Raw genomic sequence first — 57,671 nt, 5'->3', positions numbered from 1 at the left:
ACGAACAGGGCTGCTCCTACAGCGACCGCCTCGCCCGTGACCTGCTCGCGGTGCCCGAAGCACGGCCTCGGCTGACCCGGTTCGGCAGCATCGAGGCCGCCCGCTCCTGTGTGGCGGCCGGGCTGGGCCTGACCCTGCTGCCGCGCGTCACCGTCGAGGACGCGCTGCGCGAAGGCCGCCTGGCGGAGGTGGCGGGACCCCGCTTCCCGGACGTCCCGGTGCAGCTCGTACGGCTGCGCAGACGCTGGCAGTCACCGGCCGTGCGCGCCGTCGTCGACGAACTCGGCCGCCACTTCCCCACCGCCTGACGGCACGCCCGGCTGACAGCACGCCCGCGTGACGGCGCACATGACGGCCCGCACAGGCGACTCCGTCGCGGGACGGCACTCAAGAGCCGATAGTGAGCAGATCGCGCTGCTCCTCGGGAAGTTCGACCTTGTCCGCGTAGAGGAGTGCCCCGGCGGGCTCGAAGGCGAGGACCACCTCACCGGTGAGGCCGCCGTGGCCGCTCAGGACCTGGACGACCTGGTTGCCCAGGCGGACGTCGTACTCGTAACGGGAACCGACGTAGGAACTGGTGATGACCTCGGTGTTCAGACGGTTGCCGGCGGACGCCTCCGCGGTCGGCGGGGCGACCTGGAGTCGCTCGGGCCGGATGGCGACGGTGACGGACTCGTTGGCCGCGAGGCGCTGGTCGCTCTCGACCTCCACCACGTCGTCGCAGCAGTCGAGGAGGATCCGGTACCGGTCGACGTCCTGGCCGATCACCCGGCCGGTGAAGAAGTTGCAGCGGCCCACGAAGGCGGCCACGGCCGGGGCGGCGGGCCGTTCGTAGATCTCGTGCGGTGTGCCGATCTGGATCATGTTGCCGCCCTCCATGACGGCGATCCGGTCGCTCAGGGCGAGGGCCTCCTCCTGGTCGTGGGTGACGTAGACGGTGGTGATGCCCAGCTCCTCCTGGAGGCGCTTGAGCCAGGCGCGGGCCTGCTCGCGGAGCTTGGCGTCGAGGTTGGACAGCGGCTCGTCGAGGAGGAGGACCGTCGGGGAGTAGACCAACGCGCGGGCGAGGGCGACGCGTTGCTGCTGGCCGCCGGAGAGCTGGTGGGGGTAGCGACCGCTCAGTTCGGCGAGGCCGACCTTGTCGAGCGCGTCGTGGATGAGGGTCTTCTGTCTGTCCTTGGGGACCTTGCGGATGTTGAGGGGCAGGGCGAGGTTCTTCGCGATGGTCATGTGCGGCCACAGCGCGTAGGACTGGAACACCATGCCGAGGTTGCGCTCCTCGGGCGGCAGGAACACGCCGGACCCGGTGTCGACGAAGGGGGTCCCGCCGACGGTGATGGAGCCCTCGGTGGGCTGTTCCAGGCCGGCGATGCAGTTGAGCGTGGTGGACTTGCCGCAGCCGCTGGCTCCCAGGAGGGTGAAGAACTCGCCGTCGTGGATGGTGAAGGTGACGTCGCGCAGGACGGAGTTGTCCCCGAACCTCTTGGCCAGGTTCTTCACGGTGACCTCAGGCATGGTGCTTTCCCTTCATGAGCAGGCCTGCGAGTGCGACGAAGGCCGCGGTGATGGCGATCTGGAGGGTTGCCAGAGCGGCGACGGATCCGGCCCGGCCCTGCGTCCAGAGGCTGAGCATGGTGGTGCCCAGGATGTTGTTGTCCGCGGAGCTGAGGAACACCGCCGGTGAGTACTCCTTGAGCATGATCACGAAGGTGAGCACCAGGGCCCCCGCGAACGCCGGGGTGATCAGTGCCCGCAGGACGCGGAAGAACGTCATCAGCCAGTCGGCGCCGGACACCCGGGCGGCGTTGTCCAGTTCGCCGCCGATCTGCATGACAGCCGGGGCGATGGAGCCGAAGGCGCTGGGCAGGGCGCGCATGCCGAAGGCGATGATGATGGCGAAGATCGTGCCCTGGAGTCCCGCGCCGATGCCGAACGGAGCGAGGGCGAAGGCCCAGAAGAAGCCGATGCCGATGATGATGCCGGGCAGCGACTGCGGGATCAGCGCGAGGTACTCCACGGCCCGGCCGAAGCGGAAGGTGGAGCGGCGGGCCACCATCACCGCGAACACCGCGAGGACACTGACCAGGACCGAACCGACGCCGGCGACGATGAGGCTGTTCCAGAGGGACTGGACGTAGTTGTCGGAGTCGAACACGATCTCGTAGTTCTTCGTGGTGACCGTCTTCAGCGGCGACTGGAGCGGGGTGAACACCAGCGTGAAGGAGCGGAAGACCAGGCCGAGGATCGGGATCAGGGCGCCGACGATCACGTAGAACCAGATGCACGCGATGCTCACCCACTTCAGCCAGCCCAGGTCGAGCTTGCGCGGGCGGGTCACCTTTCCGCGTACGGAGACGAAGCGGGCGGCGTCCTTGAGGAGCTTGGCCTGTACCGCGACCAGGCTCAGCGTGACCAGCAGGATGATCGTGGAGGCGGCGCCCAGCATCGTGTAGTCGGGGTCCACCGACTGAAGTCCGTTGTGGTAGAGGAACGTCGAGAACACGTCGATGTTCACCGGCTGGCCGTACAGCAGCGGCACGCTCAGGGTCTCCAGCGAGATGGAGAACACCAGCATCGCGCTGTAGACGATGGGCGGCCGCAGCAGCGGGACGACCACCTGCCCCAGGATCCGCAGCGGTCCGGCACCGCAGACCTGGGCCGCCGACTCCAGGGACGCGTCGGACTGCCGCAGCGCGTTGGCGCAGAACACGTAGGCGATCGGGGCGAGTGCCACGGCCTCCGTGAGCGCCATCCCGGGAATCGAGTACAGGTTCCACGGCACGCTGCCGAAGACCTGCTGGACCTTGACGCTGACGAACCCGGCCGGGCCGTACATGATGATCCAGCCGAAGCCCAGGATCAGCGAGGAGATGAAGAACGGCCACTGCATCGCCAGCGCGACCAGCCGGCCGCCCGGCAGCTTCGTACGGACCACCACGATCGCCATCGGTACGGCGATGGCGAGGCTCAGCAGGGTGGTCAGCGAGGCGAACAGCAGCGTGTTGAGCGCGACCTCGCCGAAGCCGGCCTCGGTGAAGAGTTCGGCGTAGCCGCTGAGGGTGAAGGCTCCCCCGGCTTCGTAGAGGGGGCGGTTCCGGACGCTCTGGTAGAGGGTCGGGACGAGCGGAGCCAGAACCAGGAGGGCGAGGAACGCGAGGACCGCGTACTGGACGGCCTTGTCCCGGCCGATGCCCAGGGGGCGGCGGTAGCGCGGCGGTGTGAACTCTTGTACGTGCTCGTCGGCCGGTGTGCTGGGTGGTTTGGTGAGGGTTGACATCTGCTCTGGCTCCGATCGTCCCGTCAGGCGTGCCTACTGCTTGAGGAGTCCGTTGAAGCGGTCGAGCCAGGCATCGGCGTCGTCCTCGGAGACGGCGGTGTAGTCGACCGGGATGATGTTCTCCTCGCCGACGGCGTCGACGACCTCCTGGTAGGTGTGCAGGCCCTCGCCCTGGACGCCCTCGCGGTAGGAGGCCAGGCCCCCTTCGGCGACGGCGCGCTGGCCCTCGTCCGACAGGGCGAAGTCGAGGAACAGCTTCGACATCGCCGGGTGCGGCGCGTCGGCGGCGATGCCGATGCCGCGGTCCAGGACGACGGTGCCGTCCTCGGGGAAGACGATCTCCACCAGCCCCGCGCTGTCCTCGACGACCGGGTACGCGGGTGAGGCGCTGATCAGGAAGCCGGCCAGGTACTCCCCGGCGACGATCTTCTCCAGCTGCGTCCCGGAGGAGGTCTCCGGACGGGTCAGCGGGAGCATCGTCTCCAGCGCGTCCCATGCCCCGGGGTTGCCCTCGGTGAGGGCGCGGGTGATCGTGAAGCCGAACGATCCCTCCGGGTCACGGACCGTCACCTTGTTCTTGAACTTGCCCTCGTCGGCGCTGAGGATCTCGGCCAGGTCGGCGATGCCCTTCGGCGCCGTTTCCATCAGGGCGGTGTTGTACGCGATCGTCATCGGGTCCCGCGACATCGAGTAGACGCTGGGCAGCAGCTCCGCGCCTTCGCCGAGTTCGGAGAGTTCCGGGGAGTCGTACTCCAGCACCGTGCCCTCGCGCCCGGAGTAGTTGGCCCACGCGCTCGCCGCGCTGGAGATCATCACGTCCGCGGGTGACGATCCGGCCGCGTTCTCCGAGAGGACCTTCTGGAACAGCTCATCGCTGTCGAGTTCGTTGATCGAGACGGTGTCCACCCAGTCGTACTTCTTCTTGAAGTCCCGGACGATGGGCGCCATGTTCTCGTCGCCGAGGTTGGAGTAGACGGTCAGCTTGCCGCCCTCCTTCTTGGCCTCCTCGATCAGGTCCTGGTAGTCCGCCGGGTAGTACTCGGGCACCTCACCCGCGGCGATCTCGTTCTCCGCCACCACGGACTCGTCGCCGCTCCCGCAGGCGGCCAGCGCCCCGAGCGCGAGGGCCAGGACGACGGCGGTCGCGGAGCGGCGGCGGGCGGGCCGAAGAAACGCGGACGCCGTCTGGCTGGATCTGAACATGGTTCTCCTCCTCGTGCGTGCCCGCTGGCACCTGTTGCCGGGAGGTTAGAGACCCAGGTCAGCGCGGTAAATGCGTCAGCCACAAGAGGTCGTAGTGGTCGTTTTGGTCGTAGTGGTCGTGACGCCCGTCACGCTTCCGTGCGGCGGAATCCAGCAGGTGGCGCCGCCTGTTCACGCCAGCCCGAGGTCCCCCAGCACCGACTCGACCTGGTCGGTCTGCTGCCGGATGAAGTCGCCGAAGTCGTCGCCGGTCAGGAAGGTGTCGTGCCAGCCGTTGCGGGTCAGGGCGGCCTGCCACTGCGGGGCGTCGTGCATCCGGGTGTAGGCGTCGACGAGGGCTCGGCGGTCGGTGTCGGTGATGCCCGGCGGGGCGACCACGCCGCGCCAGTTGGTGATCTCGACGTCGATGCCCGCTTCGCGCAGGGTCGGGGCGTCCACGCCGTCGATCCGTTCCGGGCCGGTGACCGCCAGCACGCGCAGTCGGCCCGCCTCGACCTGGTCGATGTGCTCACCGATGCCGGACACGCCGAAGGCGACCTTGTCGCCGAGTACCGACGCGAGCAGTTCGCCGCCGCCGTCGAAGGGAACGTAGTCGACCTTCTTCGGGTCCAGGCCGACGGCGCGGGCCATGAGCATCGGCGCGAGGTGGTCGGGGCCGCCGGGGAAGGAGCCGCCGCCGACCGGGAAGTCGTCCGGGTCGGCCTTCCAGTCGTCGATCAGCTGCTCGATGTCGGTGTACTCGGAGTCGCTGGGGACCACGATGATGTCGGGTTCCTCCAGCAGCAGGGCGATCGGCGTCGTGTCGGCCAGGGTGACCCGCGAGGAGTTGGCGTAGACGCTGCCGACCACGCCCAGGCCCATCTGCATGGCGAGCCTGCCATTGCCCTCCTCGACGGCCAGCCGGCCGAGGCCGACCGTGCCGCCGGCGCCCGGGAGGTTGAACACCTCGGCTGTGCGCACGGCACCCACTTCCCGCAGGGCGTTCGCCGAGGTCCGCGCCGTGATGTCGTACCCGCCACCGGGGTTGTTCGGCACCATGATCCGCAGCCCGGTCAGCGCACCGTCCGAGCCGCCCGCGCCCGCGGCGTTCCAGGTGCCCAGGCCCAGGGCCGCGGCCAGCGCGACCACCGTGGCGAGCAGCTTCGGCCGGAGCGCGAAGCGGCCCCGGTGCTCCCGTACCGAAGTCGTCACTGTGACCCCTGTCTCACGACGTTGAACGTACGGAATCTTGCGGCACCGCACCTCGCCCTGTCTCTATTGCGTCAACAGAGATTCGGGAGAGACCCGAGCGAGACTCGGGCGACGGGGCCGGGAGGTGGTGGGACGTGGGCGGAAAAGGCTCGCTGGCGCGTCGGCTCCTGGTGCTTCAGCTGCTGATCGTGCTGGTCCTGCTGGTCGCCGTCGCCGCGATCGGCATGGCACAGGCCGACCGGACGATCCGTACCTCGGAGTCCCGCCGGATGCTGGGCATCGCGGAGGACGTGGCGGCCGACCCGAGCCTGCGCGAGCTGCTCGCCGACCCGGAGCAGCATCTCAACCTGGCCCCGTTCGCCACCAGGGCGCAGGTGCTCTCCGGGGCGAGCGCGGTGACCATCGCCCTGCCCGACGGTACGGTACTCACCTCGCAGGACCCGGACCGGATCGGCAGACCGATGCGGCTCGGCGGGTCCACTCTGACCGAGGGCGCCTGGGTCGGGGACATCGGCGGCTCGATCGTCGCCCGTGTCCCGGTGATCTCGGCGCAGACCCAGCGCATCAGCGGGTACGTCGCCGCCGAGCAGGTCCCGCCCGACGTCCGGGAGATCCTCACCAGCGCGTTCCCCGAGCTGCTGGTCCTGCTCGGCATCGCCAGCGGGCTCGGTGTCGCGGGCTCGCTGTCGCTGGCGTGGTGGATGAAACGGCAGACCCTCGGACTCGAACCCGCCGAGATCACCGGACTCGTCGAGCACCGGGAAGCCATGCTGCACGGCATCCGCGAGGGCGTCGTCGGCCTCGACCAGCAGCACCGGATCACCCTGGTCAACGACCAGGCCAAGACTCTGCTGGCTCTGCCCGAGAACCCCGGGGACCCCGAGGACGTGCTTGTCGGCCGCCCCGTGCACGACCTCGGCCTCAACGAACGTCTGGTCGACGTGCTCACCGGCACGGCCACCGGAAGCGACCAGATCGGCCTGCGCCGCGGCAAGGTGCTGGTCCTGAACCGGATGCCGATCACTCGCGACGACCGGACGCTCGGCGCCGTCGTCACCCTGCGCGACCACACCGAGCTGGTGCGGCTGCGGGACCAGCTCGACGCCAACCGGAACACCACCGACACGCTGCGCGCGCAGGCACACGAGTTCAGCAACCGGCTGCACACCATCGCCGGGCTGATCGAGCTCGGCGAGTACGAAGAGGTCCACCGCTATGTCAGCAAGGTGTCCGCCAGCCGCGGCCAGTGGCAGGCCGAGGTGACCGCGAAGATCGCCGACGCCGCGGTGTCCGCGCTGCTCATCTCCAAGTCCAGCCTCGCGGCGGAACACGGGGTGGGCCTGCGGCTGTCCGAGTCGTGCGCCCTCGGCCCCGTAGGCGACGCCCTCGCCGCCGACCTGGTGACGGTGCTCGGCAACCTGGTGGACAACGCGCTGGACGCGCTGCGCGGGCACGCCACGGACGGGGCGGGCTGGATCGAGGTCGACCTGGGGCAGGAGGACGAGGCGGTGCGTGTCGTGGTGCGTGACTCGGGTCCGGGGATCGCCCCCGAGATCGCCGAGGAGGTGTTCCGGCACGGCTTCACCACCAAGGCCGCGGAACAGGGCGGGCGGCGCGGTCTGGGCCTCGCCATCACCCGGCAGACCTGTGTACGCCGTGGCGGCACGGTCGGGGTGCACAACGCGGACGGCGCCGTGTTCACCGCGACGCTGCCGATCAGACCGGAGGTACGGGTGTGATCAGGGTGCTCGTCGTCGACGACGACTTCATGGTCGCCAGGGTGCACAGCGGGTACGTGGCGAAGACCCCGGGGTTCGAGGTGGCCGGGGTGGCGCACACCGGGGCCGACGCCCTGCGCATGGTCACCGAGCTGCGGCCCGACCTGGTCCTGCTGGACATCTATCTGCCCGACATCGACGGGCTGACCGTGCTCCGGCGCATCCGGACCGCCGGCGCCGTACAGACCGACGTGATCGTGATCAGCGCCGCCAACGACGTGGACACCATCCGCGGTGCCATGCACGGCGGCGTCCTGCACTATCTGATCAAGCCGTTCACCTACAGCGCGCTCTACGACCAGTTGCAGCACTTCGCCTCCCTGCACGCCAGGCTCGGCGCCCTCCGGGAGGCCGCGCAGGCGGACGTCGACCAGGTCTTCGGCAGCCGCCCCCGGGGCGACGCCCCACTCCCGAAGGGCCTGACCCCGCAGACCGCCGAACTGGTCGCCCGGGTGCTGCGGTCGGCGGACCCCGACATGTCGGCAACCGACTGCGCGACGGCCGCCGCACTGTCCCGGGTCAGCGCGCGCCGGTACCTGGAACACCTCGCCGAGACCGGCCGGGCCGAGGTACGCCTCCGCTACGGCGGAACCGGCCGCCCCGAACGCCGGTATCGCTGGATCGAGGAGTGAGAGCCTGTGTCATATCCCCGGTCGGATCAGCGCACGTCGTCATGGGGGTGCCCCCGCGCGAGCCGAGCGAAGCCGGTTCGAGCCGGGGGGGGGAGGAGCTACCAGGGCCTTTCGGTAACGCGGCTGGGGTCCCCCACGCCCTTAAGGCAGTGGGGGAGTGCGTGCCAGGCGGCGGGCGCCCGGCCGGGGATATGACACAGGCTCTGAGGACAGGGTTCAGCGGAAAGCCGACAAGGCGGACGGCGAAGGGCGCGTGCCAGAAGCGGTTGCCGAGCGCCCCGCCGTTCCCTGAGGCTCCGACGGCCCCGGGGTCGGTGCCTCAGTCCCGGCGGGCCACGATCCGGTAGGCGTTGGACAGGCCCAGGCTGTGGGACAGTGGCCGGATCGCGAAACGGTCCAGGAGGGTTGCCAGGATCAGGGCCGGGGCGGCGGCGAGGAACATCGTGCCGCGCAGGGTGCGTTGGAGGCGGGTCGGGGGCTTCGGCAGCCAGGGGAGGTCGTCGCGTGGGGCCGCGGCGTCGAGGGTGAGCCAGGTGGCGGCGAGGAGGTCGACGGGGTCGTGGGGTTCGGCGTGTTGTTCCATGAGCACGGTGAAGCCCAGGTCCGCCAGGCGGCGCCGTAGGTTCCCGACCGGGATGAAGTGCAGGTGCTGCGGCTGGAGCCAGGGGAGCCACCAGCGGCCCAGGAGGCGGGCGTAGCGGCTGTCCGGGTCGGGGACCTCGATGAGGAGGTGGCCGCCGGGGCGGATCGCCTCGTGCGCGGCCCGGAGTTCACGGTCGGGGTCGGTGCTGTGCTCCAGGTAGTGGAACATGCTCACGATGTCGTAGCGGGCGGCCAGTTCCGGGGCCAGGTCGGGGAAGCTGCCGCGGTAGCCGCGCTCCACCCGGCCCGCCCGCTCGGCGAGTTCGGCGCCGTCGGTGAAGTCCAGGCCGTCGAAGGCCGTACCGGGCAGAACCGTGCGCGCCGCCTCGCAGAAGTGGCCGTGGCCGGTGCCGACGTCCAGCCAGTTCTTGGGGGTGGGGGCGAACGGGAGGACGGATTCGGCGCGTTGGCGGTACATCGCCGTACGCCCCTCGAAGGTCCTGCCGAGCTGCTTCTCCCCCAGCCCGTCGTAGAAGTCCCGGTAGTAGAACTCCAGCCCCTCCCCGCTCAGTCGCGGATTCTGGAAGGTGTGCCGGCACTCCTCGCAGCGGTCGAGCACGAACGTGCCCGGCTTGTGCTGAAGCAGGTCCGTGGTGCGCAGGCGGGTGGCGAGGCGGGGTGAGTCGCACCAGGGGCAGGTGGTGCGACGGGGTTCGAAGAAGCGGGCCGGGCCGTCGGCCAGGTCTGCTTGGTAGCCGGGGCGCAGGGCGGCCACTTGGTCGGCCCTGGTGGGGGCGGGTGCGGGGGCGCCGGATTCGGGCTCGTGTTCGTCGCTCACGGGGACTCCTCTGGGGTCGCGCCGACAACCGGGTGTACGGGGCGAGCCGCCGCACCGGGGGCGATCCGCGTCACCGACGCGCCACGGACGGCACGGGCGGCATGGGCGGCATGGGCCGCGGCGATCCTCGCGACCGCCGCTGAGGCGCCGGGGCCCGGCACTGGACGCTCTGGTTCGGGCACGTCGTTCACTGGGGCTCCTCGGGGGGCGTCGCGCCGGCGGCCAGGTGTTCGAGGTGGGTCGCGGCGGTGGAGGCGCCGCCCGCGGAGCGGAACGTCGTGCGGATACGGCCGGCCGCGGCGCGGTACGACGGCTCGTGGAGTACGGCGTCGAGCGCCGCGCCCAGCTTCGGTGCCGTGACCCGCCCGAACCGGACCCGGAGGCCCGCTCCCGCGGCGGCCACCTGCCCGGCCACGACGGGCTGGTCGTCACGGATGGGGGCCACGACGAGGGGGACGCCGTGCCAGAGGGACTCACAGACGGTGTTGTGCCCGGCGTGGCAGACGACCGCGTCGGCCCGTTCGAGGAGGGGGAGTTGGGGGACGGACGGAAGGATCAGTACGTCCTTGTCCTGGCCACCGTCGCCGCCCAACACGCCCGCCGGGTCGACGATCACCCCCTGTACACGGTCCGCGCGGGAGCGGACCGCGCTCAGGCACTCGCCGAGGAAGCGGGCGCCGACGTCCGTGTTGGCCGTGCCGAGGGTCACCAGGACCGTGACGCGGGCGGGGTCGAGCCAGTCCCAGGGGAAGGGGGAGGATGCGGGTCGGGACGCGATCGACGGGCCCACGTAGGCGATCCGCTCGCCCCGCCTGGCCTCGGGGCCGATGAACTCCGGGGTGCTGAAGGCGAGTACGAGGTGAGGAGAGAAACGGGGATCGGCGGTGCCGGACGGGTCGCCGACGCGGGCCCGCAGGCCGTGGAGGAGGCCGTCCACCCAGGCCGCGACCTTGGGCATGCCCGCCAGTACGTCGGTGAACTCGGCCGAGGTGGTCGCCGAGGTCGCCCACGGCACACCGAGCCGCTCCGCCACCAGCCCGCCGGCGAGGGCCTGTTGATCGGCGACGACGGCATCGGGGCCGAACTCCTCGACCGCCGCGCGTACTCCGGGGGCCATCTCCTCGGCGAGGGGCGCCAGGAAGTGCTCCCAGAGGAACTTCAGCGCCTCCGGACCCCGTACGTCCGGCGGCCGTTCCCCATGGCCACCCTCCCCCGGCACGGGACCCGCGCACGGAAACACCACCGCCTCCTGGCCCGCCAGCCGCCGCACGAGCCCGGGATCGGCGCACACCCACGCGACTCGGTGTCCACGCCCGGCCAGTTCGGCCGCCACTCCCACCGCCGGGTTGATGTGACCGACGAGCGGCGGTACGACGAACAGGAACCCGCTCACCGGACCTCTGCCCCGACCGGCTGTACGCCCTTGGCTCCATGGATGCTTCCGTGGATCAGGGACAGGATGTGCCCGCCGACCGTCCCCGACGCCTCGACGAGTACGGAGTGCTCGTGCCCCGGCAGCACCACCGTCCGGCAGTCGGGGAGCAACGCCTCCAGCCACGGGGCGAGTTCGGCGAGGTCCGAGTCACCGCCGTAGACACCGAGGACGGGACAGCGTACGGAGCTGATCTGGTCCTCCGTCAGGAACCGGCTGGCCGCGATGTCCCGGGCGATGCTGGTCTCACGCGCGAGGCGGGCGGCGCCCTTGGCCAGGCGGGCGGTGTTGTGGCTGCGGTTGGCGGTGATCCAGGCGAGCGCGTCGTCCTCGTTGTGGGCGAGTTCGTGCAGCACTCGCCCCAGGATGCCGCCCAGTTTCACGGCCCAGGTCTGCGTCGCCGGCTCGGACTCGATGAGCGAGACGCTGGCCGCGCGGTCCGGGTGGCGGGCGGCGTAGCCGAAGGCGACGGTGCCGCCGTAGGAGTTGCCGACCAGGTGGACCGGGCCGGTCACGTCCAGCCGGTCGAGCAGGGCCTCCAGGTCGTCGATGCAGTGGTCGAGGGTGTAGCCGCTCTCCGGACGCCCGCTGCGGCCGTGGCCCCGCTGGTCGTACATGATCACGTCGACGCCGGACGCGGCGAACGCCGGTGCCACGGTGAAGTAGTAGCTGGCCAGGCTGTCGGTGAGCAGCCCGTGCAGGAGTACCGCGGTGGCCGTGGCCGGGCGGCCGTCCCTGGGGCCGATTCTCTGTACGTGCAACCGGATGTCGCCGGTGTCGACGATCGCCATGGCTCAGCCCGCCTCGGCAGCCTTGAGGCTGCTGACCTTGAGGCTGCTGACGACGTACTCGACGAGCCGCCCGACGGTCAGCTCGATGATCTCGTCGAACTCCATCCCCGCCATGAACTCGGCGAAGTTGACCCGCCTGCCGTACCGCTCCTCCAACTGCCCCGCGAGCGTGACCAGGTCGATGCTCTCCAGTTCGAGATCGCGGTTGAACGTGGTCGCCATGCCGATCTCGATGTCGTCGAGGCCGTACTCGTCCTCGACGATCGTCGCGAGCATGCCCGCGATGTCGGCGAGGACCGATGCCTCGTCGGCGGGGAGGGGATCGCGCGTCGGCTGAGTGGAATTCATCGGCCGTGCTCCTCTTCGTCCGTAAGTCCCGTAAGTTCCGTAAGTTCCGTAAGTCCCGTGAGTCGCGTGCGTCCTGTGAGTCCCGTCGGTTCCTCCGGCTCCATCGGGCCTGTCGTCCAGGCCACGACGTACTCCCTGTCCGGCAGTGCGGGGGGATTGCGGGTCGGCTCGCAGTGCACGGTGTACGCGCGTTCCAGGCGTCCGGAGACGATCAGCCGGTCCCCGGCGTCCGCGGCCTCCACGACGGCGAAGTCGCGCGGGCGCCCGCCGAATCCGGTGCCCTCCGCCTTGGCGACGGCCTCCTTGGCGGCCCAGAAGCGGGTGAACCACAGCGCCTCCGGCTCACCGGTGGCGGCGGACCGGGCGCGCAGGAGCCGGAGTTCGGCCTCACCGAGAGCGGTGGCGAGGGTCCCCGGGTCGCGTTCGGTGACCTCTTCGATGTCGATGCCGGGGCCCGGGCCGGGCGTGTGAGGTCGTACGATCGCGACGCCGGCCTCCGCGCGGTGGGCGAGCGAGACGTCCAGCGGGAGCAGGGCGCGGCCGTGCTGGCCGGTGACGTACGGGCGGCCCGCGTCGTCGTTGCGGACGCGGATCTCGGCAGGGAAGAGCGGCCCCTCCCCGTGGTCCCAGAGCCACTGCCGTACGGCGTCCTTGACCGCGATCCGGCCGAGCAGCCACTGCCTGCGGCCGCGCGGGGCGTGGTCCGCGTACTCCGAACGCTCCGCTCCGCTCAGCGAGTTGCGCATGATCAGCTCACGGGAGGCGAGGTCGGGCCACCGCTCGTGGAGCAGGGACCAGCCGCCGGACCGGGACTGGGAGAGGGTGTTGCGCTCGGGGAAGCGTTCGACGGGTCTGGTCTGGGGGTCGTTGTCGAAGCGGCGGTCCTGCCAGCCGGTGAGGTCCGCCCAGACCCGGCCATCGACGGTGAGTTGTACGTCGGCTTCGAGGACCGTGTCGGTGAGGGAGGTGATCCGCACCAGGCATCCCACCTCCGTGCCGGGGCGCGGGTGGGGGCCGTAGAACCTCATCTCCCGCATCTGGACGGGGAACACGACCGTCCGCTCGGTGCGCGTCGCCATGATCCAGTAGCCGAGGATCTGGCCCACGTTGTCGAGCAGGGCACCGGGGGCCGGGGGCGTGGTGATCACCCCTCGTACGTGCGCCTCGCCGATCCCGGTGAGCTCGGTGACCCCCTGGAACGCCGGGCCGTGGAACATCCAGCGCTCGGCGTAGAGCTGGGCGGCGGTGTGCTCGGGGGTGCGTTCGGAGGTGGCGTCGTCGGTGCGGCGGGGGGTCGCCGGGGGTGGGGCGGGGTACGCGGCGGCGAGTTCCACGACGGCCCGTGCCCGGGGGCCGAAGGAGACGGCCACGCGGTTCGGGGCGTCCGGCAGCGGGGTGACGGTCACCGGCACGTCGACCGGTGGCGTCGCCGTCAGCCACTGGTCGAACCGGGCACCGTGCACGGCGACGGGGCGCAGGCCGGGGGCCGCCTGCTCGGCCGCGTCCATGATGTGCTGCACGATCGTCGTCGCCGGGACCACCGGCCAGCGGTCGGCCACGTCGGGCCAGCCGGGGCGTTGCGGGAAGAAGCAGTGGTCCAGGAGGTACGGCATGGTGTCCGGGGAGACGTGGACGGTGGTGTGGCGTTCGGCTCGGGGGGACGGTGGGGCGCCGGCCGGGGTGTTGGGCGTTCCGGTGGGTGGTTGTGGGGGGTGGGAGCGGCCCGGTGGGGACGGGGGTACGGCGGCGCCCGCGGGAAGAGTCGGGGCCGAGGCCGGGGCCAGGGTGACTGCGGATGGCAGCGCCGAGGCCGGGTGACGGCTACCGGCTGCGATGAGTGCGGCCGCCGTGTCGGCGGTGTCCCGCAGGAGCGCGCTCAGCTCGGCGGCGGCGGGGAAACGGTCGGCAAGGGCATCCAGTGGGGAAGGGCCGCCGACTGCTGCCTTGAAGGCGTCCGGCGGGGATGGGTTTCCGGCAGCCGCCGCGGGGGCGGCGGGGTCCTGGGGCGGGGTGCCGACGGGGGAGACCGGGCCACGGGGCGGCGTGCCCACAGGGGCGGCAGCAGCCCGGGGAGGGATACCCGCAGCAGCGACAGCACCCCGGGAGGGAATTCCCGCCGGGGCGGCAGCACCCTGGGCCGGAGTGCCCGCAGGGGCGTAAGCCCGGTGCGACGGAGTGGTCCCACTCGGAGCAGGGCCACCGGCCCGGGCGGAACCACCAGCCAAGGTGGGGCCAGCGGCCAAACCGGGGCCACCGGCCAGGGCTGAGCCAGCGGCCAGGGCTGAGCCGACGGCCAAAGCTGGACCACCGGCCGGGGCTGGACCAGCTGAGCCAGCGGCCAGGGCTGAGCCGACGGCCAAAGCTGGACCACCGGCCGGGGCTGGACCACCAGTCGAAGCCGCGCCACCCGCCTGTACGCCCCCGCCGCCCGCCTCGGCTGCACCACTCGTCGCCCGGACCGCACCGGAGACGCGAGCCGTGGCGGACGTCCGCCCGGTCGGCGGCCCGGCGTGCAGCTCGGACCGCAGCTCGGCGAGGACCTGGTCGTCGAGGGAGACAAGCGCCCCGCCCAGGTCGAGCCGAACCGGGGGACGGTCCGCCCTGGCGGGACGGCTGGTCCGGGCGGGAGTGGCCGAGGGGACGGGGGCGGTGGCCCCGAGCCCGCCGGTCCCGGAGCCACCGGCGAAGCTGACCGAACCCGCGGAGCCGACCGAACTCGAACCCGAACCCACGCCCGAACGCGAACCCAAACCCGCACCCGCACCCGCACCCGCACCCGCACCCAACGGCACGGGCACCGGCACCGGCACCGCCAGCCCCGGAGCCACCCCCACCCCCGCCACCCACAACGCCGCGCCCACCCGCCGAAGCTGGGCGAGCCCCGACCGGTGGGGCGAGTTGGCGGCGACGACCAGGTGGTCGTGGGGGCCGAGGGTGTCGCTGATGAGGGAGGCGAGTTGGCCGGGGCCGGCCTGGACGAAGACGCGGTGGCCCGCCTCGTACATGGCGGCCACCAGTTGCCGGAAGCGGACCGGTTCCAGCAGGTGCCGGACGAACAGCTCGCGTACCGCCGTCTCGCCCTCGGGGAACGGCGCGGCGGTCGTGCCGGACCACACGGGCACTGTCGGCGGGTGCAGCCGGAAGCGGTGCGCGGCGGCTTTGATGGGCGCGAGGTAGGGCTCCAGCATCGGCGTGTGAAAGCCGGACCGGAAGGGCAGCACCTGGCTCAGTACGCCCTGGGCGCGGAAGGAGCGGACGAAGTCCTCCACCGCCGCGTCCGGCCCGCACACCATCGACTGGTTGGGCGCGTTGTCGTGGGAGAGCACGATCCCGGCCCGTGCCCAGCCGCCGTCGGCGAGCGCGGCCAGCACCCGGTCGGCGGGCGCGCCGAGGGCCGCGAAGGCCAGCCCCGGAACGGTCACCGAGTCGGGGTCGAAGTCCGCCATGAACGCGCTGACCTCGTCCCCGGAGTACAGCCCGGCCGCCGTCATCGCCGTCCACTCGCCCACGCTGTGCCCGGCCACGGCGTCCGGCACGACCCCCATACGGCGCAGCGCACCGTCGAGGAGCCGCCCGACACCGACGGCCTCGAACCCGTGCCGGCCCACGTCCGAGACACGGGCCGCCCCCTCACCAGCCCTCAGCAGACCGGGCAGCCCGAAGTACGCGGCGATGTCGTCGACTTGAGGGGCGAAGTCACCCTCCAGACCGGGGAAGACGAAGGCGAGCTTCCCGCCCCCGCCGCCCAGCAGCGGCCCCGGCCTGAACCACACGTCACTGCGCCCGTGCCACGCCCGCCCCTTGCCCACGGCCCGCCGCGCCAGGGCGAGCCGCCTGGCCGTCGGATCGACGATCCCGAGCCGGACCCGGCCCGCCTCCGGGTGCGTACGGTCCGGGTCGAGCCCGGAGGCGAGGACGGCCGGGTCGTCGGCGTCCAGCAGGGCGCCGAGGGCCTCGGGGCTGTCGGCGGCGAGCAGAAGCACGCGCTCCGGTTCGGCGACGGTGGCAGCGGACGTCACGCGGGACGGGACAGACGATGGAACAGATGTCGCGTCCTTCGATCTCCGCGCCCCCGGCGCCTCCTCCAGCACCACATGCGCGTTGATCCCCCCGAACCCGAACGCGTTGACAGCCGCCCGACGCACCGGCTGCTCCGCCGTCGTCTCCCAGGGCACCGCCCGGTCCACCGTACGGAAACGGGTCGCCGCGAGCCCGGGGTGCGGGTCGTCGCAGTGCAGGGTCGGCAGGAGCATCCCGTGATGGACGGCGAGCGCGGCCTTGACCAGACCGGCCACCCCGGCGGCGGGCATGGTGTGCCCGATCATCGACTTCACGGAACCGATCACGGCCCGATCGCCGGAGGCATGCCGCCCGAACACCTCGGCCAGCGTGGTGAGTTCGGCCGCGTCCCCCGCCGGGGTCGCGGTGCCGTGCGCCTCCAGCAGGCCGACGGACCCCGGCCGGGCGGGGTCGAGCCCGGCGGCCCGCCACGCCTGGCGTACGGCGTGGGTCTGGCCGCCGGGGTCGGGGTTGACGAGTCCGGCCGTACGGCCGTCGCTCGCCACGCCCGTGCCCCGGATGACGGCGTAGACACGATCCCCGTCGCGTTCGGCGTCGGCCAGCCGCTTCAGGACCACCACACCCGTGCCCTCACCGATGAGGATGCCGTCGGCACCCCGGTGGAAGGGGCGGATGCGCTGGCTCGGGGAGAGCGCGCGGAGCTGCGAGAACACGCTCCACAGCGTGATGTCGTGGCAGTGGTGCACACCCCCGGCGAGCATCACGTCGCACCGGCCGGCCGTCAGTTCACCCACCGCCTGATCGACCGCGACCAGCGACGACGCACAGGCCGCGTCGACGGTGTAGGCCGGGCCGCGCAGATCGAGGCGGTTCGCGACCCGGGAGGCGGCGAGGTTGGGCACCAGCCCGATGGCGGACTCGGGGCTGTCGGGCCCGAGCCGCTCGGTGAACGCCTCGCGCACCCGGTCGAGTTGGCCGGACGTCAGGTCCGGCAGCAACTCCCCCAGTGTGCGGACGAGTTGGCCCGCCGTACGCACCCGCTGGTCGAGCCGGACCAGGCCGGGGGTGAGGTAACCGCCCCGGCCGAGTACGACACCGACGCGCCGCCGGTCGGGCAGCCGGTCGTCCCCGCCCGCGTCGGCGAGAGCCGCGGCAGCCACGTTGAGCGCGATGAGCTGGTCGGGCTCGGTGCCGGGCACGGACTTGGGCATGATCCCGAACCGGGTGACCTCCACCTCGGCCAGCCCGTCCACGAACCCGCCGCGCCGGCAGTACACCTGGTGCGCGAGGGCCGGACCGGCGGCGGAACCCGGCCGGTAGTAGTCCGTGTCCCACCGCCCCTCGGGTACGTCGCTGATCGCGTCGACGCCGTCGAGCAGGTTCCGCCAGTACGCGTCCAGGCCGGCGGCGCCGGGCAGCAGCACGGCCATCCCCACGATGGCGACGGGCGTTTGACGGCCAATCAGGACGTCCGTCATGTTGTCACCAGCCCGAGGAGGTGTAGACGACGCCCCGGACCGACTCCTCGCCCCAGGCGAGCTCCCGCAGCAGCGCCGCGGTGCCCTCCTCGGGGTCGATGAGCCTCACCCCGCGCCGCCCGTACTCCCGCGCGAGTTCCGGGCTCACCATCCCGCCGTGCCCGCCGGTCGGCGCCCACGGCCCCCAGTGCACGGTCAGTGCCCGGTGGCCGGTGCGGGCGGCCCAGGCGGAACCGAGGCTCTCCAGGGCGTCGTTGGCGGCCGCGTAGTCCGCCTGGCCCCGGTTGCCGAGGACGGCGGAGATGCTGCCGAAGAGGACGGCGAAGACGGGCCCGCCCTGCAGTTCCTCCAGCGCGGTCAGCAGGGCGGAGGCACCGGCGACCTTCGTGCCGTACACCCGCTGGAAGGACTCCGCGCTCTTCTCGGCGATCAGCCGGTCCTCGATCACCCCGGCCGCGTAGACGGCCCCGTCGAGGCGGCCGTACTCCGCGTGGATCTCCTTCACCGCCTGGAGCGCCGCGTCCGGCTCCCGGAAGTCCACCGAGCGGTAGCGGGCCTCGCTGCCGAGGGCCGTGAGTTCCTTCAGGGTGGCGGTGATCTCGCGCTGGGCAAGGACCAGTTCGGCGTTCCGGTTGATCTCGGCCGGCTTCAGGGCGCCGCCCGCGCGGGAGGCGAGCGCCGCGCGCAGTTCGGCGGGGGTGCGGGCGGTCGCGGTCGCCGGGTCCTCGGGACCGTCCGGCGCGGGCGTCCGGCCGAGCAGTTCGATACGGCACCGGGAGGCCGCGGCGAGCGCGGCGGCGAACTTCGCCGTGATGCCCCGGGCCCCGCCGACCAGCAGCACCACCGAGTCCCGGTCCAGCCCGAGGGCAGCGGCCTCGGCGGCTCCGTCACCGGCCGGTCCGGCGCCGGTGGTGCCGAGCGTGCCGAGGGGCGTCTCGGCCAGCTCCAGGCCGTGGCGGCCGGATTCCGTCCGCAGGACCACGGGGACCGGTTCGGCGACGCTCGCGCACAGCTCGGCGAGCAGCGCGTCGGTGACGGCGGCGGGGCCGGTGTCGTCGAGGTCGACGATCCGTGCGACGGTCTCCGGGTACTCACGGGCGACCGTACGGAACAGGCCGTGCAGCCCGGCCGACCGGGGGCCGTCGGACGGTTGTACGGCGAGCAGCCAGCGCGGGCCGCGGGCCAGGGCCGCCTGGAGCACGGTGAACGCGTCGGGCAGCACCGGGGCCCGGCCGGTCGCCAGCGGGTCGAGGACGAGCACGCCGTCCACCTCCCCGTCCGCCTCGGTGAGCAGGTGCTCCGGGCCGAGGGCCACGGCCTCCGCGCCGTACGACACGAGCCGGGCGGAGACCTCCCGGGCCACACCCTCGCCCTCGCTGTCGCTGCCGTCGCCATCGCCGTCGCCGTCGCCGTCGCCGTCGCCGAGGAGGACGAACCGCCGTCCGGCCAGTACGGAGGCGGGGTCCGCAGGGCCGTCGTCCGGCTGCTCCAGGGGTACGGGCCGCAGCAGGAACCGTTTGGGCGCCTCGCCCGTCGCGGCTGCCATCACCGGCTCGACCGACTCCTCAACTACCTCCTCTACCTCCTCGGCCGGTGCCGTCGTCAGCCGTGCGGCCAGCCACCCGGTCACCGCAGCCGCCGTCCGGGCCTTCGCCAGCTCCTCCAACTCGGCGTCGTCCAGCCCGGCGACATCCACACCGCCCCCGGCGCCCAGCCGCTTGGCCAGTTCACCGGCGATCTCGGCTCGCTTGATCGAGTCGATGCTGAGGTCGGCCTCCAGGTCGAGGTCGGGCTCGATCATGTCGACCGGGTAGCCGGTGCGCTCGCTGATGATGTCCAGGACGGTCCGCAGGACATCCTCCTCGGTGACCGCCTCCCCGGCGACGGGCACGGACTCCGGCTCGGGTACGGCCACGGGTTGCGGCGGCGCCACCATGAGCTCCGCCGGTACGGCCTGCGGCACCGGCTGCGGATACGGCGGATGCGACTGCGGATGCGACTGCGAGTACGGCTGCGGATACGCCTCCACCGCCGCCGGCCCCGCGATCCGCTGCCCCGGCACCCCGCCGAAGTACGTCAGCAGCACATCACGCTGGGCGGCGATCATCTCCCGGCTGGTGCGCAGGAATTCGGCGATCAGCGCGTCCTTGTCGGAAGCGGGGGCGCCGTACGCCCCGTACGAAGGGTCCGTCTGGGGCTGCTCGTGCTGCTGGTGCTGCTGGTGCTGCGTCACAGTCGTCTCCACGACTCGTCGGGCCGGTGCGAGGGCACCGGGGAGGAGGTCTCCGGCGGCGGTGCGAACGAGCTGCCCGTCGACGGTCCAGCCGGGCCGCTTGGGTACCGCCGTGCGGACCGCGTCGACGGCGTCGCGGCCCCGGAACAGCCATCCGGTGCGTACGGGCGACCCCGCGACGGCCAGTTGGGCGAGGGCGTCGAGCCAGCCGCGCAGCCCGCTGTCCGGGCGTGGCTCGCAGGCGACGGTGCGGTGCGGGCGGTCACCGAGGATCTGCGCGACCAGCCGGGTGAGGACGGAGCCGGGCCCTGCCTCGACGAAGACTCGCGCCCCGGCCTCGTACATCGCCTCGATCTGGGCGACGAAGCCCACCGGTGCGCCGATCTGGGCGGCGAGTTCGGTCCGTACGGCGTCGCCGTGGTCGCCGTACGGACCGCCGGTGCGGTTGGACCACACCGGGAACTCGGGCGGGCGTACGGTCCGGCGGGCGAGCGCCTCGGCGAAGCGCTCACCGGCTCCGGCGACCAGCGGACTGTGGAAGGCGCAGGCCACGGGGATGCGCTTCGCGCCGAGCCCGGCCTCGCGCAGCAGCCGTACAGCCGCGGTGACCGCCTCCGTCGGGCCCGAAATGACGGTCTGGCAGGGCGAGTTGTGGTTGGCGAGCACGACCGAGGCGGGTGCGTCCGCCTTTCGCAGAGCCCGTTCGACGTCCTCGGCACCGGCCGCGACGGCGGCCATGGCCCCGGGGTCCTCACCCTGCTCACCGGCGGCCGCGAGGATCGCCGCCGCCCGCTCGGCGCTCAGCTCCAGAAGCGTCTCCGGGCCGATCACCCCGGCCGCGCACAGGGCGACCAGTTCGCCGTAACTGTGCCCGGCCGCCATGTCCGGCCGTACCCCTGCCGTGGTGAGCAGGGCGTGGGCCGCGAGTCCGGCGATGCCCAGCGCGGGCTGGGCGACCCGGGTGTCCGTGATCGCAGCCTGCTGGCGGTCGCGCGCGGTGTCGTCGAAGGCCGTGGGCGGATACAGCGCGTCGGCGTGCTCGCGGCCCAGCTCCAGGTAGTGCTGAAGCTCGGGGAACGCCATGAACACATCGGCGAGCATCCCGGGCCGCTGACTGCCCTGCCCCGGAAAGAGAAACGCGACCTTGCCCCTGGCGACCTGCCCTTCGGCCTCCCGACCCGCGACTTCCTGACCCCCGACGACCCGCCCCTCGGCCTCCCGACCCGCGACTTCCTGACCCGCAGCCACCCGGCCCACGACCTCCTGACCCACGGCCACCTGACCCACGGCCACCTGACCTGCGGCCACCTGACCCACGGCCTCCAAGCCCACAACTCCCTGGCCTACGGCCGCCTGACCCGCAGCCGCCTGACCCGCGGCCTCCCAGTCCCCGGCCACCCGGCCCGCAGCCACCTGACCGGCAGCTTCCTGACCCACGGCCACCCGGCCCCCGGCCACCCGGCCCGCAACCGCCTGACCCGCAGCCTCCCAACCCCCGGCCCGGCCCTCGGCTTCCTGCCCCGCCGCCTCCCGCCCCGCAAGGTAGATCCCCCCAGCCGGAGCGTGCTCCCCGGCCAGCGCCCGCCGCAGCTGCCCGACCAGGCCGACCACATCCGTCGCCACGACCGCCACGCGCACGGGCTCGTGGGAGGCGTCCGCCCGCCGCGACGCGCTCAGCGCGAGGTCCCGCAGCCGCCACGGCCACCCGCCATCCGCCCCCACGACGGGTTCCACGGCGGCTTTCGCGACGGCTTCCGCGACCTTCAGTACGTCCTCGATCGCCCGCCGGGCCGCCCCCTCGTCCCGCCCCCGGAAGACGAACAACTCCGCGGGCCACTCCTCCAGCCCCTGTACCGGCGGTACGGCATCGCCGTACGCCCCCAGCACCACATGGAAGTTGGTCCCGCCGAACCCGAACGCGCTGACCCCGGCGACCCGTTCCGCCGCAGGTGCCGCCCAGGGCCGGGCCCGGGTGTGGAAGACGAACGGGCTGCTGCCGTCCTGCCGCCAGCCCGGGTTGGGCCGCTCGACGTGCAGGGTGGGCGGCTTGACCCCGGTGTAGAGGGCGAGCGTGGACTTGATGAGCCCGGCCAGCCCGGCGGCGCACTTGGTGTGCCCGATCTGCGACTTCACCGAACCGAGCGCGCAGCCGCCCGCCTTGGCCCCGGCCTCGCTGAACACCTCGCTGAGGATGGTCAGTTCGGTACGGTCGCCGACGACGGTCCCGGTGCCGTGCGCCTCGACGAGACCGACCTCGGACGGCGAGATCCCCGCGTTGCGGTAGGCCCGTTCCAGTGCGGCGCGCTGCCCTTCGGGGCGAGGTGCGGTGAGCCCGAGAGAGCGCCCGTCACTCGAACTGCCGAGCCCCTTGATGACACCGTAGATACGGTCGCCGTCGCGCTCGGCGTCCGCGAGCCGCTTCAGTACGACACAGGCGACCCCCTCACCGAGCGCGATGCCGTCGGCGGAGCTGTCGAAGGCCCGCGAGCGACCGGTCGGAGAGAGTGCGTGAACGGAGGAGAAGAGGGCGTAGTCGTTGATGCCGTTGTGGAGGTCGGCGCCCCCGCACAGCACGACATCGCTCGTACCGCCCACCAGCTCCTTGCAGGCGACGTCGACGGCGGCGAGCGAGGACGCACACGCGGCGTCGACGGTGTAGTTGGCGCCGCGCAGGTCCAGCCGGTTGGCGATGCGGCCGGAGATGACGTTGGCGAGCATGCCGGGGAAGGAGTCCTCGGTGAGCCGGGGCAGTTGCTCGTCCAGTCCGTCGGGGACCTTGCCGAAGTACGAGGGCAGTACGGCCCGCAGGGTGGCGGCGTTGGACAGGTCGCTGCCCGCCTCCGCCCCGAAGACGACCGAGGCGCGCGCACGGTCGAACTCCCGCCCCCGCTCCCCGCATCCGGCGTCGTATCCGGCGTCCTCCAGCGCCCGCCGGGCGGCCTCCAGGGTCAGCAGCTGTACGGGTTCGATGCTGCCGAGGGAGGCCGGCGGGATGCCGTACCGCAGCGGGTCGAAGGGGATGCGGGGCAGGAAGCCGCCCCACTTGGAGGAGGTGGTGCCGCCTTCCTCCGCGTAGTGCACGGCCGGGTCCCAACGCTCGGGCGGGACCTCGGTGACGGCGTCGTGGCCGCCGAGGAGGTTGGCCCAGTAGGCGGCGAGGTCGGGGGCGTCCGGGAACATGCAGGCCATGCCCACGACGGCGATGTCGAGCGGCGCGGGCACCGGGGGCTCGTTGGGCATGTCCGCGCCCAGGTGGTCCCGCAGCACCGCGGCCCGCCCGGCGAGGAAGTCGGCCGCCGACTCGGTCACCGACCGGTGCAGCGCGGCGATCGTGGTGACCGCCGAGCGCAGTACGACGACCTCCCCGGCCATGAACATGCCCTCGGCGAGCTGCCGTTCCTCGTCGACGGGTGCCAGCTCTCCGGTGCCGTCCCGCTCCACGCCCTTGCTGGCGATGCGCAGCCGCCCGACGTTGAGGCGCTCCAACTCCTCCCAGATCCCCCGGTCGGGCACGCCCCGGGCGCGCAGTTCGGCCTCGTGGTCCCGGTAGTCCTCGGTGAACGGGCTCGGTACGCAGCGGGTGGCGTGGCCGGGCGCGGTCTGAAGGAGGGTGGTCCGGTCCGCCGTCATGACCTGCCGCTGGAAGAGGGGCCGGACCGCCCCGTGCGCCACGGCCTCCTCGGTGAACAGGTAGGCGGTGCCCATGAGGACGCCGACGGCGGCCCCGCGTGCGGTCAGCGGCGCGGCGAGCGCGGCGACCATCGCCGCCGACCGCTCGTCGTGGACGCCACCGGCGAAGAACACCTCCAGCGCCTCGGCCGCGCCCGCCTCGGCGTCGTCCAAGTAGTCTTCCAGTACGGCGAGTTGGGCCTCCCACAGCGGAAAGCTGCCGCGCGGCCCGATGTGCCCGCCGCACTCGGACCCCTCGAAGACGAACCTGCGCGCCCCGGCCTGAAGGAACTGCCGCAACAGCCCGGGCGAGGGCACGTGCAGGAAGGTCCGTATCCCGTCCCGCTCCAGCGCCTCCGCCTGCGACGGCCGCCCACCCGCGATGATCGCGTGCGTCGGCCGCAACTCCCGTACGGCTTCGAGCTGCGCGCTCCGTACGTCCTCCGGCGCGAACCCGAGCACCCCGACACCCCAGGGCCGCCCGTCCACGGCCGCCCGGGTCTCCTCCAGCACCGCCCGCGTCTGCTCTGCCCCCGCGAGGGCCAGCGCGATGAACGGCAGCCCGCCCTCACCGGCGACGGCGGCCGCGAACCCCGCCTGGTCGCTCACCCGGGTCATCGGCCCCTGGGCGACGGGGAGTTCGGTGCCGAGGGCGCGGCTCATGGGGGAGCCGGGGCGCAGGGCGCCGTGGGCCGGTACCTCACCTCGTACGGCATCTCGCACGTGATCCTGTACGACATCTCGCACGGCATCCCGTACGGCGTCGATCAGCGCGCGGACCGTGCGGCCGGCGTCGCCCCAGCGGTCGGCGAAGCGGGCGGCGAGGAAACCGTCCTGGCCCACAGGAAGCAGTTGGGTGCGCGGGTCACGGGCGCCGAGCAGGGCGGCCACGGCCTCCGGATCACCGGTCGGGAGGGGCGGGGCGTCCGGTCCCCGGCGGCGCAGCACCCGGTGGCCGGCCACGACGACGGTCTCCGAGCCGTCCATGGAACGCAGGACCGCGGCCACCGCCTCGTCGAGCCCCGACTCGGCCAGCAGCGCGAGCTGGCTGTCCAGTACGACGCCGGCCGCCCCACCGGCCACGGCGGCCGACGCCGTACGCGGACCGATGCCGCCGCAGGCCCAGACCGGCAGTTCGGCACCGAACTCGGCGAGCAGTCGCTGCACCAGCACGAAGGTGCTGAATTCCCCGACCCGGCCGCCGCTCTCACTGCCCCGAGCGATCAGCCCGTGCACCCCGGCACCGACGGCCGCCCGAGCCTGCTCCAGAGCCGTGACCTCGGCCAGCACACGATGGCACGCGACGACCTCGCCGATCCGCCACGCGGAGTCCGGGGAGTCCGGGGAACCCAGGGCGCCCGGGGCGAGGACGACCGTTCCCCTTTCCGGCATCTCGGCCACGAGTTCCGCGGCATCCATCCGGCAGTACGGTCCGACCCGTACCCCGTACGGGCCGGGCGCCAGCCGCCGGAGGCGCGCCAGCGCGTCTCTCGCTCTTCGGTCACCGAGGCCCAGGTCGAGCACTCCGAGCCCGCCGGCGCGGCTGACCGCGGCGGCGAGGCGGGCGTCGGGCTCACCGAAGGGGGTGATGCCGATGATCATGTCCTTGTCGCGCACAGCAAACGTCATGATTCTCCGAATTACCGGTGAAACCCGCACGGTGGGTGTTTTGAGGCAGCAAAAAGCCTCGGGAACTCTTGCGCGAAACCACCGGGAAGTTAGCGCCGCAGTTACTGAACGGTCAACAAGGCACCGACTTTCCGGCACACCAGCGAATCGATTCAGCCAGCGGTGACCAGACACCCCAAGAGAGCGAAAATCCACGCAATCCCGATCAGCGACGGATGCCACACCGAGGCGCGCGAGCACGCGTGAGCGCACGCCACAGCACCACAAGCCCGTCAAAGCAGCCGATCATGAAACTCTGTAAACTCTGCATGTCCGCGCCTCTGTGGCTCGATCAAGCCACGAAGGAACCGCCCTCCCCGACGGAAGGAGCCACCCTCCCCGACAAACGACTGACGGCCCGCATGAAATTCACGAGCATTCATCCACGCCGAATCGATAACAAGAATTTACCCTTCAGTAACCGCAGAAGGTTTCCGGCAAGGTCGAACACGGCCGGCGGCCGAGGGCACCGTCAGGCGGAGGCCCGCTTCCGAGTAGTCGTCTTCTTCGCGGCCGTCTTCTTCGTCGTGGTGCTCTGCTTGCTGGTGGACTTCTTCGCGCTCTCCGTCGTCGTCTTCTTCGCCGCTGTCTTCTTGGCGGTCTTGGCGGTCCGGGCAGTCGGCTTCTTGCCCGCCGCCTCCTTGGGCGCCGTACGAGCAGAAGGTTTGCGTGCGGAGGCGGACTTGCGGGGCATCGGAGCCACCTCCGCCTCCTCCCCGCGCGACTCCTTGGCCTCGCGGACGCTCTTCTCCAGGGCGGACATGAGGTCGAGGACCTTGCCGCCGGGCTCCTCGGCCGGGAGCGAGGGGGCCTCTTCGCCGGAGACCTTGGCGGCGATGAGTTCCTCGACGGCCTCGCGGTAGTCGTCGTGGAGCTCGGCGAGGTCGACCTCGCCGAGGGTGTCCATCAGGGCGTCGGCGAGGTCGAGTTCCTTGTCGCGGACGGTGACGCTCGCGTCGGGGGCGACACTCTCGGTCGCGCGGATCTCGTCGGGCCAGAGCAGGCCGTGCATGGCGATGACGTCGTCGACGACCCGGAGCATGCCGAGCCGTTCGCGGCCCCGCAGCGCGAACTTGCAGATCGCGACCTTGTTGCTGCGTTTGAGGGCCTCTCTGAGCAGGGTGTACGGCTTGGCGGCCGGGACACCGTTCGCGGAGAGGTAGTAGGCGGTGTCCACCTGGATCGGGTCGATGCGGTCGGCCGGCACGAAACCCTCGATCTCGATGGTCTTCGCGGTGGGGAGCGGCAGCGAGGCCAGGTCGTCGTCCGTGATCGGGATGACCGCGCCCTCGGCGTCCTCGTACGCCTTGCCGATCTCCCCCTGCGTCACCTCACGGTCCTCCAGTTCGCACACTTTCCGGTAACGGATACGGCCGCCGTCCTCCAGGTGGATCTGGCGGAAGGAGATGGAGTGGCTCTCGGTGGCGTTCACCAGCTTGACCGGGATGCTCACGAGGCCGAAGGAGACGGCGCCGTTCCATATGGATCGCACGAGCAGCACCTTTCGGTTGTTATCACCCGTTTTCGTGAGATTCTCATCGTATGACGCCGATCACGGAGGTGGAGGGCCGGAGGCTGGCCCTCTCCAACCTGGACAAGGTCCTCCACCCGGCGACCGGCTTCACCAAGGGCGAGGTACTGCACTACTACGCGACCACGGCCGACGCCCTCCTCCCCCACCTCCGGAACCGCCCCCTCTCCTTCCTCCGCTACCCCGACGGACCCGACGGCCAGGTCTTCTTCGCGAAGAACGTGCCGCCGGGCACGCCCGAGTGGGTCACCACGGCGGAGGTGCCACGCTCGGAGGGACCGGCGCGGATGGTCCTGATCCAGGACCTGGCCTCGCTGATGTGGGCGGCGAACCTGGTGACCGAGTTCCACACGCCCCAGTGGCTGATCGACGCCCCCGGAGAGGCGGACCGGCTCGTCTTCGACCTCGACCCGGGTACGCCCGCGAGCGTGGTCGAGTGCTGCGAGGTCGCGCTGTGGCTGCGGGAGCGGCTGGCGGCCGACGGCCTGGAGGCGTACGTGAAGACGTCCGGGGCGAAGGGCCTCCACCTCCTGGCGGCCCTGCGGCCCACGCCCTCCCGAGAGGTCACGTCCTACGCCAAGGACCTCGCCGTCGAGGCCGAGCGCGCCCTGCCCGCCCTCGTCGTCCACCGCATGACCCGCAGCCTGCGGCCCGGAAAGGTCTTCGTCGACTACAGCCAGAACGCCGCCCGCAAGACGACAGCGACCCCCTACACCCTGCGCGCCCGCCCCGAGCCGACGGCCTCCACCCCGGTGACCTGGGACGAGATCACCGACTGCACCGACCCGTCCCGACTGACCTTCCAGGCCCAGGACATCGCCCCGCGCCTCCAGGCGTACGGGGATCTGCTGGAGCCGTTGCTAGAGGGCCCGCGCCCCTGATAGGCGCGGGGCTGTGTCGATATGCGGCTCCGCCGCGTGGGCGCGACCAGCCACACACAACCCGCAGTCCCGAAACTCCCCGCAGCACCCCTTCCTGGGGTCCGGGGCGCAGCCCCGGCGGGGCCGAAAGGGCGGCAGCCCCTGGAGGATGGGACGGGTAGGGGCGGCGGGGGCGAAAACACACAGCGGCACCCCACCCCTCACACCCGCCCCCACGTATGCCGATCCCGAGCCATCGCGTGCAGCGCCTCCACATCCGCCGGCTTCAGCACCCCGCCCGCGCGGGCCAGCGCCGAGATGTCGGTGTCGTGCAGGACGCGGAGGTCGCGGAGGGGGACGGTGATGGTCACGGAGGCGGCCCCGGCGAGGGCCAGGGCGGGGTGGACCTCGGCGGTCAGGGCGTAGGAGGCGCGGTCGGCGTCGGCGCGGACGTGGCGGAGGAGGGGCTGGGGCTCGCGGCGGCCCACCGTGACCATGGGGTCGGCGATGATGACGCGCTGCTTGCGGGCGTACAGCGCCCGGAGGCAGAAGAGGCCGCCCGGACCGATCACCAGGTGGTGGATGCGCCCCCCGCCCGGCAGCGGGATCGAGTGCAGGGTGTGCCAGCCCGCGCCCTCCAGCCCGTCCAGCGCCTCGCCCACCGCCTGCTCGGCCTCCAGCGCCCGCAGCCGCGGGTCCGGCCGCCAGCGGCGCGTCGGTCGCGGGGCCCGGTCCAGGGCGATCATCAGCGCCTCGCCGGGACGGTTGGGCGCCAGGTCGTCGTCCGGGTGGAGGGCGAGGCGGGCCAGTTCCGCGGGGGTCGGGACCGGGGGCGGGCCCACCGTGACCGGGCCCGTGAGGAAGGGGCCCAGCGCTTCGAGCACATCCTCCCGCCGGTCCTCGCTGAGGAGGTTCACCCGGGCCGCCTCACGGTCGTACCAGGCGACGTTCCTCCCGTCGGTCCGGCACACGTACAGCCGTTCGTGTCCTTGCCGCCAGTTCGGTATGACGCGCAGTCCGTTCGTGCCGCTCATGGACCATCACCCCACGACCATGGGAACAGGCGGGGTGCTCCATCGGCAAGAAGCCGGATACCTTTGGGAGAGCTGGCAGGGGCTTGGGGAGGCGCCGTTGCGGACCCACAGGAAGCAACCCGACGTACCGGCCCCGGACAACCCGTGGAACGAGATCATGCCTGGCCTCTGGATGGGCGGGCACGAGTTCGCGGGGCGTTCGGGAGAGCGGGAGTTCGCCGTCGTACACGACGAGTTCGATCTCGTACTGACACTGCTGCGGCTCCCGGGCCACGGGCCGGACGACGGTGTCGAGCACCATGTGTGGCCCATCCCGGACGGCCCCCTCGACGGTACGCAGCTCGCGGGCGTGATCCGTCTCGCGCAGGCCGCGTGCGACGCGCTGGAGCGGCGCCGCCGGGTCCTCGTCCGCTGTTACCACGGGTACAACCGCGCGGGGCTCGTCGTGGCACACGCCCTGATCCGCGACGGGCGCTCCCCCGACGAGGCCGTCCGGCTCATACGGTCCCGCCGTTCACCCTGGGCGCTGCACAACGAGCTGTTCGTGGAGTATCTGCGCACGGGGCTGGCCACGGCCCGGCTGCTGGAGGAGCTCGCGGAGGAGGTCGCCGAGTAGGCGGGCGGCAGAGCTGCGGGGCAGGGGGTTCGGTAAGCCTCTAAAAGGGACTTCGTTCCGCATAGTGCGATTAAGGTGTACGGACGATCAGACGATCAACCGTCCGGAGCCGTCCCCGATGTTTCTCAGCCGCCGCTCGCGCGCCGTCCTCGTCACGGCCTCCGCCCTGCTGCTCGCGGGCTGCGGTGACGCCGGAGGCCTGCGCGGCGCGGGCGCGACCCCCACCGCCGTCGGCCCCGCCCGGCTCTGGCCCGAACAGCCGCCCGCGTCGAGCCCCGCGTGGGACTACGGCGAGGCGGAGACCGAGACCGTGAAGGGCGTCGAGGTCCCGGGCGACGACATTCGCGAGGTGGACCCCGTCGCGGTGGTCCGCGCGGAGATCGACGCTCACCCGGACCAGTTCAAGGGCCCCTCGGCGCCGTACGGCGACACGACCAGCCGGATGACGGCGTGCGAGGAGCAGGGCACGGTCTCCGGCAGGGGCGACCGGTGTCCCGTCCTCCAGGCCTACTACCGCGACCTCACCGGTGACGGCCGGGACGAGCTGGTGCTGGGCATCGAGCTGGTGAACCAGAACCTGACCGCCGTACGCGTGTACATCGTCGACCGGCACAGACTGGTCCAGATCATGGCGAACGACGACTCGGTGACCGCGGTCGAACTCGCCGGGCACGCGCTGATCATCCGCTCGCCCTCCCAGATCGCCGGCTACGAGTACCGCACCCAGTGGACCTGGGACGCGGACCAGAAGGCGATGCTGCTGACCCGCGACGAGTTCCTGCGCACGGACAAGGACACCGACGAGGACACGGGCAAGGACGCCGGGAAGAGCACGGCCACCCCCTCCCCGAGCCCCCGATGAGGCTTCCCCAATGGACCGGCGCCCTCGCCGTGAAAGCCGCCGTCTTCATCACCGTGATGTGCTGCGCGCTCGCCGCCCTGCTCGGCGTCCTCGTGCACGTCTCGGTCACGAACCAGACCGTCGGCCAGGCCCGCGACCTCGCGCTGACCCGGCTGGCGGACGCGACGACGGCGTACGTGGCCGGGGACTCGCTGCCGCCGGGCTCGGGCATCGAACCGGAGGGGCTGCCGACGTCGCTGCGGGAGCTGGCGCTGGCCGGGGAGCGCGGCACGATCGTCGCCGACCACCGGGGGCACCCCACTATGTGGGCGGCGGGCCCCGCGGACGGGGAGCGGGCCATCGCCGTGCGGGTCGACTACGAGCAGAGCGCGGGCACGATCGCCGGCCTCGACCGGGCGATCGCGTGGTCGTCGGCGCCGGCGATCGGGGTGACACTGCTGCTGGGCGCGTTCGCGATCACCCGGGTGACCCGGCGGCTGCACGCCACCGCGCAGGTGGCCCGCCGGATCAGCGCGGGCGACCTGGACGCGCGGGTCGACGATCCCCGGACTAAGGAGCTGGCGCGCCCCCAGGACGAGGTGGCCGCGGTCGCCGGGGCCCTGGACACCATGGCGTCCACCCTCCAGCGCAAGCTGCTGAGCGAGCAGCGCTTCACCGCGGACGTGGCCCACGAACTGCGCACCCCGCTGACCGGTCTGCACGCCGCCGCCGAGCTGCTGCCGCCGGGCCGCCCGACCGAGCTCGTACGGGACCGGGTCGCCGCCCTGCGCACCCTCACCGAGGACCTGCTGGAGATCTCCCGCCTGGACGCCGGCCGGGAGCGTCTCGACCTCGACACCATCGCCCTCGCCACCCTGGCCGAACGGGTCGCGACGGGTACCGGGACCGAGGTGCGCGTCCGCCACGACGTGCACGTCGAGACCGACCGGCGCCGCCTGGAGCGCGTCCTCGGCAACCTCGTCGCCAACGCCCACAAGCACGGCGGTACGCCGGTCGAGCTGACCGTCGAGGGGCCCGTCGTCACCGTACGGGACCATGGGGACGGCTATCCGGAGTACCTCGTGGCGCACGGCCCGCAGCGGTTCCGTACCGAGGGCGGCGCGAAGGGGCACGGGCTCGGGCTGACCATCGCGGCCGGGCAGGCGGAGGTGCTGGGCGCGCGCCTGGAGTTCGCCAACGCGCCCGACGGCGGCGCGGTGGCGACGCTGACCCTGCCTCAGGCCGGGGCGCCCAGGGCCGCGCTCCCCGATGGCCCACTGTGAACTGCGCACCCCCTCCCCCGCTCCTAATGTGGCGATTAGTCAGTTTCGCCCCTTTCTCGAAGGAGCCCTCATGCCCCTGCGGACCACTGTCACCCGCCTCGGCATAGCCGCCGCGGGCAGCGCGCTCGCCGTCCTCGCCGCCACCACACCCGCGACCGCCGGCGACGACGGGAACCACCGCGGCGATCACCACTCCGACTTCTTCAAGGGCAAGGTCACCGCCCGCAGCGGGCTGATCCTGCGCACCGCGCCGAACCGCGGCGCCGCCGTCATCCGCGTCGCGCCGTTCGGCGAGATCGTCAAGATCTTCTGCAAGACACCCGGCGAGACCGTCGACTCCAACCCCCTCTGGTACCTGCTGAGCGACGGCACCTGGGCCTGGGGTGCGGCGCGCTACATCGACAACATCGGGCCCGCGCCACGCTGGTGCTGAGCACCAAGGCACACAAGGCGCCCAATTCGGGTACGTTCCGGACATGATGCCCAAGGCCGGAACGACCGTGGCGGCGGACCCGTCCCCTCCCCCGGTACGCCTGCCCCGGCGCCGTGGCGTCGAGTTCGCCCTCATCGTCGTCGCCGTCCTGCTCTCCGTGTACGGCTACTGCGCGGTCGGACTCGCGAAGAACGGCACCCTCCCGCCCGGCGCCGCCGGTTACGGCGCCGGGCTCGGCGTGCTCGCCCTGCTGGCCCACTTCGCGGTCCGCTTCCGGGCTCCGTACGCCGACCCGCTGCTCCTGCCCATCGCGGTCCTCCTCAACGGCCTCGGCCTGGTGCTGATCTACCGCCTCGACCTGGAGACCCCGAGCGACCAGGCGGCCCCCGCCCAGCTCAACTGGTCCACGCTCGGCGTCGCCCTCTTCATCGTGGCCGTGGTCGTCCTCCGCGACCACCGGGTGCTCCAGCGCTACGCGTACGTCTGTGTCGTCGCCGCCCTGGCCCTGCTCACGCTGCCGGTCTTCTTCCCGCCCGTGAACGGCGCCCGCATCTGGATCCGGATCGCCGGGTTCTCCATCCAGCCGGGCGAGTTCGCGAAGGTGCTGCTGGCCGTCTTCTTCGCCAGCTATCTCGCCGCCAACCGCAACGCGCTGGCGTACACCGGCCGCACGGTCTGGAAACTTCAGCTCCCCACCGGCCGCGTCCTCGGCCCCATCGTCGCCATCTGGCTGCTGAGCGTCGGAGTGCTCGTCCTGGAACGGGACCTGGGAACCTCGCTGCTCTTCTTCGGCCTGTTCGTGATCCTGCTGTACGTCGCCACCGGGCGCACCGGCTGGATCGCGGTGGGCCTGCTGCTCGCGCTGGCCGGCGCCTACGCCGTCGGCCAGCTCGAACCCCATGTGCACGGCCGCGTCGAGGACTGGCTGCACCCCTTCGCGTCGATCGAGGCGGGCCAGGGGCCGAACCAACTCGCCCAGTCCCTCTTCGCGTTCGCCGCCGGCGGCATGCTCGGCACCGGGCTCGGCCTCGGCCACTCCATCCTCATCGGCTTCGCGGCCAAGTCGGACTTCATCCTGGCGACGGCCGGGGAGGAACTGGGCCTGGCCGGCCTGTCCGCGATCTTCTTCCTCTACGCCCTGCTCGTGGAGCGCGGCTACCGCGCCGGACTCACCCTCCGGGACCCCTTCGGCAGGCTGCTGGCCATCGGCCTCGCTTCCATCATCGCCCTCCAGGTCTTCGTGATCGCGGGCGGTGTGACCGGGCTGATCCCGCTGACCGGGATGGCGATGCCGTTCCTCGCGCAGGGCGGCTCCTCGGTCGTCACCAACTGGATCATCGTCGCGCTGCTGATCCGCGTCAGCGACTCGGCCCGCGGCCAGTACGACAGGGACCGGGCGCCGTAGGCCGGGGCTCAGGAAGGCAGGTCATGACCAAGTACATCCGCCGGGCCGCCGCCCTGTGCGCCCTGCTGCTGATCGCCCTCCTCGTGAACGCCACCCGCGTCCAGGTCTTCCAGGCCCGGGCGTACGACGACAATCCCGCCAACCGCCGCACGGAGATCGCCCGTTGGAGCCGGCCGCGCGGGGACATCCTCGTCGGCGAACGGGCGGTCACCGGCTCCAGGGACACCGGCGAGCAACTCCGCCACGAACGGACGTACAGGAACGGCCCGTTGTACGCACCGGTCACCGGCTTCGCCTCCCAGCTGTACGGGACGACCTTCCTGGAGAACACCGAGAACCCCCTCCTCGACGGCACCGACCCGATGCTGCCCGTGTTCTCCCTCGGCAAGGACCTCACGCGCGCCCGGCCCCCCGGCGGAGACGTCGTCACCACCATCAACCCGGCGGCCCAGCAGGCGGCGTACACCGGACTCGGCTCCCGCCGGGGCGCGGTCGCGGCGGTCGAGCCGGCCACGGGCAGGGTGCTGGCGCTGGTGTCGACACCCTCGTACGACCCCGGAGAGCTGTCCGGGAACGGTACGGCGGTCAAGAAGGCGTGGGCGCGGCTGAACGGGGACCCGGGCAGGCCGATGCTCAACCGGGCGGTCCGGCAGACGTATCCGCCGGGGTCGACCTTCAAGGTGGTGACGACCGCGGCGGCGCTGGACGCGGGGGTCGTCACGGACGTCGACGCGCCGACCGACTCCCCGGCCCCGTACACCCTGCCCGGTACGTCGACCGCGCTGACCAACGCGAGCAGGGGCTGCGAGGACGCCTCGCTGCGCGCCGCCTTCACCTGGTCCTGCAACACGGTCTTCGCCAAGCTGGGCGTGGCCGTCGGGCTCAACGAAATGACCGACACGGCACGGGACTTCGGCTTCAACAACAGCGGGCTGCGAATCCCGTACTCCGTCGCGCCGAGCACCTTCGACACGGACATGGACCGGGCGCAGCTCGCGCTGTCGTCGATCGGCCAGTACGACACCCGGGCGACTCCCCTGCAGATGGCGGTCGTCACGGCGGCCGTGGCCAACGGCGGCTCGGTCAAGGCGCCGTACCTGGTGGAGCGGACGACCACGGCCGACGGCCGCATGATGTCGTCGAGCGGCCCGACGACCCTGCGCCAGGCGATGCACCCGGCCACGGCCGCGCGGCTGCGCGAGCTGATGACCGACGTGGTGGAGCAGGGCACGGGCGCCAACGCGGCCATCCCCGGCGCCACGGTCGGCGGCAAGACGGGCACCGCCCAGCACGGGATCGGCAACTCCGGTACGCCGTACGCCTGGTTCATCTCCTGGGCACAGGCGGACAACGCGATGGAGCCGCAGGTGGCGGTCGCGGTGGTGGTGGAGGACGCGGAGGCGGACCGGGGGGAGATCAGCGGGGGCGGGGACGCGGCGCCGATCGCGCGGGCGGTGATGGAGGCGGTTCTCGCTTCGTGAGGTGTCCTCGCTTCATGAGGTGTCCTCGCTTCATGAGGTGTTCTCGCTTCGTGAGGTGTTCTCGCTTCGTGAGATAAGGGGTACCGCACGACAGACCACCCGACCTACCGTTCGGTCATGAGCCTTCCCGCACCCGCAGCCGGTGACGAATACGAACTCGCCCAGGTCAACATCGCCCGCCTCAAGGCCCCTTTGGACTCACCGCAGTTGAAGGACTTCGTCGACGCCCTCGACCCCGTGAACGCGGTCGCGGACACGTCGGACGGGTTCGTGTGGCGGTTGCAGAGCGAGTCGGGCAACGCCACGGACGTACCCGTGCTCGGGGACGAGTGGCTGATCGTCAACATGTCGGTGTGGCGGGACAGCAACGCGCTGACCGCGTTCATGTACCAGGGGCAGCACCGGGAGATGCTGGCGCGGCGGCGAGACTTCTTCGAGCGGCTCGCGGAAGCCGTCACCGCTCTGTGGTGGGTCCCCGCCGGACACCGGCCGACCGTCGCGGAGGCGGAGGAACGGCTCCTCCACCTCCGGGCGCACGGGCCGACGGAGTACGCGTTCACCCTGCGGACGTCGTTCCCGCCGGGTGAGGCGAAGCCGGTGTCGGCGGCCGTCGACGGACCGGCGGCCGACAGCGGACCGGGGGCTGTCAGCGAATCGACTGCCGTCAGCTGATCGGTGACTGATGGGCTGCCGTCAGCTGATGGGCTGCCGGAGCTCCGAGCGGACCTTCACGGTCGTCTCGGCGAACGCTTCGAGGTCGATCTCCGAGGGGTCCTTCAGGGCGATCTCGGGGGTCACCTCGCCGATGGAGGCGCCGGTGTTGCCGTCCACCCAGCCGCACATCGGGACGGTGACCTCGGTGCCCAGCTGATTCTGGGTGAGGACCTGGCAGGTGAGGGTGACGTCCGAGCCGGAGGGCTTGAAGTCCTTCGGCTCCACCGCGACCTTGGCACCGTCGGCCTCGCCGGCGCCCTCCATCATCTTGTCGCGGGCGATCTCGGTGTTCTTGAACCGCCCGTGCATCCCCGAGACCACGAGCTGCCCCTTGGTCTCGTCACCGCCGAGGCTGTACAGCCCGACGACCGCCCGGACGTCCCGGGCGTCCCAGGCGCCGTCCGCCTGCTCCTCGATCGGCGCCCCCTCGGACTCGGACATGTCCTGCGCCAGCTCGTACGTGCCGTCGAGCAGCGTCTCGTTCAGCCGCAGCTCGTACTCGGCCTCCGGGAAGCTGTCCTCGACCTGCCACCCGATCACTGCGAGCCCCACCCCGCCGAGCACCAGAACGCCGACGACCCCTCCCACGATCCCGAGCACCAGCCCGACCCGCCTCTTCTTGGGCGGCGGCGGGGCACCCCAGGGGGCGGGGCCACCGGGGCCGGGGTAGGGCTGCTGGCCGTACGGTGCTTCATAGGGCCCGGGTGGCTGGGGCTGCTGGGGCTGCTGACCGTACGGCTGCCCGTAGGGGTTCTGAGGCGGGGCCTGGGGCGGTGGCTGCTGGCCGTAGGGCTGACCGTACGGGCCCGGGCCCTGACCCTGGGGCGGCTGCTGGGGCGGAGGAGGCATGGACACGCAAGCACGCTACTGCACACGGGTGACAGGTGTCGCACGCAGGGCGATGTCCCGTCGGTCTCGGCGCCTGTCAGTCCCCGGCCGCCGCCCCGTCGTCAATGACCGCCCCGCACCTCGGCCACCCGCTCCCGCCACTCCGCTCCAACAAACGAGGCTCAGGGGATTGACGACCTTGCTGACAGGTAGTCTCATAAGCAGGTGACCGCCGGTAACTACCGTGCGCCGACCGCATATTGGGTGAATGGATATGGCCATGACGACGGTGACCGAGGCCGAGGTGCTGCGTGACGCGCTCGGTCTTCTCAAGGACCGCGAACAGGTGGCCGAGCGGCTCCTCGACGCCTCCGCCAAGCACTCCTTCGACCCCGACCAAGAGCTCGACTGGGAGGCGCCCTTCGAGGAGGGCAAGTGGTTCTGGCCGCCGGAGCTGGTGTCGCTGTACGGGACGCCGATGTGGGACCGGATGAGCGAGGAGCAGCGCATCGCCCTGTCCCAGCACGAGTCCGCGTCACTCGCCTCGCTGGGGATCTGGTTCGAGATCATCCTGATGCAGCTGCTGGTCCGCCACATCTACGACAAGGCGGCCACGAGCGCCCACGTGCGCTACGCGCTCACCGAGATCGAGGACGAGTGCCGCCACTCGAAGATGTTCGCCCGGCTCATCAGCAAGGGCGGCACGCCGTACTACCCGGTGAGCCGCCTCCACCAGAACCTGGGCCGCCTCTTCAAGACCATCTCGACGACGCCGGGCTCCTTCACCGCCACGTTGTTGGGCGAGGAGATCCTCGACTGGATGCAGCGCCTGACCTTCCCCGACGACCGAGTCCAGCCCCTCATCCGCGGCGTCACCCGCATCCACGTCGTCGAGGAGGCCCGCCACGTCCGCTACGCCCGCGAAGAACTCCGCCGCCAGATGGTCACCGCTCCCCGCTGGTCCCAGGAGTTCACCCGGCTGACGTCGGGGGAGTTCGCGCGGGTGTTCTCCGTGGCCTTCATCAACCCCGAGGTGTACGCCAACGTCGGCCTCGACAAACGGGAGGCTCTCGCCCAGGTGAAGGCGAGCGGCCATCGGCGGGAGGTCATGCAGACGGGGGCCAAACGGTTGACGGACTTCCTGGACGACATCGGGGTGCTGCGGGGGGCGGGGCGGCGGTTGTGGAGGGCGTCGGGGTTGTTGAGGTAGGGAATGGGCTGAGCGCCAAAGCCCGAGTCAGACCGCGCTCTGCGGGTACAAGCGGCCGACAAGCTCCTCGAAGCTCGCAGCGATCTGCACCCACGCCAAACCTCTCGGGTATAGCACTCGAGGAGAAGTGAAGGACAGACGGAAGTCCAGGACGATGGGCATGTCGGGGCCTAGGTCCGCGATCACCAACGACCGTTCAACGAGGAGCCCCAGATTTCCCTCTACGAGCGGCTGGGGAGGGCCTGCGTTATCAGGATCCGCATGCCACCCGCGATTCTCTCGAATGAGCATGCCCTCTCCGTAGAAGAGCGGCTGCACCGGCCTCTCCCCGAAGACCTCGCTGAGAATCTCATCACTCCGGGTCACCCACTTCCCTGCCCTGATCATCGCAATCAGCTGTGAGGGGACGGGCAGTCCGCCGATGACAACATCGTCGTCCATGCTGACCCCCGCCAACAGCGTTGAGACCCCGTAAGCGTCACGCAGGTCTGACGCTTCTGGCAACTATCTGACTGCTGCCTTCCGGACGGCGAACACGCAGTACATGCGCAGGACGGCTGCGGCAAAAGCATCGATCGTCCTCGGGTCCGCGCTCGTCCATGCCGAACAGCAGGACGATCGCGGTCACGCCCAGGTGAGGCGTTGACCGTCTGGGCCGACATGCAGCCGCATGCGGTCGGCAGGCGGGCGTCCGTCCGCCTGCCACTGCGTGACGCGTTCGGTGATCCGGTCCCACAGGCGTGCCGTGCCGCCCTGCCGGACCATCCACCGCGCGCCGTCCTGGAAGACGACGGCCCACGCCTCGGCGTCCACGTCGATCACGACGTGTTCCGTCCGGCCGTCCCGTTCCAGCGTGAGCCGCTGTGCGCGCAGCGCGGCGGGCTGCGCGACGAACCGGGCCGTCCAGTCGTCGAGCACGTCCGCGCCGAGTTCTGCGGGCACCGCGTTGCCCTCGCTGAGGTTCGGCAGGATGCCCAGCGGAGGCGGAAGGTGGGGGCGGGCAAGCATGAACGAGACCTGTCCGCCGAGTACCGGGCCGGTGGCCGTGCCGTCGTCGGCGACCGTGAGCCGGACGAGTTCGGAGGCGTGCATCCATCCGCCGACCGTGACCAGGACCTCACCGCCGGGCCGGGTCTGGGCAAGCCAGTCGGCCGGAACGGTGTGCACGCCGCACGTCGCGATCACGCGGTCGTACGGGCCGCCCCCCTTACAGCCCGCCAGGCCGTCACCGACCACGCGGGCAGGCCAGTAACCGGCGCCCGCGAGGGCCATTCCGGCACGGGCGGACACCTCGGCGTCGACCTCGACCGTGGTCACGTTGTCCTCACCGACGACGTGGCAGAGCAGCGCGGTCGAGTAGCCCGTGCCCGTGCCGATCTCAAGGACGCGCGTCCCTTCGGCCGCCCGCAACTCTTCGAGCATCCGCACGACCAGACTCGGCAGGGTGGACGACGACGAGGGGGCCGCGGCGATGCGTCCCTCGACCTGGTCGGGGAAGACGCCCCCGGCCACCTGTGTCACGAGGGTGTCGTCCTCGTAGATCCGCGCGAGTCCTTCCTTGGAGTCCCTGACTGCGGGCCGGTACCAGCCGCCGTCCTCGTACTCGAACCAGCCGCGAGAGAGGAACGCCTCACGGGGCACGGACATGACGGCCGCTTCCCATTCCGGGCCGCGCAGCGTGCCGCTCCTGGACAGGCGCCGGGCGAGGTTGGCCCGCAGGTGTTCCGAGCGCAGGGGGTCAGTCATGCCGGCTCGCTCCGTTCTCCAACAGGTCTGCGATGGCGTTTGTGATCGGCAGTCCGGCCGCGTCTTCCAGCCACGCCCATTGGCCGTTGGGGTTGCACTCCAGGAACCACCATGCGCCGTCCGCGGTCACGGCGAAGTCGAAGGCGCCGAAGTTCAGCCCGAAGTCGTCGAGGAACCGCACCAGCGCTCCGCGTACGCCGTCCGGGCAGGCAACCGGCTCATAGGTGAGGCTCTGGTACTCGGCTCTCCAGTCCACGACCCCGGGCGGCGCGGTAATCCGGGCGCCGAACACCCGCTCGCCGAGGACGACCGCCCGTACGTCGGCCACCTTGGGCACCTGGGCCTGGAACAGGTGCGCACTGTGGCGCACCGCACCGTCGATCTCGCCCGGCTCGACCGGGGCGGCCCAGATCCCGGCGGGCTCGCCCTCCACCTCGTACGCCCCCGCGTGCAACGGCTTCTAGATCGTGGGCCGTTCGGCGCAGAACTGCTTGGCCTCCACCGGGTCGTTTGGGGAGCGGCGTCAGCCGCGGATCTTCCCCCGCCTCGGCTCGTGACGGCAGGATCAGGGCCATGCGCATTCTGGTCATCGGCGGAACCTGGTTCCTGGGCAAGTCCATCACCGAGCGAGCGCTGACGAGGGGGTGGGACGTCAGCACTTTCAACCGCGGGCGATCCGGCCCTGCCGCCGGGGGCGTACAGCCGGTTCATGGTGACCGTACGGTCCGCGAGGACCTGGAGCGGCTGGCCGGGCACGGTCCGTGGGACGCCGTGATCGACACGTCCAGCTCTGACCTCGCGCCGCGTGACGTCCTGTTGGCCACCACTGCACTCCGCGGCAAGACAGAGCGTTGGGTCCACATCTCCACCGTGTCCGTCTACGAAGGGTGGCCGCACCAGCCGTTGACGGATGCCTCGCCGCTGCTCCAGTGCCCCGCGGACGCCGACGAGACTTACGGGTACACCGGCGAGGACGGGAGCCCCACTGTGTACGGGTTCCAGAAGGCCGGCGGCGAACGCGCGGTCACCGAGGCCTTCGGGAACGCCGCGGTCTTCCTCCGGCCGGGCGTGATCCTCGGCCCCGGTGAGTACGTCGGCCGCCTCCCCTGGTGGCTGAACAGGGCCAAGCGCGGCGGGCGCATCGTGACCCCGGCACCGGCCGAGCAGCGCATCCAGCCGGTCGACGTCCGGGACGTCGCCGAGTTCGCGCTGGACCAGGCGGCGAGCGCGAACGGCGGCGGCTATAACGTCACGCACCCCGAAGGGATCGCCTTCGCCGACTTCCTCAGCGAGTGCCTGACGGTGACGGACAGCACGGGAACCCCGGTGTGGGTGGAGCCGGACGTCCTGATCGAGCAGGGCGTGAAGCAGTGGACGGAGCTGCCGTTGTGGCGTACGCACGCAGGCGTGTGGTCGGTTGACTCAGGGCGTGCCGTCGCCGCGGGCCTGCGCTGTCGGCCGATCGCCGAGACGATCCGGGACACCTGGGCGTGGCTTGCCCAGGACGGGCGTCCCGTGGACCACCCGCGGTGGACGGAGCACGGGATCGCCCCGGAGAAGGAGGCGAAGATCCTCGCCTCGTTGTGATCAGGCTTCCAGGGCGAGGAGCCCGACGTGTGGGCCGATCTGGTACGGCGGGGACCCGCGGGTGAAGTCCTCGATCTGTTCCCGGAGTTGTTCGGGGAGCTGTGCACCGTGGTATGTCGGCCGTGACAGGTGGCGGTGGATACGGGCCGTGCGGACCACGATGCCCGTCATCCGCTGATCGCTCGGGATCTCCCACACCGGCGTCAGCGCTTCGGATGCTCCCTCGACGTCGTTGGCCAGGAGGCGCGCCATCGCCAAGTCGGCCGCCGCGCCGCCCCGAACGTGGGCGGACTGGACGTCCTGCGACTGCTGCCTGAGGAGTTCGAGCGCCTGCCGGGCGGCGGCCTCGGCTTGACCGCTGTCGCCGATGATGAGCGCGGTGGTGCTGTTGGACATGGCCAGCCGCTCGGCGGTGAAACCGAACTCGCCGCCCACCGCGTCGTGGAGCTCGTCCACGCGGTCGCGGCTGGTTTCTCCGGAGAGGCGGATCGCGTGCTGCGCGGACGCGATGTCGCCGATGTGGGCGTACGCGCGTGCCTGAATCGCGTGCAGGCGCCGTTGTGCGATGTCGCCGAGTCCGCCGTACGACAGGGCACGGACCGCTTTGGCCACGGCCTCGGTGTTGTCACCAGCGTGGTACGCGATGTACGCCAGGGTCCCGTCGGCGAACGCCCGCAACGGCGCGAACCGCGTGCTCTCTCCGAACAAGGCGGCGGTGCGGGCGAACGTCCGCGCGTGGCGCAGGTAGCCGAGATCGAAGGCCGCGGAGGACAGCAGCGCTGCAACCTGGCCGTTGAAGATCATCAGGGCTTGGAGCTGCGCAGGAGCCTGTGTGCGGTCCCTCTGGCGCTCAACCTCCTGGCGCAGAGCGTCGGCCTCCTCGAAAGCCCTCACCGGCGCGACGCGGTGATAGCTCCGCGCGAGGGTGACGACCTGGTCGTGGAGCTCGTCGATGGTGTTGTCGGAGATGGACGTACCGGCGGTTGCGTCGGCGTCCTCATGGGCTTCACGTGCGGTCATTGCGATTCGTTCTTCCAGATCCAGGTCGTATGCGGGTACCTGGGCGTCGATGACCTCGGACGGCCGCGCGAACAGTTGCTCCGCGGTACAGCCGGGGAACATGCGCTCAAGAATCGCGCATGTCTCCGCGCCGGGCAGGCCCACGAGCTTGCCGCCCGTCCAGCGCCGGAACTGAGGCTCACCGCACGTTGGGTTGTTGGGGTTGCGGCCGAACAGCTCCACCCCGGTCTGGGTGAACCGTTCATTGAACTTGCGGTAGGTCAGCCGCTCCCGGTCGCACAGCCACTTGAGCAGTGTGTTCGGCTCGCCGCTCATACCGCCCCCAATCTCGGGCGCCGTTCAGTCGGCGCGTCCGTGGATCGATCCCTTCCCGGGAAGGGGATACCTGTGACTCCTTTCATGGCAACACGCCCTGAATAGAAGCGACTTCGAAGCTACCCCGATGCTATGGCCGTCACTCGGAAGTGCCTCAGAGGCAACCCCTCAGGTGATGGCGGAGCTACGGGCCGACGGAGAACGCTGATCGCCAACCCCGTGGGCGGGGGCTCCTCTCCCCGCTCCCTGACCAAGGCGTGACGATGACCAGAGCAGGAACCACGCAGGACAACGCCGCCACCCCCACCGTCCCTGACCCCGCCGCGGACGTGCTGCGCCCGACAACGGAGGCCTTGCGGTGAGTGATGAAGTACGTACCCCCGTGGAGGCCGGAGCAGGCGTGCTCGTGCACTCCCGGCAGGACCGTGAAGTCGCGGTCCGGTCCTGGCTCCTGACGGCGGCGCAAGACGCGAGGCAGGCCCGGACCCAGTGGCAGGAGAGCGGGATGGCTCTCCTGCGGTGCGGCGGCCTCTTCGGTGCGATCCGGATCTCCGGTGACCTGGTGCGCACGGTGGCGGGCACGGACAGCTCCAAGAAGATCGACGCCTTCCTCGCGGACGCGTTGCAGGGCGGTCCGGTGTTCCTGGACCTGTACGCGCAGCGGTACTACGTCCTCGTACCGGTGAGCGCCGGGCAGCGCTATGAGTGGGCCGCCCGCCGGGGCCCGGAGGCGGAGTTCCTCGGGCGTGGCTGCTTCCTCGGCGTACCGCGGCCGGAGTGCACCGAACCCGAGGGTGTGCGCTCGTACTGGTGCGTTCCGATGGACGGCCCCGGCGACCTCGCCGTTCCGGACGCGGTGTTCCAGCTTCTCGCGGCTGCCCGGTTCCAGCGCGCGAAGGTGGAGTGGGACGCCGATGAGTAGCGGTCGAGGAGTACGTGCAGATGCGTAACTACTTCGTCGACCACAGGCTCATCAACAGTTTTCTCCTCTTTCCGGCAGCCCTCGCGCGCGAGCGCACCGTGACGCGAGAGGCTACGGCGCACAGCCGAACTACGTGAGGAGCATCTTGATGACCGTCGTCCTGACGACCGATCACCCCGCATGGCAGGCAACCGAGAACGGGAGGCGTGCGCGCGCCGTCCGTACGGCCTCCGGCACATGGTCCGTGTCCTTCGACCGGCAGGGCCTGCACATGGAGTGTGTGCAGGGCACGGAGGACGTGAAGCCGACGTTCGTCACCACGGACCCCGCCCGCCTGCCCGCCGCCGCGCCCGCCGCGCTGACGGACGGACTCAACGAACTCGGCGCCACACAACGTCTGGTGAACCCCTCACTGTGGGACGCGATCACCACCGCGGTCCTGCGGCAGGTCGTCCGCGCCGACCAGGCTCGCAAGCTGTACCGCACGTGGTGCAGCACCTACGGCACGACCGTCAACGGTCCATTCGCCACGCTCGCTGTCTCGCCCACCGCCGACGAGGTTCTCGCTCTGGCGGACCAGCAGTTCACCGACGTCGGCGCCAAGTTCCACAGGCCCACCCTTCAGGCAGCTGCCACGCACTACGAGCGGCACCACGCCGAGTGGGAGCAGATGGACGCCGGTGACCTGGTCCCGGCACTCACCCGCATCCCCCGTATCGGCCCGTGGACCGCTGCCGCTGCCGCTGCCGACTTCACCGGCGACTTCAGCGTCTACCCTCACGACGACCTCGCCGTACGCACCTGGGCCGCCAAGATCGCCCCCGCCTACCCCTGGCCCGACAAGAAGGACAAGGCGTTCGGCCCACTGTGGATCGGCTGGGCCGGCACCGACCGCACAGCACTGCACAGCCTGACCCTCTCCACCCTCACCTGGGGCTCACACGCCCGCGCTGATCTGGAGGATCCATGCGGCAGTCAACGCTGATCTCGGGCGCCGACGACACCCACGCACTCGACGCCCTGTTCGTGAACGCGCCGCTGCGCGACTACGGCCTGCGTCCGCGAACCAACGACTACACGCTCCCCGTCCTCGGTATGGCCTACATCGCCACGTACGCCCAGCGCTGCGGCTTCAACGTCGGAGTCCTCGACGCCGAGGCCCACGGACTGGGCACCGACGAGACAGCGAAGATCGTCAACACGGCCGCGCCGCGCTGGGTCGGGATGAACCTCCTGGCGCCCACCTACGAGATGTCCGCGCGGATCGCGGCCAAGCTCGCCCCCTGCATCGCCCTCATGGTCGGCGGGCACCACGCCAAGGCCATGCCCGACCGCATCCTCGTCGACCCCCGCATGACCAATCTGCGTGCCCTGGTCCTCGGCGAGGGAGAGCTGCGGGTCGCCGCCCTCCTGGAGAACGAGCGGCGCCGACGAGACCTCCCCGGCGTGCTGTGGCGGGACCCGATCAGCGGCACCCGCGGCGGCGGCATCGCGGACCCCAACACAAGCGCGCAGATGCTCGGCCCCAACATCAACACGCTGCCGTACGTCAACCGCGCCTTCCTGCCGCAGGACCCCTACCGGGCCGCGCCCACCCCGACCGACCGCCGCCTCACAGCGAGCCGTGGCTACGACTGGCTGAGGGCCGCCGCCCTCGAAGGGCACATGGAGGCGAACATCGTCGGTAGCCGCGGCTGCCCCTACAACTGCACCTTCTGCGGAGCTGCCTGGACCGCCAACCCTGATGTCAAGATCCGGGTCCGCAGCCCCGAGAACATCATCGGCGAGCTCGACGAACTGCACGACGAGTACGGCGTGACCGCGTTCCGCTTCGTCGACGACCTGTTCCTTGGCGTCCGCGACGTCATCGAGGAACACATGGCCGCCTTCGCCCAGCACCGCATCGGCGAGCGGTACTTATGGGACGCCACCGGCCGCATCAACGTCCTCGACCGGCTCTCCGACGCCCAGCTCGATCGCCTCGTCGCCAACGGCTTACGGGAGGTCGCCCTCGGGATCGAGTCCGGCAGCGACCGCATCCTGAAGTCCATGGACAAGCGGATCAACGCCGCCATGACCGAGCGCGTCGTCCGCCGCCTCATCGCCCATGGCATCGGAGTCAAGGGCTACTTCATCCTCGGCTTCCCCGGCGAGACCCGCGAAGACCTCGACGCCACGGTGCGGCACATCCGGAGCCTGTGGGACATCGCCGACCAGCACCCGGGGGACATGCGGGCCAGCGTCTTCGAGTTCCGTCCCTACCCTGGGACGCCGGTGTGGCAGACCCTCATCAAGGACGGCTACAACCCGGACGACCTCCTCGCCTACGGCGACGTCGACCTCACGCACGACGGCGCGGACGAATCCATGCGGCAGCGCGACGAATTCAACTTCTCCGTCGGCATCCAGTTCGGCGGCGTACGGCTGGAACACTTACGCGCCACGCTCGCCACTCTCACCCGCGAGCAGCACGAGCGGAACCAGGGCGGTCAGGAGGCCGCCGTATGACGCCCGAGCGCACGGGCTGGTTCGTCACCGTCGATGGCCCCAGCGGAGTCGGGAAGTCCACCACGGTCACGGAGCTCCAACGCCACCTCGCCGACCAGGGCATTCCCGCCCAGCTGACCACCGAGCCGTCCACCAGCGATCTGGGCGAGTTCACCCGCAAGAACGCCAACCACATCCAGGGCCTGGCACTGGCCTGCCTCGTCGCCGCGAACCGCTACGAGCACATCGACACCGAGATCAACCGCGCGCTGCGAGAGGGTGACCTGCTCATCTGCGACCGCTACCTGGCCTCCACTCTCGTTCTCCAGCAGTTGGACGGAGTACCGCTGGATTTCCTCCTCGACACCAACCGTCACGCCGTAATGCCGGATCTCGCCGTCATCCTCACCGCTTTCCCCGACCTGATCGCGGAACGTCTCGCCGAACGCGGCGCAACCCACCGCTTCCACCTCGACCCCAGCGCGCCGAGCCGAGAAGTCGACCTGTACGGCGACGCAGCCGCACACCTCACGAACTGGGGCGTCAGGGTGCTTCTCCTCGACACCAGCCGTGCCACCCCATCGGAGGTAGCAAGCCGAATCGCCGACGAGATCCCACCCCTGCCACTACCGTCGGTGGCCTCAGCCACCACACCGAACCCCCAGGAAACATGAGCGGACAACAGGCACAGCCCGTCATCGACACACACGTCATCGTTCGCGACGGAGACAAGATCCTTTTCTCGCAGAGGGGCGGGCCCTATGGCCGCGGCCGATGGCACATGCCGTCCGGCAAGCTCGACGAGGGCGAACCCTTGACCGTTGGCGCAGCCCGCGAACTACGCGAAGAAACGGGCATCATCGTCAACCCCGGTCACCTTCGCATGGTCCAGGTGGTGCACCACCGGCAGGGCGAGGGCGTCGAGCGGATCGGTTTCTTCTTCGAGGCCACGAGGTGGGAGGGCCAGCCCGTCAACAAGGAGCCGGAGAAGTGCCTCGCACTCGAATGGTTCACCGTCCACGACCTGCCCGACGACATCATCGAGTACCCGGAAGCCGGCTTGCTCGGCTACCTGAGCGAGGCCGGTCCCCTCGTTGAGCACGGATGGGAGTAGTTATGGCAACCGAGAACGCTGCGGTGAACTTCTCCGAACTGGTGAACAAGAACAACCAGACGCTTCCCCGACTCAAGGAGTCGTCCCGGCTGTTGCTGCATCGCAGAGACGGGGAGGATCTGGTCCTCACGACCGCCGCCCGGGCGGAGCAGGACCAGACCGTGGTGTCGGCCGCCACCCGAATGCTGGCCGCGATGGCGCGCCGGGAGCCCGGCAGCATGGAGCTGCTCCTGGACATACTGCCGGACGCCTTCCCCTGGGTCGGCTTCCTGCCCGAGCCCGACGTTCACGCCTTCGCCGTCGAACTGGTCGACACCATGCGGGCTGCCGCCTCTGTCGGCAACAGCGCGTCCGTCGCGCAGCTGCTCATCGCCTGGCAGCACACGGCCGAGTTCCACTCCGACCCTGAACTGCTGGCCGCGCTGACCAGGGACCACGCCGAGGACTACGGTCCGGCCCCGGACCCGCGGGAGGTCGTATGAGCGCGGGCCACGGAGACCGCGCCGCGCCGCCGGCTCCGTAGGCCACTGGGAGGTCCGCTTCGCGGACGCAGCCGCCGCCAAAGGCGGCTGGGTGGGGGCGGGACAGGTACGGGCAGCGGGGACGAGACAACCCGGCCCCACAGCTACCCTGCCAGGCATGCCCCCCGAACCCCCCACCCGCGCGTACCGTCGGCTGAGTGTCGAGGAGCGCCGCAGTCAACTCCTCGGCGCCGCGCTGGAGCTCTTCGCGCACCGGGCCCCGGAGGAAGTCTCGCTGGACGACGTGGCGGAGGCGGCCGGGGTGTCGCGGCCGCTGGTGTACCGGTACTTCCCGGGCGGCAAGCAGCAGCTCTACGAGGCCGCCCTCCGGTCCGCCGCGGAGGAGTTGGAGCAGTGCTTCGACGAACCCGCCGAGGGCCCGCTCAGCCAACGCCTGGCGCATGCCATCGACCGCTACCTCGCCTTCGTCGACGAGCACGACGCCGGGTTCGCCGCCCTGCTCCAGGGTGGAAGTGTCGTCGAGACCTCGCGGACGACGGCCATCGTGGACGGGGTACGGCGGGCCGCCGCCGAGCATGTGCTCAGCCATCTCGGCGTACCGCTGCCCGGACCCCGGCTGCGCATGACCGTACGGATGTGGATCACCGCCGTGGAGGCCGCCTCCCTGATCTGGATCGACGAGGGGAAGGAGCCCTCCGCCGCCGAGCTGCGGGACTGGCTCGTCGAGCAGTTCGTGGCGTGTCTGGCCGCCTGCGCCGGGCGTGATCCGCAGGCCGCCGCCGTCCTGAAGGGCGCCCTCGCCCTGGAGACCCCCGACGGTCCCGTGGGGGGCCTTGTGCACCGCGTGCTGCCCGTTGTCCGGGACGCGACGCACCTGCTGTGACACTGGTGGCGTGAAGAGCGAAGACACCCCGTTCGTGGGCGGGCCCCTGGACGGGCGCGTCCTGCCGGTGCTGCTGGGCATCACCGGGCATCCCCCGAAGGTCTACCGGGTTCCGGTGCCGGAGTCGCCCGGTGGGCCTGCCACCGTGCTGGTCTACCGGCGGGTGCCCAACCCGCAGGCCGGGCGCTTCAGCCTCCACCAGAGGTGGCGCTACGAGTACGACCCGGAGGGCGAGACCGGGGTCCGCCTCAAGTGACCGTGGTCCAATCCCGCGCCACGAAAGCCGGACGCCACACCGGACGCCACGCCAGACGCCACGCCGGGCACCGACACCGGCCCCGCCCACGAGTGACCTTCTTGGGCCGAACCGCCCACCCGGCGCGCGCCCGGGCCGCACCCCCCTGATCCTGCCGGTGCGAGGTGGACGGACCACCCCCGCACCGGAGGTGATGACATGTCAGGAAGGCTTCTGCGCCTGGTCTGTACGGCGGCGACGGCGGCGGTGGCGACAGCCGTCGCGACGGGCGCCGTGCTCGCCGCCCCCTCCCCCGCCGCAGCCGTACCGGAACCCACCGAGGCGTCCTCCGTCGCCGAACTCCTCACCGACCTCCAGCGGCTCTACCGCGAAGCCGAGGAAGCCACCGAGACCTACAACGCCACCGAGGAGAAGCTCAGGAAGCAGCGCGCCGAGGTCACCCGTCTCAACCGCCGCCTCGCCGCCGCCCGCCTCTCCCTGCACGACAGCCGGGGCGCCGTCGGACGGCTCGCCCGGCAGCAGTACCAGAGCCGCACGGACGTCTCCCCGTACGTACGCCTGCTGCTGGCCCCCGACCCGCGCCGCGCGCTCGACCAGGGCCATGTGATCCGGCAGGTGGCCCTGGAGCGGGCCGGAACCGTGGAGCGGCTGGCCGGCAGCGAACGGAAGGCCGACGCGCTGGCCCGCAAGGCCCGCAAGGCGCTCGACGAGCAGCTCTCCCTCGCCCGGCGGCACAAGGACGAGCGGGACGACGTACGCGAACGCCTCGCCGACGTCGAAGAGCTCCTCGCCTCCCTCACCCCCGACCAGCTCACCGCCCTCGCCGCCTTCGAGCGCGACGAGATCGCCGAAGCGCAGGAGGAGTTCATCACCTCGGGCGCGCTCAGCAGCAGTGCGCACAAGCCCTCCCGGCAGGGCGAGGCCGCCGTCCGGTACGCCGTCGAGCAGCTCGGGAAGCCGTACGAGTGGGGGGCCGAGGGGCCCAGGGCGTACGACTGCTCCGGGCTCACCTCGCAGGCCTGGCTGAGCGCCGGGCGGACCGTCCCCCGGACCAGCCAGGAGCAGTGGGCGCGGCTCACTCGCGTACCGCTCGGCGAACTGCGGCCCGGTGACCTGGTCGTCTACTTCCCCGAGGCCACCCACGTCGCCCTCTACCTCGGCGACGGGATGGTCGTCCAGGCACCCCGGCCCGGTGCGAAGGTCAAGGTGTCGCCGATCGCGGCGAACCCGGTCCTCGGCGCCGTACGGCCGGACCCGGGCGGGAAGCCCCTGGCGCGGTACACGCCGCCGGAGCTCCCCGAAGGGGCCTTCGACGGGTCGGACGAGGGTTACGCACCGGCCGAAGCGCCGTAGGCGGAAGACCCCGAGGCGGAAGACCCCAAGGCTGAAGGCTCGGAGGTGGAGGACCCCGAGGCGGAAGACCCGAAGGCTGAAGGCCCGAAGGCGGAAGACCCCGAGGCGGAAGCTCAGCAGGCCGAACCGCCGGAGGCGGACGCTCCCGTCACGGAAGCCAGATAAGCCTCCGTCTTCTCCGGCTCGTAGAAGAAGTTCTCGAAGTCGGCCGGGTCGTCGAAGCCGTTGGCGAAGCGGTTGGCGACCGGGGGCAGGGCGCCCGCCGCGCCGATGAGGTTCAGGACGTGCTCCGGCGGGACGCCGAGCATCGCGTTGGTCCACTTGGTCACGTGCTGGGCCGTGTCCCAGTAGCGCTCGAAGGTCGCCCGCATCCAGGCCTCGTCGAACTCCTTGTCACCGCGCTCCACAATCGACTCAAGGTACGAAGCCGCGCACTTCGAGGCCGAGTTGGAGCCCTGGCCGGTGATCGGGTCGTTGGCGACCACGACGTCGGCGACGCCGAGGACGAGGCCGCCGCCGGGGAGCTTGGCGACGGGCTTGCGTACGGTGGGGGCGTAGCGGCCGGAGAGGGTGCCGCCCGCGTCGGTCAGTTCGACCTTGGTGGCCCGCGCGTACTCCCAGGGTGTGAACCGCTCCATGAGTTCCAGGGTCAGGGAGAGGTGTTCCGCCGGGTCCTTCACGTCGTCGAAGACGTCGAGCGGGCCGCCGGGTATGCCCTCCCAGAAGAGGATGTCGGCGCGGCCGGAGGTCGTCAGGCACGGCATGACGAACAGCTCGCCGACGCCGGGGACGAGGTTGCAGCGGACCGCGTCGTAGTCGGGGTGTTCGGGGCGCGGGCCCAGGCCGTGGACGTACGACACCGCCAGCGCGCGCTGCGGCTCGGTGAAGGGCGAGCGGTCGGCGTCGCGGCCGAACATCGACACGAGCTCGCCCTTGCCCGCGGAGACGAGGACCAGGTCGTACGTACGGGAGAAGTAGTCGAGGTCGGAGACCGCCACGCCGTGGATGACCAGCTGGCCGCCGCGCTGGGCGAAGGTCTCCATCCAGCCGGCCATCTTCACGCGCTGGTCCACGGACTGCGCGTACCCGTCGAGCTTGCCCACCCAGTCGATCACGCGCTCCGCTGTGCCTGTTTCAGCTGCGGGCGGGCCCGCGACCGAGACGCCGAGTCCCTCGATCTTCGGGGCCTGGGACTCCCAGAAGTTCAGCTGGAGATCGCGCTCGTGCCGCAGTGCCGTATGGAACATGCACTGCGTCGACATGACCCGGCCGCCGCGGATCTCGTCCGCCGTACGGTTCGACATCAGGGTGACCTCGTAGCCGTGGGACTGGAGGCCGAGGGCGAGCTGGAGTCCGGACTGACCGGCTCCGACGACGAGTATCTTCCGCATACGGGACTGGTCTCCTACTCGGTCACTCAGACACGAGCAGTCACGAGCAGTGACTACTCGGGGCTGACGGATATCGCGTGGGCGCACAGCGCCAGTAGGGTCTCCACGACCGAGATCCTGCGCCGCGCGTCCATGATCATGACAGGCACCCCTGCGGGCACGGTCAGCGCCTCGCGCACATCGTCCGGCTCGAACCGCTCACTGCCGTCGAAGTGGTTGACCGCCACGATGTACGGCAGTCCGCAGCTCTCGAAGTAGTCGAGCGCAGGGAAGCAGTCGGACAGGCGGCGGGTGTCAGCGAGGACGATCGCGCCGATGGCCCCGCGTACCAGGTCGTCCCACATGAACCAGAACCGCTGCTGGCCCGGGGTGCCGAAGAGGTAGAGCACCAGGTCGTCGTCGAGCGTGATGCGGCCGTAGTCCATGGCCACGGTGGTGGTGGTCTTCTCCGGGGTGCCCGTGAGGTCGTCGGTGGCCTCGCTGGCCTCGGTCATCAGCGCCTCGGTCTGAAGCGGGGTGATCTCCGAGACCGTGCCGACGAGGGTGGTCTTGCCGACGCCGAAGCCGCCCGCGACGACGATCTTGGTGGCGATCGGGGCGCGGGTGAAGTCCGTCTGCCAGGGTTTCAGTTCCTCGGTGCGTTCCCGTTCGGCACGTCGGTCCACGGCCGGTGAGGCGGTGGTGCGGGCGACGCCCCGGCGGGCGTCGGGGATGACGCCCGAGGTGGCGTCAGAGACGACGGAGTCCACTCAACACCCTTTCCAGCAGGGCGCGGTCCGGCTGTCCCGGTCCGTGCCCTGTTCCGTACACACGGATCTTTCCCTGGTCCGCGAGGTCACTGAGGAGGACGCGGACCACGCCGAGCGGCATACTCAGCAGCGCGGCGATCTCGGCCACCGTACGCATGCGGCGGCAGAGTTCGACGATGGCCCGCATCTCGGGCATCACCTTGGTGTTGAGCGAACCGCCCCCAGAACTAAACGTCTGGGAGGTCCTTCCAGTCAACTCCTGGCGTTCCTCCGGGGCTTCGAGTGCCGCGACGAAGGTCTCGACGAGCAGGACGTGGCCGAAGCGGGTGCGGCCGCCGGTGAGGGAGTACGGGCGGACCCGGGCGGGTTTGCGGTCCCCGCCCCGGACCGGAAGCTTCTTCTGCGCGCCGGGCCCCGAACTCGCCTTCGCCGCGCTCATCGCGCGCTCCCCGTCGGCTCCGTTTGCAGTGACTGCCGTAGCTCACTGCGGAGTTCGGGCGTCAGGACGTGTCCGGCGCGGCCGACGAAGAGCGCCATGTGGTACGCCACCACGCTCATGTCGCAGTCCGGGGAGCCGTGTACGCCGAGCAGCGAACCGTCGCTGATCGACATCACGAAGAGGCTGCCCTCGCCCATCGCGACCATCGTCTGCTTGACCCCGCCGTAGTCCATCAGCTTGGCGGCGCCGATGGTGAGGCTGCCGATGCCGGAGACGATGGTGGCCAGGTCGGCCGAGGAACCCTTGGGGCCGGAGGGTTTCTCCTCCCGGGTCTCCCGTGCCGCCGCGTTTCTCCCGGGGTCGGAGGAGAGCAGCAGCAGACCGTCGGAGGAGACCACCGCGACCGACAGCAGGCCCGGCACCTCCTCGACCAGGTTCGTCAGCAGCCAGTGCAGATTGCGGGCTTCACTGCTCAGTCCGAAGGTTCCGAAGGTACTGGGCGCGGTCAACTGCTTGCCTCCTCCGATGTGCCCCCCGATGTTTCCACTGCGTTGTGCTCGTACTGCTCGTACCGCTCGTACTGCTGCGCCGCGGGCGCCCTCGTCTCCCCCGTCTTCTCGGCGATCTCGGCCTCGACGTCACGTCGGCCGTCCTTGGCGCCCTGGTGGAACCCACCGAGCCTACGGCGCAGTTCCTCGGCGTTGACGCCTCCGACACGCGGCCTGGGGACGGTCGGGGGTTCGGTGATCTTGGGCGTGCGCTTGGGGAGGCCCTTGTCGGTGAACCGCGGGGTCTCCTCGTCCTGTTGCTCCGCTTCCCCCTCGTCGGCGGTGCGCTCGTGGGTGTCCGGGCCGATGGCGTACGGGTCTTCGGCCTCGGTTTCGGAAGGCTCTTCCGTGGGCTCGTCCGCGGCCGGCGGCGCCAGGAGTTCCATGGTGGTCTCGGAGACCGACTCGGCCTCGGCCTCGGCCCGCTCGACGGCGTCCCTGGCGGCCAGTGCCCGTTCGGCGGCCTCGATCAGCGGGTCCACGGCGGGCTCGGGCCCGGCGTCGTCGACGGCCTCCGGCTGCTGCTGTACGACGAGGGTGGGGATCGTCGGACGGCGGCGCAGCACATTGGCGTTGACCTCGGCGTCGGCGCCCGGCAGGGAGACCGAGGAGGCGACGTCGGGCACGGGGCCGGAGGCGGCCACGGCGGCGGCGGGCGCGGCGGCCAGCAGCGGCTTGGGCAGGACGACGACGGCGGCGACCCCGCCCTGCTTCTGCTCGCGCAGCTGCACGCGGACGCCGAGCCGGTGGGCGAGGCGGGCCACGACGTACAGGCCGAGCCCGAGGCCCTCGTCGTCCTCCTGGTCGTACGCGTCCTCGGGTGCGAAGTCGGCGAGGCGGGAGTTGAGCTTGTCCAGGCGTTCGGCGGTCATGCCGATGCCCTCGTCCTGGACGGAGAGCATGACCTCGCCGTTCTCCATCAGCCAGCCGGAGATCTCGACGGGGAGGTCGGGCGGGGAGAACGAGGAGGCGTTCTCCAGGAGTTCGGCGAGGAGGTGGCTGAGGTCGTCCGCGGCGAACCCGGCGACGTGGGCGTGCGGCGGCACCGCGGAGATACGGACGCGCTCGTACCGTTCGACCTCGCTGACGGCGGCGCGGACGACGTCGACGAGCGGGACGGGTCCGGCGTGCTGCTGGCCGTGTTCGGCGCCGGCGAGGACGAGGAGGTTCTCGCTGTGGCGGCGCATGACCGTGGCGAAGTGGTCGAGCTTGAAGAGGGTGGCGAGCCGGTCGGGGTCCTGCTCGCGCTCCTCCAGTCCCTCGATGACGGCGAGCTGGCGCTCGACGAGGCCGAGGGTGCGCAGGGCGAGGTTGACGAAGGTGCCGTGGATGCTGTGCCGGACCTGGTCCAGTCGGCCTTCCGCGTCGGCGAGTTCGGCGCGGAGCTTGTCGCGTTCGTCGGCCATGAGCTGGCGCTGGCCGATGAGGTGCTTGCGGTCGCCTTCGAGGGGCGCGAGGCGCTCGTGCAGGGCGACGGCGTGCGCGTGCAGGGCGTTGACGGAGCGGACGACCTGGGCGAACTCGTCGTTGCGGCCGGTGAACTTGACCGGTTCCTCGGCGGCCGGGTCGGCGGCGACGCGGGCCGAGCCGATGCGCAGCACGGCCAGCGGGCGGGTGAGGGTGCGGGCCATGGCGGTGGCGATGCCGACTGCGACGAGGAGGAGGGCGCCGAGGACGGCGATACGGATCTCCAGCGCGGTGACGTCGTCGTCGCGGAGCTGGGCGAGATCCTTCGTACGGCGGTCGTTGAGGGAGGCCTCGGCGCCGCGCATCAGCTCGACGCGGGCGGAGAGGGCCGCGTCGAGCCTCTTGGTGTCGGTGCCGAGTTCGGAGTCGGAGAAGGTGGGCTGGTCGGTGAGGGTCGCGAGGTATCTGTCGGCGGCCTCGGCCTCGGGGCCGGTGACCGTGGAGTCGTACGAGTCGACGGCCGTGGCGGGCGCGGTCTCGCGGAAGTCGGCGAGGGTGGCCTCGGAGCGGACGCGGGCCAGCTGGGCGGCGGCGGTGAGGGCGTCGCGCGTTCGGGTGTCGGCGGCCGAGGAGGTGGTCTCGGTGGACGACAGGCCGGTGACCGGGTCGATGACGGTCTGGGTGGTCGTCGGCACGTTGAGCGCGGCGAGGAGGAGTCCGCGGGCGGCGGCGGCCTGCTGGACGGCGGAGTCGAGCTCGGCGAGGGCGTGGGAGCCGTCGCCCGCGCGGGGCGGCAGCTGTTCGGCCAGGTCCTCGGCGAGGGCGTGCAGCTCGGTGATGGTCGCGGAGTACGCCCGATGCGCTTCGAGAGCACCGCTCTGCCCGGTGAGCGCCGCTCTCCGTACGGTGGCGATGCCGTCCAGGTCCTCGCGGAGCGCGGCGGTGGGGGCCTCGGTCTTCAGCTCCTCGACCTGGCGGTCGACGCGGGCGCTGCGCTGCTCGTCCGGTGCCTTGGCCTCGGGCCGTCCGGCGGCGATGTACGACGTGACCTCGTCCCGTTCGTCGGCCAGCGCGTGGGCGAGGGTGAGCGCCTGCTGCGTCTGCTCGGCGAGCGTCACCAGGTTCTGGGTGTCGTGCAGTTGGCCGGACGCGGCGAGGACGCCGGGCGCGCCCGCCCCGGCGATGGCGGCGGCCACGACGGCGACCGCGACGACGAGCCGGTTGCGGACGCGTGCGCGGCGCCCGGTGCCGACGGTGGGCTGCGGGTTCGCGGTCCCCGGCCGGCTCGTGCCCGTCGGGCCGGTGCCCGTCGGGTCGGGGTTGGCGTTCGGGTTCGTGGAGGCCTTGGGGGCCGCCGCCTGCTCGCCTGTGCGCCGAGGCCGCTTTTTCTGCACCGGTGCTCGCATTCCTGACTCGTGTACCCATGGGCCCGGGTGACGTTCCGTCAACTATGGGCGTCCCCCCGGTACGGCTCCCGACCCTCCCAGTGCCGGTGGGCGGTGGTCCCTCATCACCAGACCCGCCACCCGAAGGAGTGAACCTCGGAGGGGAGTTGGCGGGCAAGTTTCTCTGGCCCGTGCGGCGCCCCCGCACCGCGGGCCGGTTGGACGTCGGCGACGCGCTTTGGCAGGATTCGCCGCCACGGTTCACCGGACCCGATCATTCCACGTCATATCCGGCGCTTGACCTGCCGGGTCGCGCCCATGGGGCGACCGTTGCCAGCCGTTCGTGGACGATGTGGAGGGGTCGTGCAGACTGGCCGGATGCGTACGGAACTCGTCTCGGAGCCCGGTGACCCCGGCCGGCCCAATGAGGACTTCGCCGCGGTCGCGCTTCCGGCGTCCGGACAGGGCGGTTCGCTGATCTTGCTCGACGGGGTGACACCTCCGCCGGCCGACTACGGCTGTCTGCATTCGGTCGCCTGGTTCTCCGCCCGCCTCGGCGGCGCCCTGACCGAACTGTCCGTTTCGGCACGGGATTTGGCACTGCCCGAGGTGCTTGGCCAGGCCATTTCTCGTACCGCCTCGGCACACGCCCAAACCTGTGACCTTTCTCACCCCCGCACGCCTCAGGCCACGGTCGTCCTCGCCCGCTGGTCCCCGGACACCGTGGAGTACCTCGTCCTCTCCGACTCGGCGCTCCTGCTGGAAACCCCCGGCGGCTCGGTGACGGCCGTACTGGACGACCGGCTCTCCCGCGTCCCGCGTGCCTCGCTCTCCAGGGCGGCGACGGCGGACGCCACGCTGCGCAACAAGGAGGGCGGCTTCTTCACGGCGGCGGCGGACCCGTCGGTGGCCTCGCGCGCGGTGACCGGGGTGGTGCCGCGCCCGTCCGTCGCCGCCCTGGCCGGCCTGACCGACGGGGCGAGCCGGTGGGTGGAGAAGTTCCGCGAGGGCGACTGGGCGGACTGCCTCCGGGTCGTACGGAAGGAGGGGGCACCGGCGCTGGTGGAACGGGTGCGGGCGCTGGAGGTTGCGGACGAGGAGCGGGCGTTTCTGGGGCGGCGCGGCAAGCGGCACGACGACGCGTCGGTGGCGTACGTGGAGCTGTGAGCGGAGCTGCGAGCACGCGCCGGCTCCGCTCAGCCCTCCTCCCCCCGGTTCAGCTGGTGCAGCAGCCGGGCCAGTTCGGCGACCTCCGCCCGGTCCCAGCCCGCCAGCTGCCGTACGTACCGCTCCCGCCGGGCGTCCCGCACCGTACGGAACCGCTCGCGGCCCTCCTCCGTGAGGTGGACGAGCCAGGCGCGGCCGTCGGCGGGGTCGGGTTCGCGGGCGACCAGGCCGAGTTCCTCCAGGGCGCGGAGCTGGCGGGACATGGTGGCCTTGCCGACGCCGATGTAGGCCGCGAGGTCGGTGGCGCGCTGACGGCCGGACTCCTCCAGCCGGGCGAGGAGGCCGTACGCGGCGGACTCCAGGTCGGGGTGGACCGCGCGGGCCATCTCGCCGGACTTGGCACGGGCCCGGCGCAGCAGGACCGTCAGCTCCCGCTCCAGCGCGAGGAAGGGCTGGTCCAAACCGCTTCCCGGCGCCTCGACGTCGACCGGCCGCCCGCCGCCGTTTGCGTCCTCGTGCACGTCAGCACACTCCTGATCCGGTGTCGCGTTCCCGAAAGTTTCCGCCAAAGGCCGCGATTGCCGCAGCTCCGTAAGTATTTCGCAGGCGTAGACCAACGGCCGCGTCCGACCCTCTTCCCGCCCGCTCTTCCCGCCCGCTCTTCTCCATGCGCAGCTTCCTTACCAGGCAGACTGCTGGCATGTCCACGCCACTAAGCGCGTCGGGCGAAGTCCGCTGCGGTTCGACAGCGCGCTGAAGGGGCGCGGGGCTGTGTACATATGCGGCTCCGCCGCGGGGCGCGGCCGGCCACGACGGCACCGCAGACGATCGACGGCACATCGCGACCCCGCGGCGGAGCCGCATATCGACACAGCCAGCGGAGCGCTCAGCGAGCGCCGGTCCGTACGGCGAGACCCGCGGTACGGACCGGATGCTGTTGGCGAATCCAGCGGGTGGGGGCTGTCGCGGAAGCGTGAACACTTCGGGCCGAAGTGTTCACGCTTCCGAGTCGGGCACCGCCACACATGGTCCACTCGTCGGTCC

General features: G+C 71.4%; 45 protein-coding genes and 1 pseudogene (1 of these 46 running past the window's edge). 23 read left to right on the top strand and 23 right to left on the bottom strand.

What is annotated here, in order from left to right; translation table 11 throughout:
• On the top strand, positions 1-308 hold the final stretch of the coding sequence (locus tag ACWD3C_RS26085) for a LysR family transcriptional regulator (protein ID WP_451147887.1). Its footprint begins 616 nt before the window's first position; the window shows 308 of its 924 coding nt (coding positions 617-924); the start codon falls outside the window, past its left edge; it ends in the stop codon at positions 306-308.
• Positions 309-387: 79 nt separating this feature from the next.
• Here the strand turns inward: ACWD3C_RS26085 and ACWD3C_RS26080 are convergent, their stop codons facing one another.
• The 4 genes from ACWD3C_RS26080 to ACWD3C_RS26065 form a co-directional block, all read right to left on the bottom strand.
• A complete protein-coding gene (locus tag ACWD3C_RS26080; RefSeq protein WP_451147885.1) occupies positions 388-1,515 on the bottom strand; it encodes an ABC transporter ATP-binding protein in 1,128 nt (375 codons plus the stop codon).
• Entirely contained in the window at positions 1,508-3,277 is a 1,770-nt protein-coding gene (locus tag ACWD3C_RS26075) for an ABC transporter permease (RefSeq protein WP_451147883.1), read from the bottom strand. The genes ACWD3C_RS26080 and ACWD3C_RS26075 overlap by 8 nt, the downstream gene beginning before the upstream one ends.
• 33 nt (positions 3,278-3,310) lie before the next feature.
• Positions 3,311-4,480 (bottom strand): ABC transporter substrate-binding protein, encoded by a 1,170-nt coding sequence (locus ACWD3C_RS26070; RefSeq protein WP_451147881.1) that lies wholly within the window; start codon positions 4,478-4,480, stop codon positions 3,311-3,313.
• A 171-nt stretch (positions 4,481-4,651) separates the two neighbouring features.
• Positions 4,652-5,620, bottom strand: coding sequence for a Bug family tripartite tricarboxylate transporter substrate binding protein (locus tag ACWD3C_RS26065; RefSeq protein WP_451147943.1), 969 nt, complete (start codon positions 5,618-5,620; stop codon positions 4,652-4,654).
• A 185-nt stretch (positions 5,621-5,805) separates the two neighbouring features.
• On the opposite strand from ACWD3C_RS26065, the gene ACWD3C_RS26060 reads away from it, so the two are divergent.
• Positions 5,806-7,410 (top strand): ATP-binding protein, encoded by a 1,605-nt coding sequence (locus ACWD3C_RS26060; RefSeq protein WP_451147879.1) that lies wholly within the window; start codon positions 5,806-5,808, stop codon positions 7,408-7,410.
• Entirely contained in the window at positions 7,407-8,081 is a 675-nt protein-coding gene (locus ACWD3C_RS26055; protein ID WP_451147877.1) for a response regulator, read from the top strand. The genes ACWD3C_RS26060 and ACWD3C_RS26055 overlap by 4 nt, the downstream gene beginning before the upstream one ends.
• Positions 8,082-8,400: 319 nt before the next feature.
• Here ACWD3C_RS26055 and ACWD3C_RS26050 read toward each other — a convergent pair whose 3' ends face one another.
• The 7 genes from ACWD3C_RS26050 to ku form a co-directional block, all read right to left on the bottom strand.
• Positions 8,401-9,438 carry a class I SAM-dependent methyltransferase gene (locus ACWD3C_RS26050; RefSeq protein ID WP_451147941.1) on the bottom strand — a complete coding sequence of 346 codons (1,038 nt, stop codon included), beginning with the start codon at positions 9,436-9,438 and terminating at the stop codon, positions 8,401-8,403.
• Between the two features lie 250 nt (positions 9,439-9,688).
• The gene (locus ACWD3C_RS26045; RefSeq protein WP_451147875.1) at positions 9,689-10,894 is read right to left on the bottom strand and encodes a glycosyltransferase; all 1,206 of its coding nucleotides are present in this window, start codon (positions 10,892-10,894) and stop codon (positions 9,689-9,691) included.
• On the bottom strand, positions 10,891-11,724 hold the full coding sequence (locus ACWD3C_RS26040) for an alpha/beta fold hydrolase (protein WP_451147873.1): 834 nt from the start codon (positions 11,722-11,724) through the stop codon (positions 10,891-10,893). Before ACWD3C_RS26040 ends, ACWD3C_RS26045 begins: the two co-directional genes overlap by 4 nt.
• 3 nt (positions 11,725-11,727) lie before the next feature.
• Positions 11,728-12,072, bottom strand: coding sequence for an acyl carrier protein (locus ACWD3C_RS26035; protein WP_451147871.1), 345 nt, complete (start codon positions 12,070-12,072; stop codon positions 11,728-11,730).
• Positions 12,069-17,570, bottom strand: a complete 5,502-nt coding sequence (locus tag ACWD3C_RS26030; protein ID WP_451147869.1) for a beta-ketoacyl synthase N-terminal-like domain-containing protein — start codon at positions 17,568-17,570, stop codon at positions 12,069-12,071. The genes ACWD3C_RS26035 and ACWD3C_RS26030 overlap by 4 nt, the downstream gene beginning before the upstream one ends.
• Before the next feature lie 4 nt (positions 17,571-17,574).
• Entirely contained in the window at positions 17,575-25,101 is a 7,527-nt protein-coding gene (locus tag ACWD3C_RS26025; protein WP_451147867.1) for an SDR family oxidoreductase, read from the bottom strand.
• A 511-nt stretch (positions 25,102-25,612) separates the two neighbouring features.
• Positions 25,613-26,632 (bottom strand): non-homologous end joining protein Ku, encoded by a 1,020-nt coding sequence (ku, locus tag ACWD3C_RS26020; RefSeq protein WP_451147865.1) that lies wholly within the window; start codon positions 26,630-26,632, stop codon positions 25,613-25,615.
• Between the two features lie 50 nt (positions 26,633-26,682).
• Between ku and ligD the strand changes: the two genes are divergently transcribed.
• Positions 26,683-27,552: a non-homologous end-joining DNA ligase gene (ligD, locus tag ACWD3C_RS26015; RefSeq protein WP_451147863.1), complete on the top strand. Its 870-nt coding sequence runs from the start codon at positions 26,683-26,685 to the stop codon at positions 27,550-27,552.
• Between the two features lie 200 nt (positions 27,553-27,752).
• Here the strand turns inward: ligD and ACWD3C_RS26010 are convergent, their stop codons facing one another.
• A complete protein-coding gene (locus ACWD3C_RS26010) occupies positions 27,753-28,565 on the bottom strand; it encodes a nuclease-related domain-containing protein (protein ID WP_451147861.1) in 813 nt (270 codons plus the stop codon).
• A 97-nt stretch (positions 28,566-28,662) separates the two neighbouring features.
• On the opposite strand from ACWD3C_RS26010, the gene ACWD3C_RS26005 reads away from it, so the two are divergent.
• From ACWD3C_RS26005 to ACWD3C_RS25975, 7 genes are all read left to right on the top strand, one after another.
• Positions 28,663-29,181, top strand: a complete 519-nt coding sequence (locus tag ACWD3C_RS26005; protein ID WP_451147859.1) for a protein-tyrosine phosphatase family protein — start codon at positions 28,663-28,665, stop codon at positions 29,179-29,181.
• A 118-nt stretch (positions 29,182-29,299) separates the two neighbouring features.
• A complete protein-coding gene (locus ACWD3C_RS26000; protein WP_451147857.1) occupies positions 29,300-30,043 on the top strand; it encodes a hypothetical protein in 744 nt (247 codons plus the stop codon).
• A complete protein-coding gene (locus ACWD3C_RS25995; protein ID WP_451147855.1) occupies positions 30,040-31,305 on the top strand; it encodes an ATP-binding protein in 1,266 nt (421 codons plus the stop codon). Before ACWD3C_RS26000 ends, ACWD3C_RS25995 begins: the two co-directional genes overlap by 4 nt.
• Before the next feature lie 70 nt (positions 31,306-31,375).
• The gene (locus ACWD3C_RS25990; RefSeq protein WP_451147853.1) at positions 31,376-31,738 is read left to right on the top strand and encodes an SH3 domain-containing protein; all 363 of its coding nucleotides are present in this window, start codon (positions 31,376-31,378) and stop codon (positions 31,736-31,738) included.
• Positions 31,739-31,784: 46 nt separating this feature from the next.
• Positions 31,785-33,143 (top strand): FtsW/RodA/SpoVE family cell cycle protein, encoded by a 1,359-nt coding sequence (locus ACWD3C_RS25985; protein WP_451147939.1) that lies wholly within the window; start codon positions 31,785-31,787, stop codon positions 33,141-33,143.
• Between the two features lie 23 nt (positions 33,144-33,166).
• On the top strand, positions 33,167-34,624 hold the full coding sequence (locus tag ACWD3C_RS25980; protein ID WP_451147851.1) for a penicillin-binding transpeptidase domain-containing protein: 1,458 nt from the start codon (positions 33,167-33,169) through the stop codon (positions 34,622-34,624).
• 117 nt (positions 34,625-34,741) lie between these two features.
• Positions 34,742-35,296 (top strand): DUF3291 domain-containing protein, encoded by a 555-nt coding sequence (locus ACWD3C_RS25975; protein WP_451147849.1) that lies wholly within the window; start codon positions 34,742-34,744, stop codon positions 35,294-35,296.
• A 21-nt stretch (positions 35,297-35,317) separates the two neighbouring features.
• On the opposite strand, the gene ACWD3C_RS25970 is transcribed toward ACWD3C_RS25975, so the two are convergent.
• Positions 35,318-36,187, bottom strand: a complete 870-nt coding sequence (locus tag ACWD3C_RS25970) for a hypothetical protein (protein ID WP_451147937.1) — start codon at positions 36,185-36,187, stop codon at positions 35,318-35,320.
• Positions 36,188-36,446: 259 nt separating this feature from the next.
• On the opposite strand from ACWD3C_RS25970, the gene ACWD3C_RS25965 reads away from it, so the two are divergent.
• Complete coding sequence (locus ACWD3C_RS25965) at positions 36,447-37,376, top strand: AurF N-oxygenase family protein (RefSeq protein WP_451147847.1); 930 nt, start codon at positions 36,447-36,449, stop codon at positions 37,374-37,376.
• Positions 37,377-37,403: 27 nt separating this feature from the next.
• Here the strand turns inward: ACWD3C_RS25965 and ACWD3C_RS25960 are convergent, their stop codons facing one another.
• The 3 genes from ACWD3C_RS25960 to ACWD3C_RS25950 all read right to left on the bottom strand — a co-directional run bounded on the left by ACWD3C_RS25960 (position 37,404) and on the right by ACWD3C_RS25950 (position 39,576).
• A complete protein-coding gene (locus tag ACWD3C_RS25960; protein ID WP_451147845.1) occupies positions 37,404-37,817 on the bottom strand; it encodes a hypothetical protein in 414 nt (137 codons plus the stop codon).
• Positions 37,818-38,000: 183 nt separating this feature from the next.
• Positions 38,001-39,122 carry an ATP-grasp peptide maturase system methyltransferase gene (gene tgmC / locus ACWD3C_RS25955; RefSeq protein WP_451147843.1) on the bottom strand — a complete coding sequence of 374 codons (1,122 nt, stop codon included), beginning with the start codon at positions 39,120-39,122 and terminating at the stop codon, positions 38,001-38,003.
• Entirely contained in the window at positions 39,115-39,576 is a 462-nt protein-coding gene (locus tag ACWD3C_RS25950; RefSeq protein ID WP_451147841.1) for a hypothetical protein, read from the bottom strand. Before ACWD3C_RS25950 ends, tgmC begins: the two co-directional genes overlap by 8 nt.
• A gap of 119 nt (positions 39,577-39,695) precedes the next feature.
• On the opposite strand from ACWD3C_RS25950, the gene ACWD3C_RS25945 reads away from it, so the two are divergent.
• The gene (locus ACWD3C_RS25945; RefSeq protein ID WP_451147839.1) at positions 39,696-40,709 is read left to right on the top strand and encodes an NAD-dependent epimerase/dehydratase family protein; all 1,014 of its coding nucleotides are present in this window, start codon (positions 39,696-39,698) and stop codon (positions 40,707-40,709) included.
• Here the strand turns inward: ACWD3C_RS25945 and ACWD3C_RS25940 are convergent, their stop codons facing one another.
• Complete coding sequence (locus ACWD3C_RS25940; RefSeq protein WP_451147837.1) at positions 40,710-42,044, bottom strand: DNA-binding protein; 1,335 nt, start codon at positions 42,042-42,044, stop codon at positions 40,710-40,712.
• 358 nt (positions 42,045-42,402) lie between these two features.
• Here ACWD3C_RS25940 and ACWD3C_RS25935 point away from each other — a divergent pair, with 358 nt between their 5' ends.
• The 9 genes and pseudogenes from ACWD3C_RS25935 (at position 42,403) to ACWD3C_RS25895 (ending at position 49,541) form a co-directional block, all read left to right on the top strand.
• Positions 42,403-42,966 carry a hypothetical protein gene (locus ACWD3C_RS25935; protein WP_451147835.1) on the top strand — a complete coding sequence of 188 codons (564 nt, stop codon included), beginning with the start codon at positions 42,403-42,405 and terminating at the stop codon, positions 42,964-42,966.
• A 148-nt stretch (positions 42,967-43,114) separates the two neighbouring features.
• The gene (locus tag ACWD3C_RS25930; protein WP_451147833.1) at positions 43,115-43,951 is read left to right on the top strand and encodes a hypothetical protein; all 837 of its coding nucleotides are present in this window, start codon (positions 43,115-43,117) and stop codon (positions 43,949-43,951) included.
• Complete coding sequence (locus tag ACWD3C_RS25925; RefSeq protein ID WP_451147831.1) at positions 43,933-45,474, top strand: B12-binding domain-containing radical SAM protein; 1,542 nt, start codon at positions 43,933-43,935, stop codon at positions 45,472-45,474. Before ACWD3C_RS25930 ends, ACWD3C_RS25925 begins: the two co-directional genes overlap by 19 nt.
• Positions 45,471-46,127 (top strand): dTMP kinase, encoded by a 657-nt coding sequence (tmk, locus tag ACWD3C_RS25920; RefSeq protein ID WP_451147829.1) that lies wholly within the window; start codon positions 45,471-45,473, stop codon positions 46,125-46,127. The genes ACWD3C_RS25925 and tmk overlap by 4 nt, the downstream gene beginning before the upstream one ends.
• Complete coding sequence (locus ACWD3C_RS25915; RefSeq protein WP_451147827.1) at positions 46,124-46,567, top strand: NUDIX hydrolase; 444 nt, start codon at positions 46,124-46,126, stop codon at positions 46,565-46,567. Before tmk ends, ACWD3C_RS25915 begins: the two co-directional genes overlap by 4 nt.
• A gap of 2 nt (positions 46,568-46,569) precedes the next feature.
• Complete coding sequence (locus tag ACWD3C_RS25910) at positions 46,570-47,049, top strand: hypothetical protein (RefSeq protein WP_451147825.1); 480 nt, start codon at positions 46,570-46,572, stop codon at positions 47,047-47,049.
• A 157-nt stretch (positions 47,050-47,206) separates the two neighbouring features.
• Positions 47,207-47,932, top strand: a complete 726-nt coding sequence (locus ACWD3C_RS25905; protein WP_451147823.1) for a TetR/AcrR family transcriptional regulator — start codon at positions 47,207-47,209, stop codon at positions 47,930-47,932.
• A 10-nt stretch (positions 47,933-47,942) separates the two neighbouring features.
• Positions 47,943-48,284, top strand: a pseudogene (locus tag ACWD3C_RS25900) (hypothetical protein).
• Positions 48,285-48,386: 102 nt separating this feature from the next.
• Complete coding sequence (locus tag ACWD3C_RS25895) at positions 48,387-49,541, top strand: NlpC/P60 family protein (protein WP_451147821.1); 1,155 nt, start codon at positions 48,387-48,389, stop codon at positions 49,539-49,541.
• Between the two features lie 113 nt (positions 49,542-49,654).
• On the opposite strand, the gene ACWD3C_RS25890 is transcribed toward ACWD3C_RS25895, so the two are convergent.
• From ACWD3C_RS25890 to ACWD3C_RS25870, 5 genes are read right to left on the bottom strand one after another with little or no spacing between them, the layout of a single operon-like run.
• Complete coding sequence (locus tag ACWD3C_RS25890) at positions 49,655-50,932, bottom strand: styrene monooxygenase/indole monooxygenase family protein (protein WP_451147819.1); 1,278 nt, start codon at positions 50,930-50,932, stop codon at positions 49,655-49,657.
• Between the two features lie 53 nt (positions 50,933-50,985).
• Positions 50,986-51,681: a GTP-binding protein gene (locus ACWD3C_RS25885; RefSeq protein ID WP_451147817.1), complete on the bottom strand. Its 696-nt coding sequence runs from the start codon at positions 51,679-51,681 to the stop codon at positions 50,986-50,988.
• A complete protein-coding gene (locus tag ACWD3C_RS25880) occupies positions 51,662-52,120 on the bottom strand; it encodes a DUF742 domain-containing protein (protein ID WP_451147815.1) in 459 nt (152 codons plus the stop codon). The genes ACWD3C_RS25885 and ACWD3C_RS25880 overlap by 20 nt, the downstream gene beginning before the upstream one ends.
• Positions 52,117-52,629, bottom strand: coding sequence for a roadblock/LC7 domain-containing protein (locus tag ACWD3C_RS25875; RefSeq protein ID WP_451147813.1), 513 nt, complete (start codon positions 52,627-52,629; stop codon positions 52,117-52,119). The genes ACWD3C_RS25880 and ACWD3C_RS25875 overlap by 4 nt, the downstream gene beginning before the upstream one ends.
• Entirely contained in the window at positions 52,626-55,469 is a 2,844-nt protein-coding gene (locus ACWD3C_RS25870; protein WP_451147811.1) for a sensor histidine kinase, read from the bottom strand. Before ACWD3C_RS25870 ends, ACWD3C_RS25875 begins: the two co-directional genes overlap by 4 nt.
• Before the next feature lie 369 nt (positions 55,470-55,838).
• Here ACWD3C_RS25870 and ACWD3C_RS25865 point away from each other — a divergent pair, with 369 nt between their 5' ends.
• Positions 55,839-56,627 carry a protein phosphatase 2C domain-containing protein gene (locus ACWD3C_RS25865; RefSeq protein ID WP_451147809.1) on the top strand — a complete coding sequence of 263 codons (789 nt, stop codon included), beginning with the start codon at positions 55,839-55,841 and terminating at the stop codon, positions 56,625-56,627.
• Between the two features lie 29 nt (positions 56,628-56,656).
• Here ACWD3C_RS25865 and ACWD3C_RS25860 read toward each other — a convergent pair whose 3' ends face one another.
• Entirely contained in the window at positions 56,657-57,148 is a 492-nt protein-coding gene (locus tag ACWD3C_RS25860; protein WP_451147807.1) for a MarR family winged helix-turn-helix transcriptional regulator, read from the bottom strand.
• Between the last annotated feature and the right edge of the window lie 523 nt (positions 57,149-57,671).

It is taken from the genome of Streptomyces sp. NPDC002845 (assembly GCF_053591955.1).
This window is presented reverse-complemented; position numbering and strand designations above follow the sequence as displayed.

Bases quoted from the DNA above. Each gene is read 5' to 3' on its own strand.
- ACWD3C_RS26080 (WP_451147885.1), bottom strand. From the start codon at position 1,515: ATGCCTGAGGTCACCGTGAAGAACCTGGCCAAGAGGTTCGGGGACAAC.
- ACWD3C_RS26075 (WP_451147883.1), bottom strand. From the start codon at position 3,277: ATGTCAACCCTCACCAAACCACCCAGCACACCGGCCGACGAGCACGTA.
- ACWD3C_RS26070 (WP_451147881.1), bottom strand. From the start codon at position 4,480: ATGTTCAGATCCAGCCAGACGGCGTCCGCGTTTCTTCGGCCCGCCCGC.
- ACWD3C_RS26040 (WP_451147873.1), bottom strand. From the start codon at position 11,724: ATGGCGATCGTCGACACCGGCGACATCCGGTTGCACGTACAGAGAATC.
- ACWD3C_RS26035 (WP_451147871.1), bottom strand. From the start codon at position 12,072: ATGAATTCCACTCAGCCGACGCGCGATCCCCTCCCCGCCGACGAGGCA.
- ACWD3C_RS26030 (WP_451147869.1), bottom strand. From the start codon at position 17,570: ATGACGGACGTCCTGATTGGCCGTCAAACGCCCGTCGCCATCGTGGGG.
- ACWD3C_RS26025 (WP_451147867.1), bottom strand. From the start codon at position 25,101: ATGACGTTTGCTGTGCGCGACAAGGACATGATCATCGGCATCACCCCC.
- ligD (WP_451147863.1), top strand. From the start codon at position 26,683: ATGACGCCGATCACGGAGGTGGAGGGCCGGAGGCTGGCCCTCTCCAAC.
- ACWD3C_RS26010 (WP_451147861.1), bottom strand. From the start codon at position 28,565: ATGAGCGGCACGAACGGACTGCGCGTCATACCGAACTGGCGGCAAGGA.
- ACWD3C_RS26000 (WP_451147857.1), top strand. From the start codon at position 29,300: ATGTTTCTCAGCCGCCGCTCGCGCGCCGTCCTCGTCACGGCCTCCGCC.
- ACWD3C_RS25995 (WP_451147855.1), top strand. From the start codon at position 30,040: ATGAGGCTTCCCCAATGGACCGGCGCCCTCGCCGTGAAAGCCGCCGTC.
- ACWD3C_RS25990 (WP_451147853.1), top strand. From the start codon at position 31,376: ATGCCCCTGCGGACCACTGTCACCCGCCTCGGCATAGCCGCCGCGGGC.
- ACWD3C_RS25985 (WP_451147939.1), top strand. From the start codon at position 31,785: ATGCCCAAGGCCGGAACGACCGTGGCGGCGGACCCGTCCCCTCCCCCG.
- ACWD3C_RS25980 (WP_451147851.1), top strand. From the start codon at position 33,167: ATGACCAAGTACATCCGCCGGGCCGCCGCCCTGTGCGCCCTGCTGCTG.
- ACWD3C_RS25975 (WP_451147849.1), top strand. From the start codon at position 34,742: ATGAGCCTTCCCGCACCCGCAGCCGGTGACGAATACGAACTCGCCCAG.
- ACWD3C_RS25970 (WP_451147937.1), bottom strand. From the start codon at position 36,187: ATGCCTCCTCCGCCCCAGCAGCCGCCCCAGGGTCAGGGCCCGGGCCCG.
- ACWD3C_RS25965 (WP_451147847.1), top strand. From the start codon at position 36,447: ATGACGACGGTGACCGAGGCCGAGGTGCTGCGTGACGCGCTCGGTCTT.
- ACWD3C_RS25960 (WP_451147845.1), bottom strand. From the start codon at position 37,817: ATGGACGACGATGTTGTCATCGGCGGACTGCCCGTCCCCTCACAGCTG.
- tgmC (WP_451147843.1), bottom strand. From the start codon at position 39,122: ATGACTGACCCCCTGCGCTCGGAACACCTGCGGGCCAACCTCGCCCGG.
- ACWD3C_RS25945 (WP_451147839.1), top strand. From the start codon at position 39,696: ATGCGCATTCTGGTCATCGGCGGAACCTGGTTCCTGGGCAAGTCCATC.
- ACWD3C_RS25940 (WP_451147837.1), bottom strand. From the start codon at position 42,044: ATGAGCGGCGAGCCGAACACACTGCTCAAGTGGCTGTGCGACCGGGAG.
- ACWD3C_RS25930 (WP_451147833.1), top strand. From the start codon at position 43,115: ATGACCGTCGTCCTGACGACCGATCACCCCGCATGGCAGGCAACCGAG.
- ACWD3C_RS25925 (WP_451147831.1), top strand. From the start codon at position 43,933: ATGCGGCAGTCAACGCTGATCTCGGGCGCCGACGACACCCACGCACTC.
- tmk (WP_451147829.1), top strand. From the start codon at position 45,471: ATGACGCCCGAGCGCACGGGCTGGTTCGTCACCGTCGATGGCCCCAGC.
- ACWD3C_RS25915 (WP_451147827.1), top strand. From the start codon at position 46,124: ATGAGCGGACAACAGGCACAGCCCGTCATCGACACACACGTCATCGTT.
- ACWD3C_RS25910 (WP_451147825.1), top strand. From the start codon at position 46,570: ATGGCAACCGAGAACGCTGCGGTGAACTTCTCCGAACTGGTGAACAAG.
- ACWD3C_RS25905 (WP_451147823.1), top strand. From the start codon at position 47,207: ATGCCCCCCGAACCCCCCACCCGCGCGTACCGTCGGCTGAGTGTCGAG.
- ACWD3C_RS25895 (WP_451147821.1), top strand. From the start codon at position 48,387: ATGTCAGGAAGGCTTCTGCGCCTGGTCTGTACGGCGGCGACGGCGGCG.
- ACWD3C_RS25890 (WP_451147819.1), bottom strand. From the start codon at position 50,932: ATGCGGAAGATACTCGTCGTCGGAGCCGGTCAGTCCGGACTCCAGCTC.
- ACWD3C_RS25880 (WP_451147815.1), bottom strand. From the start codon at position 52,120: ATGAGCGCGGCGAAGGCGAGTTCGGGGCCCGGCGCGCAGAAGAAGCTT.
- ACWD3C_RS25865 (WP_451147809.1), top strand. From the start codon at position 55,839: ATGCGTACGGAACTCGTCTCGGAGCCCGGTGACCCCGGCCGGCCCAAT.